This is a genomic window from Bradyrhizobium sp. SZCCHNR2028 (assembly GCF_032380995.1).
In the GTDB taxonomy this organism is placed as follows: Bacteria; Pseudomonadota; Alphaproteobacteria; order Rhizobiales; family Xanthobacteraceae; genus Bradyrhizobium.
Map to the genome: position 1 here is coordinate 1 of NZ_JAUHJF010000032.1, position 55,233 is coordinate 55,233.

Genomic DNA, 55,233 nt, shown 5'->3' on the forward strand with positions numbered 1-55,233 from the left:
AGCTCTCAATCCCGAGACCCGCAAGGACTCCGCCGTCCACGTTTCTCTTTCTTCATCTTCACTTGTCAAACAGCCCGCACTTGTTAGTTCGCTCGAACTACTAAGTGCATCAACCTCGTTGGTCTTTTTCGCCGAGGAAGTCCCGATGGCCGGGGCGCTTCACATAGCCGATTTTCGAAGACCGTCAAGAGCAATTCCGAAGAAAAAACTCAGGAGCCAATCGGAAGAAAAACAACGTCGGTCCCGAAAGTCGGGGGCCTCAGTCATCAGTGATGTCCGGCTGGCGTGGTGGTGAGATAGTGCGGCGCCGCATCCCGCGCAAGAACTTTTTGCGACGGCTGTGCAGAAATGTGGATAGCGCTGTCGCCCCCCACGCTCGGACCCGTCACACGCCGTTTCCGTTCCATTTTGAAACGGTTGGCGCGCGCAGCGTCAGGAATTGCTCGCGTGCGGTTGCACCAGCGCACGATACGAGTGCGGCATCCGCATGCGGGACGAGATCTTTCCGCCGGACGACGTTGGTCGGATGGAAGCTGTCGAGATTGCTGGTGTCGATGTCGACGGTCTCGATCCCCTCCCCGCCTGCAACGATCGCCTCACGGCGCGGAAACGCTGATGTATCCGGACCGAACACGCCGCTGAGCCCCCGGGATCGAAATTCGCGGCGTCGCACACATTCGCGAATGCGAAGTAGGCGTTGTTCTCGCCACCGCGAACACGGAGGTGAGGCCAGGTGATGCAGATCGGCACCGGCCGGGATGGGTCTTGCGATAGGTTGAGAGGGTGCCGTCCGGAATTGGCCCGGCCTCGGCCGGATCGGTCAGCCCTGTTGCCGCAAGTTCCGGAAACACCACTGGCAGCGCCGCGCCCCTCGTCCGACGCCGGCGCGATACGGCGTCAACGCGATCGCGGCGGAGTGCTGCGTGCTGGAGCCGTCAGGAAGCGATCGAGCTCGACGATCGCTTCGGCCTCGCGGGCGCGCCGCAGCTGCCTGGCCTGCTCGATGCCCGGCGGTAGACGCTTCGCCCTGTCTCGCGCCTCGCGCGCCATCTCTAGCAACCGCTCACCCAACGACATCGTCTGCTTGACACGCCGACGCCGTTTCTTCCGACCTTCTACTTCCATGCGGGTTTGCATCCAGTTTCATTGATGCGCACCGACAACTCTAGATCAGGAGATGCCGGGCGCATCAACATAAGTGAATCGGCCGCGACCACCGTAGTCCGGGCGGCAGAGCAGCAGCGGCCGGCCGCGCCGGGAGCATCGAGGCTAGCCGCAGCGCCGGCCCGCTCTCGTATCATTTGATATGCGATGCACAGGTCTTCCGGCAGGCCTCTGCAAAGGCCGCTCGAGAAGTTCGAACGCTCGATCCGATGCCCCACGCATCGCCATGCGACGCGTAATCAAGCCGTTTCGATCGTTTGAGCGTTCCAAATCCGAGACCAACGCCGCCGCTCAGGATTGCGTGAACTTGATGGTCGACACCGGCCAGCGCCCGTCATGACCGCGAAGGGTGATGCGCAACCCATGCAGCTCATCAAGATACACCTGCTCCACGGTTCCGGCCTTGCCGTCGCTCAAGGCCACGCATTTGCCGATCAGCTCGGTCTGGACGTGCTCGAACTCGCGCAGAATGGTGAAGGCTCGCGTCTTGGCAACCATGAGGGACCGGTGTGTGGGCTGATGGGAGCCGCAACGCTGCGGAGACAGGTCGGCTGGCAGATAGATCGGCTCATCCCCCTCCCGGGTCAACCGCTCATCAAGAGATCGTGCACACCGTGCAGACGGCATGCACGACCTGTTCAGCGGCACTCGAAATTCGCTGCATCCTCGAGGCTGCCGCTGCCCTTGGAGGTCAGCACCTTCGGGAACGCGCAGAGATCGCGCGTGCGCCCGGGCCGTGGTACATCGGCCGCACGCCGCGCGGTGGCGTGGATCGCCTCAGGCGCCGCGGCCGTGCCCTCCGCCCATTGGTCCAGAGCGGTCAGCAAGTGAAACTGATTGGTGGCGGGTCCGCCGCCGCAATGGTTCATGCCGGGAACCAGGAACAGCCACGCGACCCGGCAAGCGGCACGCGATAGGCCCGGCGCGCCCGCGATGACGCCGTCGAACAACTCGGGGAAGCGCTGCCCCAGAGGCGGTCACGCCCGCGGGTGCCGGCGGTGCCAGTTGCACGCCGCCCGCGGCGACGAACTCGGCCGTGACGACGCGCCCGCTGTCGGCGAAGCCTTGCGCGAGCGCGGCGCAACTCGCCTTGAAATCCTGCGCATGGACGGAGGCCACAGCCGACGATGTCAGTACCAGCGCGGCCAGCGTCGTGATCCGGATCGCCGTCAATCTCGTCCTCCCCACGTGCGGGCCACGGCCCGTCCTGCGCCGTCATTGATCCGCGGCGCGCAGCGGCCGTGCGCATCCACGCGATTGAAAACCATAGGCGAAGCGTGCCATCTGGTCGGCTCAAGACAGCGTCGAGGACATCATGGCTGCGGACATCCGGTTGAATGCGTTTGCGATGAACTGCGTCGGGCACCAATCGCCCGGCCTGTGGCGGCATCCGCGCGACCGCTCCTCCGACTACAATCGCCTGCCCTATTGGCTCGACCTCGCCAAGACCTTGGAGCGCGGCCGCTTCGATGGACTGTTTCTCGCCGACGTACTCGGCGTCTACGACGTCTATGGCGGCAACCCCGACGCGGCGCTCCGCCACGCCATCCAGGTGCCCGTCAATGATCCGATGATGCTGATCTCGGCAATGGCCGCCGTGACCGAGCATCTCGGCTTCGGCGTCACCTGCACGCTGTCCTATGAGCCGCCCTACCCGTTCGCGCGGCGGATGTCGACGCTCGATCATCTCACCGAGGGCCGCATCGGCTGGAACGTCGTCACCGGCTATCTCGACAGCGCCGCACGCGGCATGGGCAGGGAGCGCCAGACCGCGCATGACGACCGCTACGACGTCGCCGACGAGTACATGGAGGTCGTCTACAAGCTGTGGGAAGGCAGCTGGGAGGACGACGCCGTCAAGCGCGACCGGACCAGCGGCGTGTTCACCGATCCCACGAAGGTTCACCGCGTCAGCCATCGCGGCGAGAACTACCAGCTCGACGCCATCCATCTCTGCGAGCCGTCGCCGCAGCGGACGCCGGTGCTTTATCAAGCCGGCACCTCGCCGCGCGGCCGCGTGTTCGCCGGCCGCCATGCCGAATGCGTGTTCATGTCCGGCCCGTCGGCCAAGATCATCGCGCCGCGCGTCGCCGCCATCCGCCAGGCCGCCGCCGACGCGGGTCGCGCCGGCAGCGACATCGTCATCTTCAGCATCGCCACCGTCGTGCTCGGCGAGACCGATGCGGCGGCCGAGGCGAAGTTTGCCGACTACCGCCGCTACATCGACCACGAGGCGTCGCTGACCCTGATGTCGGGCTGGACCGGCGTCGACTTCTCGACCTACGACCTCGACCAGCAGGTCCGCCACGTGCTCAACGATGCCGGCCGCAGCGCCATGGACAACGTCACGCGCGCCGATCCGGACCGGGTGTGGACCGTGCGCGAGGTTGCCGAGCATGTCGGCATCGGCGGCATCGGCCCGGTGTTCGTCGGCGGGCCTGCGAAGGTCGCCGATCTCGTCGAGAGTTGGATCGAGCAGACGGGCGTCGACGGCCTCAACCTCGCCTTTGCGCTGTCGCCGGAGAGTTTTGCCGATGTCACCGACATGCTGGTGCCGGAACTGACCCGACGCGGCCGCTACAAGAAGGCCTACCAGCCGGGAACGCTACGCGAGAAGATGTTCGGCCGCGCCCGGCTCGCGGCACCGCATCCGGCGGCGAGCTACCGGCCGTAATGCTGCTGGCACTCAGCCCGACAGACGCGACAGCAGCACAGCCACCGCTGCCTCGATCGGCTTGATGATCGGCACGGCGAATTGCCGCTGCAACTGATCGGCGGCCTGCGCCAGCGGCCCGCCGCCGATGATCACGGCCTCGGCGCCGTCCTCGGCAATACAGGCGCGCGTGGCGTCAGCCAGGGCGGCAGCAAGCCGCGCCGGATCGGTGGCGAGCGCGGCCGGGGCGCCCTCGGTCAGCCGCGTCCCGGTGAACTGCGCCGACAGCCCGAGTTTCTCTGCAAGGCCTGCGATGCTCACGACCAGCGCCGGCGTCACCGTGGCGACGCCGAAGCGCCGCCCGCTTTGCGCGGCCTCGCGCATCGACGCCTCGCCGATCCCGACCACCGGCAGCGGGCAGAGCTTGCGCAGCTCCGCGGCGCCGGGATCGCCGAACGCCGCGACGATGATGCCATCGCAAGCATCGCGATGCGCGCGGCCGATATCGACCACTTCCGCCGACGATGCGGCCAGCGCCTCGGCATCCACGATCATGGCCGGCGCCCGCGTCGCGGTCGCGCCGACCACCTCGGCCCGGCCGGCGCAACAGGCGGCCGCAATCGACACCATCATCGCGGTGGTCGCGGCCGAGCTGTTGGGATTGATCAAGAGGATGCGAGGCATGCAGGTCGGTCGCTCATGATGACGGGACTCTCCTCGTGAACAATCGTCGGCCAAACGTCAACTCCAGGCACATTCGCCTATGAGGGTGGCGGGCATCGCCGTTCGTCGCCGGCCGCTCACACGATCCGCATCGACAATTCGACTTCGTCGCCGAACGGCACCGACAGATAGCCGTTGGCCGGCGAACGGACGTAGGCGAGGTAGTCGGGGCTGTGGTCGGCATTGTCAGCGACGATGAACGCGCCGGCGCTGAGCCGGCTCTCGAGCAGCGCCAGGATATCGCCATACAGCGGCTTGGCGCCGTCGAGCAGAACCAGGTCGATCGCGTCCGGGAGATCATCGCTCAGCGTCTGCAGGGCGTCGCCCTGGCGGATCTCGACCAGATCGGCCAGGCCGCCCTCCGCGAGGTTGGCACGGGCACGGGCGACCTTGGACGGCTCGAACTCCGTGGTGATCAGCCGGCCGCCGCCATTGTCGCGCAGCGCCGCGGCCAGGAACAGCGTCGAGATGCCGAACGAGGTGCCGAATTCGACGATCGATCGCGCACTGACGCCGCGCACCAGCATGTAGAGCAGCATGCCGGTGTCGCGCGACACGGGCAACGGAAAGTCCTTGAGCTGCGTGTAGAGCTCGACATGGTCGGACCTGCTGCGCATCAGTTGCTCGCCCCATTCGGTCATGCCGGCGAAGATCGGACTCGTCTCCGGCCGCAGCAACGTGGCCTCGGCAAGCAGGCGATCCAGCAGCGGCGCTACCGGCTGAGTGGTCAGGGTGATCATTGATATTCTCCGTGTTCTCAATGCGTGTCGTTTGCGTCGAAGTCAGAATACGAATAATCATTCGCATTCGCTAATCGCATTTCGGAACGCTCCATGGCCCCGGCTCGAAAAGCCCCGATTTCCCCGCGAAAACTGCCGCAACAGGCACGCTCGGCCGACCTCGTCGCGGCCATTCTGCAGGCGGCTGTTCAGGTTTTGACCAAGGAAGGCGCGCAACGTTTCACCACGGCCCGTGTCGCCGAAAAGGCCGGCGTCAGCGTCGGCTCGCTCTATCAGTATTTCCCGAACAAGGCGGCGATCCTGTTCAGGCTGCAGAGCGACGAGTGGCAGCAGACGACGAAACTGCTGCACGGCATTCTGGAGGACACGCGCCGTCCGCCTTTGACGCGATTGCGCGCGCTCGTTCACGCGTTCCTGCAATCGGAGTGCGACGAGGCCGCCGTGCGCGGCGCGCTCGACGACGCCGCCCCGCTCTACCGCGATGCGCCCGAGGCGCGCCGGGCCAAGACAAGCGGCCGCCGCGCCATGCTCGCCTTCATGCGCGAGGTGCTGCCTGGTGCTGGAGAGGCCGAGCACGCGCGGGCAGCAGACCTGATCAAGACGACGCTCAGCCAGGTCGGCAAGCACTTCTCGGAGACGCCGCGCAGCCGGGCCGAGATATCGGCCTATGCCGATGCGATGGCGGACATGTTCTGTGCGTACCTCTCCACCGCGAACAAGCCTCACAGACGCAAGGCCGGGTAGTCCCGCAGCCGGCGCGTCCCCGCCTCTTGTTTGCGCAAGGACGGCGGACGGGATTGCACTTGTTTGTTCGCACGTCGAGGTTTGCGAGTACGGCGAAGCTGAAAATCCACTTGGGTGGGAAGTTTCCTGCCTCGGGATCGCGCAGCCATCCTACAAGGAACTGTTTCCGCATCACGTGAAAGCGTACGAAGGTCGGCTCAAAGAGTGACATTCGTCCGCTTCTGCCCATCCCGGGCCTTTCGGTCGAAGCTTGCGACGTCGGTTCTCGGGGTTCAACCGGAAGTAGGCCGTCGGACGGCGGCTTTGACCCAAAGCGAACGATCACGCTGCACCGGCAGAGTGCGTGGAGCGGCGTCACATTTGGGTGGATCAGAGGGGCTAACCTCTGACGCCGGGACCGCCGTTGCGCTGGGGCTTGGGCGCACAGTTGTTGTTCTCGGAGGTAGGTTCGCACTTCAAGACGTGGTCCTTGACGAAACCTCGGATCGTGCCGCCCGCCCGCCTCAGGATGCCCGGGTCGGACGGGGTGTAGGTCTGGTCGCATTTCGACATTACCGAGGCGACCTTCGTCATCTCGTTGCTCGCGCCGATCTGCACCGACTCCTTGCCGCAGCTGCCGGAATTGATCTGCTTGAGCAGTTCGATTCGCTTTCTCCCGAGGGCGAGAATGGGCCCGCACTGCTCACGCTCGCTGGCCCTCTGCCACAGACCCTTCAGCCTGTCGTCGTGAGCCTGCAGCGAGGCGATGTTTCCCGCCTTGCAGGCCCGATCGGGGGCGTCGGCCACCGTATCGGAGGCGCGCGAACGGGCGCTCGCCGGCGCCGGCCCGATCCGAGTCGCGGTGGCCGTGCCGGTCGACATCGACTTGCCGTCGGGCGCCAGCGTGTAGTTCCAGGTGCCGAGGCTGTTGGTGTAGGTGAGGACGTTGCCAGAGCAGGTCCAGGTGCCCTGCACGCAGGCGGGATGTTCGCTGCACAGCGCGCGGCCGTCGGCCTTCACCGAACCGCGGTTGCCACTGCCGGAATGCCGCCACTCGCCGACGAACTTAGAGGCACAGCTGGCGGGCGGCGCGGCTAACGCCGGGGTGGCGAGGGTAGCGAAAATCAGGGAAGCCGCAATCAACAATCTCATCAATATGTCTCCTTGGAATGCGGCAGCAATCCTACAGACCGGCGTCGGCGCGGCAAGGCCGACCGCCTGCCTTTTCCCCGACATGAGTCGAGGCACCCCCGCGATAGCTGCGGGGTTCTCCAACCATGCAGGCGTCGTCGGTGTGGGCGGCGGCTTCACCAACGTGCTGCGCAATGTAAACACGGCGCATGGCGACAAAGATTGTCACCATTCAGCTGATCGAGTGGACGTCCTGAGGAATGTGCTTGGCGACGACGAGTTGCCGCCTCCATTTCCATGTCCGCCCGTGGCCCGGGCTCGGACTACCCGGTCTACGCTTCGGATGTCCACAATGGGCTGAATGCGAACGCCGCTGACTCGGTCGCGGAGGTTTGCTTTAGTCACGGGCTGTCCTCCCGAATGCGCTTGCTCCGCGGCTCCTGCCCCCAATGGCTGCCGATTTGTCGCACCGCGCAAGTCGGAGGCCTCAGGCCAAATCCGCTCATGAGCTCCCGCGCTTCATTTCGGCCGGCAGATGCAAGGCCGTTCGATCGGACAACCCGCCCAAACCTCTGCGGAGAGTTACTAAGACGTAGATGGCCGGGACGAGGCCCGGCCATGACGTGGAGGCAGAGGGGCTCAAGCTGATTGTCATATGCCAAAGCTCCAGGTCTTGCGTGACGAGCCTATTGCTTCTCCTCGCGCTTGCGCGAAGGAACGAAATTCGCCCGCGTTCTCAAGCTGATTTGCCCTGTCCAGTCCTCCTGCGAAAAACATTCTTGTTTCTTTTTTTCGGAATTTGTGGTTGTATCACCCTATCCCGCCCGATCGAGAGGGGCGCTTCGCGAACGTCACGAAACGTTGGTGCGGGATGCGATGGCCGGTTCTCGTCGCAGCGTGCGTCAAGCGCGCGGACGAACGATGGGAGCCGGACGGCGAAATCGCGTGGTCCTGATACTCCGATGCTAGTATCAAGTCTGCGACGAGGCTCGGCTTCGCGCAGGCGACGGTGGCCAGAAAGCTCGGCGCGCCGGGGAGAACGCGTATAAGCCGTAAGCCCATTGCGCAGGGAAGGCCGGAGGCGGGCTCAAGCGGTGGTCGCAACACCCAGTGTTTTCATTCGTGACAGCAGCTCGTCAAGCGCCTCTGCTGGAGTTTTCCATCCTAGCGTCTTTCTCGGTCGGGAATTGAGCGCTGCGGCCACGGCGGCGATCTCGTCAGCATCGTAGACGCTCAGATCGGTACCTTTCGGGAAGTACTGCCGCAGCAGGCCATTCGTGTTCTCGTTCGTGCCACGTTGCCAGGGGCTTCTTGGATCGCAGAAGTAGATCTGAAGGTCTGTATCGATCTTGAGGTCACTGTGTTGAGCCATTTCGGTCCCCTGATCCCAGGTTAGCGAGCGGCGGAGTTCTTTGGGCAAGGTGACGATGGTGCGCGTGATCGCATCGCGTACCGCTTCAGCTCCGTGTCCGGAGAGCGCAGGCCCATCCTTCGTACGTGGGCCGTCGTCAAACCCCGGCAACCGTGGAAGGTGCAGGAGCATTGTAAACCGCGTGCTGCGTTCGACCAGCGTGCCGATTGCCGAGCTGGCGGAGCCGACGATCAGATCTCCTTCCCAATGTCCCGGCACAGCTCGATCCGCGACTTCGGCCGGACGCTCACTGATCATGATCTCCGGCGATATGAAGCCTTTGCTGCGCTTCCGCGTACGCGCTCGGGGCACGCGCAGCGCACGTCCCGTTCGCAAACAGGACGACAACTCGCGTTTCAGCGCTCCTCGGCCCTGAACAAAAAGCGCCTGGTAAATGGCTTCGTGGCTGATGCGCATCGCCTCGTCATCCGGGAAGTCGATCGGCAAGCGCCGGGCAATCTGCTCGGGACTCCACGCTTTCGTCCACCCCTGATCCTGGCTAGAGCCCGCACGACCGGCCTTCCGCCGAACGCCGCCTGGAGGCGCGACAAACCCTGCAAGCCGCTCTTCAACATAAGCGCGCAAGGCGGCGTTGCTTGCAAGCTTGCTCGGCTTAGGACGCCGGGCCGATCGATCTGCATGCCACTGGGCGGCCGTCGCCCGATAGGCCATCTTGCCGCCGTGCGTGGCTGCATTGCGATCGAGTTCACGGGAGATGGTCGAGGGAGACCGATTGAGGCGCCGTGCTATCTCTCGTACAGAATGGCGCTGCGCATTCAGCAGCGCAATCTCTTCGCGCTCAGAAAAGGAGAGGTGCCGTCCGGAGAGCGGCTTCGCTGAAGGTCGGAACATTGCCGGTGCCACGCCGCCCGCTTTTCGAAATAATCGGGGGCCGACAGCATCCGATAATCCAGCAGCCAGCGCAGCATTCTCGCTGTTCAATCCAGCGGCAATCCCACGCCAAAATTTCTGCTGTTCCGCTCGCCCCGCAACTGGTGGGCGCCCCAATGATCCCAGCTTGCCCCGCGTTGACCGTTTCTTTCGAATGCCCATCGCAACCTCCTCATCGAGTGTTGCGACGACCAATTGAATCCACCGGATGTCCGGCTGATCCTGTGGTAACCGCCGCGTGCTTCCTTTTTGCACGCGGGCCATGGGTGTCAGTCGACGCCCGGCCTTCCCTGTGCCCTCTGTCGATGGAGGGACGAACGGCAGACACATCTCGGACGCCCTGCGCGTCGCGAGGATGCGAGCGGCTGTCTCGTCAGATCTCTCGCGCCAAGAAAACAAAACCTCTCGCGGCACGGGCACATGAGAAACTTTCATCTCCATATGAACAGATCTGCAAAATTGCGCAGGGCTCACGATCCTGCGAATGATCCTGGACAATTGCATGCAACTGCCTGTTTGGGAGATTGCCGAATGACACCGTCCTTCAGCGGCCTGCGTCGCGCGCGGCCCTTGCATCTCGCCCGTCGCGGCGTCCTGATGATGGCCGCGGCCCTGCTCGGCGCGCTCGCCACGTCGCAAGCCGACGCAGCCGAGACGCTGCGCATCGGCTATCAGAGATCCTCGACCCTGATCGCCCTCCTCAAAACCAATGGCGAGTTGGAGAAGGCGCTGACGCCGCTCGGCATCAAGGTGTCGTGGCACGAATTCTCCAGCGGCCTGCCACTGCTGGAAGCGATCAACATCGGCAGCATCGATGTCGGCGCCGATGTCGCCGATACCGTCCCGGTGTTCGCGCAGGCCGCGGGCGCGAGGCTCGCTTATGTCGCCGAGGAGGCCGCCTCGCCGTCGGCGCAGGCGATCCTCGTGGCAACGGCTTCGCCGACCAAGACGCTCGCTGAGCTGAAAGGCAGGAAGATCGCGGTGACCAAGGGCGCCGGCAGCCACTATCTGCTGCTCGCCGCGCTCGCCAAAGCGGGTCTCACCTTCAAGGACATCACCCCCGCCTATCTGCCGCCCGCCGACGGCAGGACCGCTTTCGTCAGCAACAATGTCGATGCCTGGGTCGCGTGGGATCCGTTCCTGACCAGCACCATCCGCCAGTCAGGGGCGCGCGTGCTCGCGGACGGCAGCGACGGGCTTGCCAGCTACAAGCGCTACTATCTCGCATCCGCCGACTACGCCGCCGGGCATGGCGACGCCCTCAACGTCATCTACGGCAAGCTCGTCGAAACCGGCAAATGGGTGAAGGCCAATCCGGGCGCCGCGGCGAGCCAGCTCGCTGCCCTGTGGGGCATCGATGCGGCCACCGTCGAGGAGGCCAACAGCCACCGCTCCTACCAGGTCGGCGCGGTCACCGCGGCCGGCCTGTCGGAGCAGCAGAAGATCGCGGATGCTTTCCTGGCGGAGCGCGTGCTGCCGGCGAAGGTGGACACATCGGCATTGGCGATCTGGACTCCCAAAGCGCCGTGAGCCACACAGGAGCCGAGATTGTGCCCCGCAGCGAAGCGCGGCGCGAGGCCCGACGACGAGCCTGAACGAAGGAGACCCCCGTGACTGCCCATCTTCCCCCGCCGACCGACCGCATCACCGAGCATCCGGCGCATCGCATCTTCGTCGATCGCTGGTCGCCGCGCGGCTTCAGCGACGAGGCGCTTCCGGAGACGGAGCTCCTGACCTTCATCGAGGCGGCCCGCTGGGCGCCCTCCTCCTACAATTCGCAGCCCTGGCGCTTTCTCTACGCGCTGCGCGGCTCGGCCGAGTTCGACACCTTCCTGTCGCCGCTGGTCGAGTTCAACCGCGGCTGGGCGCAGCATGCCGCGGCGATCGTCTACGTGCTGTCGAAGAAGACCTTCATCCCGGCGGGCAAGACCGAGCCGGCACCGACGCGCACGCATTCCTTCGATGCCGGCGCGGCCTGGGCCAATTTCGCCAACCAGGCGGCGGTGTCCGGCTGGATCACCCACGGCATGAGCGGCTTCGACGTCGCCGCCGCACAGACAGCGCTCGGGGTGCCCGACGGTTTCGCCGTGGAGATCGCGATCGCGGTCGGCCGCAAGGGCGATGGCGAGAAGCTGCCGGCCATGCTCAAGGAGCGCGAGAAGCCGAGCGCACGCCTGTCCATCGCCGAGATCGCCTCGGCCGGCCTGTTCCCGCAGCGCTTCGGCGGCTGATCGATGTCGCAGGGGCGGCGCACCGCGCCGCTCCTGACTGACGGCGAAATCTGTGGCAGAAGATGCGATCTGCTTGAGGAGAGTTGATCCGCATGCCGCCGCCGAAACCGCCCGCCTTCGAGACCCTGAGCCTGCACGCGGGCCAGCACCCGGATCCCGCGACCGGCGCCCGCGCGGTGCCGATCTATCAGACCACGTCCTACGTGTTCGACGACACCGAGCACGCCGCGGCGCTGTTCAATCTCGAACGCGCCGGCCACATCTATACCCGCATCTCCAACCCGACCACGGCCGTGCTCGAAGAGCGGCTCGCCGCGCTCGAAGGCGGCGTCGGTGCCGTCTGCACCGCGAGCGGCCAGGCGGCGCTGCATCTGGCCATCGCCACGCTCCTGAATGCGGGCGATCACATCGTGGCCTCCTCCTCGCTCTATGGCGGCACCATCAACCTGCTCGCGCACACGCTGCCGCGCTTCGGCATCACCACGAGCTTCGTCAAGCCCAGGGATCACGACGGTTTCCGCGCCGCGATCAAGCCGAACACGCGGCTCCTGATCGGCGAGACATTGGGCAATCCCGGTCTGGAGGTGCTGGACATCCCCAAGGTCTCGGCGATCGCGCATGCGGCCGGCGTGCCGCTCCTGATCGACAACACTTTTGCCACGCCCTATCTCAGCCAGCCGATCGCCCAAGGCGCCGACATCGTGATGCACTCTGCGACCAAGTGGCTCGGCGGCCATGGCATCGCGATCGGCGGCGCGATCATCGATGGCGGCCGGTTCGACTGGCGCGCGTCCGGCAAATTCCCGCAGCTCACCGAGCCCTATGCCGGCTATCACGGCATCGTCTTCGACGAGCAGTTCGGCGCGGCCGCCTTCATCATGCGCGCGCGGACCGAAGGCCTGCGCGATTTCGGCGCCTGCCTGTCGCCGACCAACGCGTTCCATCTGCTGCAGGGCGTCGAGACGCTGCATCTGCGCATGGAGCGGCACGTCACCAACACCCGCGCCGTGCTGGAGGCGCTGACTGCCAACAAGGCCGTCGACTGGGTGCTGCATCCTTCGCTCGAGACGCATCCGGACCATGCGCTCGCCAAGGAGCTGTTGCCGCGCGGCACCGGCTCGATCATCTCGTTCGGCATCAAGGGCGGACGTCCCGCGGGGCGCAAGTTCATCGAGAGCCTGAAGCTGATCAGCCATCTCGCCAATGTCGGCGACGCCAAGACGCTGGTGATCCACCCCGCCTCGACCACGCATCAGCAGATGGACGCAGCCCAGCTCGCCGCGGCCGGAATCGGCGAGGAGCTGATCCGGCTCTCGGTCGGCATCGAGGCGGCCAGCGACATCATCGATGATCTCGGACAGGCGCTGCGCGCCTCGCAGAAGGTGTGAGCCATGCAGCTGTCGATCGGAGATCATGAGGTCTTCGCCGCCACGGGCGGCCGCGACTTCGATTCGTCCCTGCCCGCCGTCGTCTTCATCCATGGCGCCGGCTTCGATCATTCGGTCTGGGCGCTGCACAGCCGCTGGTTCGCCCATCACGGCTTTGCCGTGCTGGCGCCCGATCTGCCGGGCCACGGCCGCTCGGCGGGCCCGGCGCTGCCGACCATCGCTGCGATGGCCGATTGGATCGTCGCGCTGTTGCAGGCGTTGAATGCGAAACCCGCTCACCTGATCGGCCATTCGATGGGCTCGCTGATCGCGCTGGATGCCGCGGCACGCCATCCCGATCGCGTGTCGGCGCTCAGCCTGATCGGCACCGCGGCGACGATGACGGTAGGGCCTGACCTCCTGAAGGCCGCCGAATCCAACGATCACGCCGCCATCGACATGGTCTCGATCTGGGGCCTCGGTTTTGCCGCCGAGCTCGGCGGCAGCCGCGCACCGGGCTTGTGGATGCATGGCGGCGCGCAGGCGACCTTGGAGCGCTGCGCGCCGGGCGTGCTGTTCAACGATCTCTCGGCCTGCAACGAGTACCAGGATGCGCTGGCATCGGCGGCCAGGATCAAGGTGCCGACGCGGCTGATCCTCGGCGAAAAGGACATGATGACGCCGCTGAAGGCCGGCAAGGCGCTGGCGGCTGCGATTGCGCAATCGCGCACGACCGTCCTGCCCGGCGCGGGACATACGATGATGACAGAATGTCCCGATGCGCTGCTCGATGCGCTGATCGATTAGCTTGCGGTCACGGTTCCGCTCTTGGATGCGACCTCGTGCCGCCGACATGCTCCTTCGCGGCGCGGAACGGAGGGCGACGGCGAGCCGTTGCCCTCCGGCACAAAGAACAGAAAGGAGCACGCAGATGGATCTGCGCAAGCTTTTGACGGTCGCCACCATCGGAACGATGGCGCTCGCGGCTGCATCGCCGCTCGCCGCAGCGCCGTTGCTGCCGAACCACCCGGCGCCGACCCCAGCCACGCAGAACGCGACCGAGCCGCAGCAGGTGCAATATCGCCACTGGCGCGGCGGTTACGGTCATCGCCACGGCTATTACGGCCATCGCTCTTACGGGCATCGCCACGGCTATGGTGCGGGTGCCGCCGCCCTCGGCGGCCTCGCGGCCGGCGCGATCATCGGGGGCGCCATCGCCGACAGCCGCGCCGAGGCCGCCAACGCCCAGGCCTATTGCGCCCAGCGGGGCCGGTCCTACGACCCGGGCTCCGGCACCTATCTCGGCAATGACGGCCTGCGCCATTCCTGCCCGTAACGACACCAAGGTCGATGCCCCCCCCGGCATCGACCGCCGCCTGGACCAATGGCGCGTGACAAAACGTCCGCTGCGACAAATGCAACGAAGTTCGTCTCGTCCGGTTGAGCATAGCGCTGAATCAACGGGAGACATCAGGATGGTCACCTTCAAAGCCGCCGCGACGCTCGCCATCGCCGGCGCACTTTCTGTATCCACGCTGCACTCGGTCTCGGCTGCGCCGCTGACGTCGCTGTCAGCAGCCGCCAAACCGAGCGCCGAAAGCTCGAATGCCGTGCAGGTCCGCTACGGCGGCTGGCATGGCGGCTGGGGCGGCGGTGCCGCGATCGGCGCGGGGCTGTTGGCGGGTGCCCTGATCGGATCGGCGATCGCCGCACCCTCCTACTATGGCGGCTACGCGCCCTATCCCTACTACGGCGGGTATCGCTACGCCGCCTATCCCTACGGCTATGGCGGCTACTACCCGGCCTACCGGCCCTATTACGGCGGCTATGGCTACAGCTACGTGCCGCGCCCGATCTATCGCAGCTACGGCTATTCCTATGGCCCGCGGCCGTGGCGGCACAGCTACGGCTATTACCGCGGTCCGGGTTGGGGCCATCATGGCTGGCACGGCGGCCGTCATTTCGGACACCGCTACGGTCATGGCGTGAGTCCGCGCCCATCATCGCTGGTGATGTGAATTCGCTGGTGCGTGCGGCTCGCCCGACGCACCGGCACGGCGATGCGCAACCTCCGCCGCGGCGGATGACGTACTCGTCATGATCGCGCCAGACGAACACGACAAATGTCGCCAACGCCTCATTGCGCCGGGCGCGATTACCCACCAGATCTGCTTGAGAGCCATGACCGTGACGACGAAGGCGCAGACGACTCCAGTGCGGAATTCCTTGGCAGCTCCACGTCCTGATCATCCTCTTCCCGCAGATGGAGCTGCTGGACTTTCGCGTTTTCCTTGATCCGCCCATACCCACCCCACCGATCGCGCGCAGCGCCGCTGTCGAACGTCGCAATCGCAAGCCAGGCAAGTGAGAGGTCCGCCGACGAGATGCCCGCCAACAATCCTCCGGCGAGCCGCATGGTTTGAATCGGCAGTCCGGCTCTGCTGGGCCCGCACGATGTCCCGAAACTCAGCGCAGGTAACTGGCCAGGTTCAGGCTCTGGATCTTGGAGATGGCGGTATAGCTCGCCGTGAGCTGGGCTTGATAAGTCGAGAGCTGGGCGGTGACCGCAGCGACGTCCACGCTGGTCAGGTCGGTCGCCAGACTCTCGGCATAGCTCTTGTAGTCGGTCTGCTGAGACTTCGCGCTCTCGATCCGGGACGCTGCATCGGAGACCTTGGCCTGCACCGTGGCGACATCGTCCACTGCTTGATCGGCAAGCGTCAGCGCGGAGGTGATGTCAGTTCCGGACAGGGTCGAGCTATTCGCAACGAACTTCAGAACACGCATGACCTCCTCGAAAGCAGGGTTGCCGGCGGTCACGCCATACGTCACGGACTGGCCGTCGGAGACACGGACCGAGGCAAGCTCGCTGTCGCCCTGATAATAGCTGGTATCCATCGTGGTCAGCGATCCCGAGCCGGACGCGAAGGTCGAGGTATCGACAGCCGGAGTCGAGGTGCGCCCCCCGCCGAACAGATATTGCCCATCATACTGGGTGTTCAGAATGCCCGCCATCTGCTGCAGCAACTGCTGCGCGGTACTGATCGCCGACGAGGTTCCCGTGCTGCTGCCGGAGCTCGCGGCGCTCAGGGCCGTGCGCAGCTGACTGACGATGTCGGACACCTGTCCCACCGCGGAATACATGACTTGCACCTTGCTGTCGGCCAGGGTCGCAGCATCGATATAGGATTGCGCCCGCGTGACCGAGACCTGAAGATTGACGACGTGCTGGGTGTCGGCGCCGTAACCGGCGAGATACTCCGATTTCAGCCCCGAGGCTTCCTGCACCTGGAGATTGGCCATGGTCGCCTGCGTCCGCAGCGCGCTCGTGATCATCTGGTCGGAGTTCGAGAATGTCGCAATCCGCATCGTCATGATCTGCGCTCCGGACTAGGTCGATTGCACGGCAGTGAGCAGCGACGAGAACATGCTGTTGATCACGGAGATCAGCTGCGAGGCGGCAGCGTATTTGTTCTGCAGCGAGCTCAGCCGCGCGGTCTCCTCGTCGAGATTGACGCCCGATTGCGAGGACAGCGAGCTGGCATAGCTCGACTGGGCCGTCGACTTCGCGGTGTAGGCAGTGGAGGCCTGCGAAGCCTTGCTGGCGACATTGGCGACGATCGCCGCGGCATAGTCGGCAAACGAGCCGGTCGTTGCGCTCAGACCTCCCGCCGACGCAAAGCTGGTCGAGCCGGTGAACTTGTCGATGAGCGCATTGATAACCGTCGCCGAGCCGGCCGTCAGCACCTGGCTGCCGGTCGTCAAGGTCGCAGAACCGTCGAGCGTGCCGGTCGGCAGACCAGAAGCGCCGCTCAAGATGCTGCTGTTGACGGCAAAATTGGCGGCGCTCGTGCCGGTGACGAGATCATTCATGCCGAAATAGTTGGAGAAGCCGCTGCCGCCGACCGCACTGGTCATATCGTTGATCGCGATGCCGTTCGACGACGACGTGGCGCTGATCGACAGGTGTCCGCTGGAGTCGATCGAGGCAGAGACCCCGGAGATGCCGTTGAGTGCCGTGACCAGATCGCCCACCGTCGCGTAGGACGACAGATCGAGATCCTGGTACGAAACGAGATTGCCGCTCTGGTCAGCCACGGCGATGCGGACCGTTCCGGACGCCGACAGGGCGGTCGTGCTGCTGACGCTCGCCGACCCGGTCAGAGTGGCCGGAGGTGGCACGGCCGACGCGCCATTGCTGATCTCATTCAGCGCCGATTTCAGCTGCGAAGCCAACTGATCGAGCTGGGTCTGCGCGGCCGGCAAGGTTTCGTCCCGCAACGTGACCAGCGAGCCGATCTTGCCCGACGTGATCTGGGACGTGACGTCGACGCCGTCGACCATGATGCCGCTGAAGCCGCCGGACGCATAGCTCGAAGCCGCCGAGACATTCGCCGAGGCCGTGTAGCTCAGCGCGTGCGCCGAGCTGTCGACGAGGGCTCGCCCCGACGAGGTATAGACCTGAAGATCGCCATTCGACGCCGTGTAGTAGCTGACGTTCATGTAGGACGAGAGGTCCTGCAGCGCGGCATTGCGTTCATCCTCGAGATCCGCGGTCGATTGGCCGGACGCTGCCATTCTGCGGATCTCGACATTGAGATCGGCGATCTGCTGCAGGTCGTCGTTGACGCTCTGAACCGACGACGCGATGTCCTTGTCGGCGTTGGCGCGCAAGGTCTGCACGCCACCAGAGGTGCTGCGCAGCTGGCTTGCGAAATCGTCCAGAGCGCTGACGACGGCCGATTGCAGCGAAACACTGCTGGGCGAGCTCGCCAGCGACGACAAGGCGGACTCCAGCGATGCAAGAGAGTTTGCCAGCGACGTTCCCGTCGTCGAGGTGCCGGATGTGGACGCGCTGCCGAACAGCTGCTGCAGTTGCGTCAGGTAGTTGTTGGTGGTGTCGGCCGCGCCGAGCTCGGAATTGGCTCCGATCAGGGATTTCAGCAGCAGCTTGTCGACATTGCTCGAAATGCCGGTAATCGAAACACCGGTTCCAACTCCCCCGGTCACATTCGTGACCTGGTTGGCCGTCTTCTGCGTATACCCCTTCGTGTCGGCGTTCGAGATGTTCGACGACGCCACGCTGATCTGCAGCTCCGTGGCCGAGATGCCGCTGAACGCGACCAGCCGTGCTATGTCGAGCGACATCACTCTACTCCCGCTGCTGGGCGGCCATCATGCCCTGACATTGGTTCCACAGGACGTCGCACGCGCGGTGCGACGCCCGCCTGCGCCATAGGGCGACGCATTCGCGATCTGCTCGCGGATCGCCTGCATGACCGCCTCGATGCGACGATTGCTGGCTTCGATCGCAGCCCGCAGCCGAACGAGGTTCTCGTCCATCGCGCCACGCAGGTTGAAGATGTGCTCCATGAGCTGTTCGCGCAGGACACGGTCGCGGACGTCGAGACTCGCCGTTCGCCTGGCACATTCGGCAACCCGCTGCTCAAACAGCCCGGCGAGCCGATTCTTGTCGTCAAGCTGCTTGGAGCGCGAGGCCGGGAGCCCTTTGGCAAGCTCCGCATTCTCCTCCGACACCACCGCGATGAGCTCGTCAATCAGCGCGATCAAGGTCCGCACTTCATCTTCGCTGGCCGGCCGCTGATCGGCCTGAACTGCGTGTTTCATCCTGTCGCTCCCATCCTACTGTTCACGCTGCGGTCGGCGGCTGATCTGCGCGACACGGGCGTAGGTATTCAGCGCCGTCACCCTCACGGTGGCGACCTTGAGCTCTTCGTCGAGCAGCGCGCATTCACGCAGAAGCCTTCGTCGGACCGTTTCGATATCGTCAATCAAGGTCAACAGTTGCGCGCGGTCGTCCTTGCCGACGGTCGCGGCGCGCAGTCTCAGCCGCCGCAGCTTCTTCAGCAGAGCCTCGCCCTCGCCGAGCCGCTCCCTCTTCAGGTCGGCCATGATCACCTCATCGACGAGATCAGCGTGTCGTACATCTTGTTGACCGCCGAGATCACCTGCGATGCCGCCGAATAGGCCTGCTGAGCCGAGATCATATTGCTGAACTGGCCCGTGGTGTCGGTCGTACTCGACTCCAGCTCACTGCCGTAGATGGTTCCTGCACCATTCTCGCCGGACGCCTGCAGGGTCGCATTGCCCGACGTCGCCGTCGACGTGTACATGCCGCTGCTATGCGCCACGAGGCCATTGGGATCGGCGAAGGTCGCCACCGCGATCTTGTAGATCGGAACCGTCTGGCCGTTGGAATACGTCGCCTCGACGAGGCCGTTCTTGCCGACCGAAATGCTGCTCAGCGTACCGAAAGAGATGCCATCGGAATTGGCACTGAAATTGGAGACGCTCGGCGTCGTGCTGCCGGATGACAGCTGGGTCAGGCCATCGGTGCCGCCGCCCGTCGTGCCGAAGCTGAGCGCGATCGAGCTGGCCGCCGCGCCGTTATTCCAGGTGATGCCGAGATTGGTCGAAGAGACCGTGCTCAGCGAGCCATCTGAGTTGAAATCGATTGTATAGGTGCCGCTCGTCACGGTGCCGTCCGACGCCGTGGCCGGCGCGAAATCGGCGGTCCATTCATTCGCCGTCGCCCCCTTGGTCCAGGTGACGTTGAGCGTGTGCGATTGCCCCAGCGAATCGTACACCGTCATCGAGCTGCTGAAGGTATCGCCGCTCGCGGCATCGGCCGGCAGGTTGGCGGCGAGCGACGTCTTGGTGGTCGCTCCACCATTCGTCAGCGCAACCTTGGTGTTGATCGATTCGAGCCCATTGCCGACCACGTTGCCGCTCGCATCGGTGCGCCAGCCTTCGAGATAATAGCCGTTGTTCTCGAGGTAGCCGGCATTGTCGGTGGTGAACGCGCCGTTGCGGGTGTAGAAGGTCTCGCCTCCGGCCGAAGTCGAGTTGGTCGCGACGAAGAAACCCGAGCCCTGGATTGCGACATCGGTCGCGTTGGTGGTGGCGGCCAGCAGCCCCTGCTGCGTGATATTGGCACGGCCGGAGACCGAGACGCCACCCGAGGAATAGGCTTTCGAGCTGCTTGATGCCGTCACCAGCTGCTCGAACAGGCCGGACGTGGTCTTGTATCCGGTCGTATCGGCGTTGGAGATGTTGTCGCTGATCATGGCGAGCGATGAACTCTGCGCGTTGAGCGCCGAGATCGCCGATGACAGGGCTCCAGAAAGACTCATGATTGTACTCCGAATGATGCCGTCAGGAGGTGACGCCGATAATGTTGCTGGCGCTGACAGGAATGCCGCCGACGGTGAGCGACGGCGTGCTGGTCGAGGTGTCGATGCCGGTTACGGTCCCGGTGATCGTCGTGTAGTTGAGAACCGAGGTGCCCGCGGAGTCAGTCGCCGTCACGGAGATCGTGTACTGGCCGCCGTCGCTGAGCTGATTGCCGCTGGAATCGGTGCCGTCCCAGATGATCGAATTGGCGCCCTTGTTGCCGGTCCCGGTGCCGGTCCAGACCGTGCTTCCGGAGGAATCCTTGATCGATATCGAAACGTTCGATGCCGCCGACGAGAGAGAATAGCCGAAGGTCGCCGAGCCGTTCGACAGAACGGCGGTGTCACTCTTGGCCTCGACGGTGTGGCCGATGTAGTTCACCGAATTCAGCGTCACCAGGCTCGAGAACGAGCCGGCCAGCGAGGTCATGCTGCTGTTGAGCGACTGCTGCGAGGTGTAGTTGGCGTAGGACGTCATCTGGTTGATGAAGTCGGTCACGCTGGTCGCGTTGAGCGGATCTTGGTTCTGCAATTCGCTCACCAGGAGCTGAAGAAAGTCGGTCGAGCTGAGTGTCGTACGCGATGTGTCGCTGGATGATGAGGTCGATGAGGTGGTCGCAGTCGACGAACTCGCGGCAGAAACGGTCATGGCAGAACTCCGGCTCGCGCCGCGAACGGCGGCGGGACACAGCACGACCACGCGGTCGTGGAGGCGTTTGCTGATCAAACGGCCGGAGCGCCGATTCCAGGCGCACAATTAGTCGATCGAATTAGTTGATCCGACGGCAGAATTTGCCGGCGCGCGGTTGCGCAGGGGCGGCAAAAATCGCCTGGTGTGGCCCCCCGCTCTGCATCGGCAGCGCGGCCTCGCGGCGCACTCGGCCGGTGGTCAGGACGAGACCAGCAGAGAGTATGGACGGCGCGACCAGGTCAGATCGGCTGCAACCGTCGCGTCATCTCCGCGCCACGGCTCGCGTCGTCGCACTCGGGCGCCCCCGATTCATGCGCAAACGAGCTCGACAAATTGAGGGGGATGGCAGCGGTGATGGTGTTGCGGTTCCGGCGCCCACGGCCCAACCGGCCGAAGCGCAGTCGCCCAAGCTCGGCCCTGGCGGAGCTCAGCCGGGCTGGTGGGCGTCAGCCGGGGCGGTTGACGCTTCCTCTTGGGTCAGGCGGTTGGCCGCAGCAAGGATACGCGACGTCAAGCCCGCGGGTGCACGAACCGGCGGCGACGACAGCGCCTCACGAACAAGACGTGCCTCGGACAGCAATCGATCGGCCTCGGGAGAGGATGCAAGCAGATCAGCAGCCGATTGACGCTGCTCGGCTGGCCAGCGCGAGATGTCCTCACCCAGCCTACCGATCAGATCCTCGAATTCCCTGACGTCCATCGTCCGCCCAATCCAGCGCTTCCGGCTTGGTCATAAAGCATTCAGCCCGCGAACAAAATTGATATCGGCAATTGTGACGATCGACCGCAACCGGACGCGGGAAACTCCGTATTTTTCGGGAGCCGTCTGCACGCGACGCCGCACTGGATACCGAAACGGGAGACAATGCAGCCCGTTTCTGATCGGTTTCCCAAGATTTCCGCAGTGCGGCAGGTGCCTGATTCGGACAGCGCTACCGACGGTTGGCCGAATCACCGGCTGCTCGCTTTCCCCGGGCTGCCGCATCGACAGCCTCCCACGCCTCTCGCAGCTCCAGCAAACTTTGAGTGATCCGCTGGAAATTCTCGCGCATGTGAGGTCGACCGTAGGCACGCAGCGCGGCCACGATCAGGGCGTTGTAGGTTCCGAACAGCTGGTCGGCGACCGGCCCGCCGCGCGTTGGATCAAGGTGAAGGCTCAATCCGCGCAGGATGGCGGTCGCCCGGGTCACATGGATGTGCCCCTCCTCGAAGCGGCGGGCCTCCTGCGCCTGCAGCGACTTCTGCAAGCTCAGCATCGCTCCGTTGAGCAGCATGATGACGGCCCGGAGCGGCGGAACGGCCACCGCAGCACCGCGATAGGCCTGACTTGCGAATTGCGCCATCGAATTTTGGGTCATCAGTTACTCGAACTCGCGTTGAGAAGGGCTTTTAGATAAGTGAGCGTGTTGTTGGCGCTCTCGATGGCGGCCTGATATTTGGCGTATTGCGCCGTGAGCTGAGTCTGGAACGTGGCGGCCGAGCTCTTGATGTCATCGACCTTGGCCTGCATCGTCTCGTCCTGCGAGGTCAGATTGTCGATCAGCGTCTGCAGCGATCCCGTGCTGGACGATGCGGTCTTGGCGATCTGGTAGATCTGGGTTGCAAGCCCCTGTGTGGAGGTCACGGTGACCGATTGCGACGTCGAGCCGGTGTAGGTGAAGGCCATCCCGGCATAGATCGTCCCGGAATTGCCCACGATCGTGTTGCCGCTGACCGTGAACAGCGAGCTGTCGCCGCCGACCGACGCGGTCGTGAGCGTCCCCGACGAGTCCACGGTCAGATCCAGGGTGAACGACTGCGGCGACGATCCGGTATTGACTACGCTGAGCTGGCTCGACGAGGTCCTGGTCTGCGCCGACAACAACGTCGTCACGCCGCTCAGATTGGTGCTGAGGATCGTCGACAGCGTGCCCGTATCGAGCTCGAGCTCGTTCTTCTCGTTGAACGACAGGCCCAGGTCCGCCATCGTCAGCCCGCCGACCGAGGTTCCGAGCACGGCCTGGAGCGAATTCATGATGTCGCGCATGGTGCCGTCGCCGAACAGGACGGAGCTCGAGGACGCCGTCCCGTCCGAATTGGTGGTCTGCTGCGCGATGACGGCATCGCGGAATGCGTTGTAGTCGGTGACGAATGTCTGCAATGCCGACGAGATCTGGCTCGTGTCCGTCCCGATGGTGACTGTCAGCGTCGTTCCGGACGGAGTCGCCTGCAGCAGATCGAAGGTGACGCCGCTGAGAACGTCGGTGACGTCGTTGGTGTTGCGCGTCAGGCTGATCCCATCGAGCGTGAATTCCGCCTCCTGCGCCGTCTGCAGCACGGTCGTGAAGGCACCCGAGCTGTCGGTCACGCCAAGCTTGTTGAGCACGTCGTCGCCGGACGAGCTGGCATAGGTGATGTCAGCGGAATCCTGGGTCCCCGTCAGCACCAGCTGATACGACCCGCTCGATACCTGGACGATCGACGCCTCGACATTGGTCGTGGAGGTCTGGGCATTGATCGCGTCGACGACATCCTGCAGCGACATGCCGCTGGTGATGGTGATGTCGGCCGTGCTGCCGCCGGATAGGCCGAGCGAGAACGTGCCGGAATAGCCGAGTGCCGCGGTCTGGCTCGACTGCGTCGTGCCCGTCACCTTGTGTGCGGTGGCGATCTGGCCGATCGTCAGCGTGTGGCTGCCGGTCGCAGCACCGTTGCTCACCGACATCGACAGAGCCGATGAGGCGCTGACGTCGCCGGTCGCGCTGATGGTGGCGGCCCGCGTGGCGAAGGCGTTCGTCGCAAGCGAGTTCACCATCGACGTCGCCAGTGACGACAATCCCGAGGACAGCGTCTTCAGCGCGGTCTGCAGCGTCTGGTAGGCCGTGATCTTGGCCTCATTGGCCGTGATCTTGGTCGAGATCTGGGTCGCCTGGGTGAGCTTGGCATTGACCGCGGATTCGATCAGCGCAGTCCAGTCGATCGTGCTCGTCGTGCTCGTTCCCGACGTCGTGAGCGAGCTGCTCGAACTCGTCGATGATGAGGAAGAAGACGACGTCGTGCTGCTCGTGCTCGAGGTTGCGCTGCTCACCGTCATCTATCGTCGTCCTCCGAGGGAAGGGCCGGACCGGCGTGGCGCCGGCCCGGCAGATCACAACTCAGCCCAGCAGCTTCAGGAGGTACTGCGGGATCTGGTTGGCGGCGGCTTCCGCCGACACCGCGGCCTGGGTCTTCACCTGCGCCGACGACAGTTTCGCCTGCTCGGACGCGATGTCGACGTCCTTGATCGCGGAGTTGGCCGATTGCAGGTTCTGCGTCTGCGTGGAGATCGAGTCCGCCGAGAAGTTGAAACGCGATTCCTGCGCGCCGATGTCGGCGCGGGCCTTCGACACGGTGTCGATCGCGGTGTCGAGAGCGGTCAAGGCTGCGGTCGCGCCGGTCTGGGTGCTGACGTCGAGCGACGAGACGCCGAGCGTGCTCGCGGTGAGATCCGACAGCGTGATGTTGATGGTGTCGGACGCGGACGAGCCGACCAAGACCGAGACGCCCGACGAGAAGGTGCTGGTGCCGTCGAGCAGGCTCTGGCCGCTATAGCGCGTTCCGGTCGCGATCGACGAAATTTCGCTGATCAGCTGCGAGAATTCCGACTGGATGTAAGTGCGGCTGGTTCCGACCGTGGTGCCAGATGCGGACTCTGAGGCCAGCGACTTCATGCGCGCCAGGATGTCGCTGATGTTGGACGCGCCGCCATCCGCTGTCTGCAGGATCGACGTCGCCTGCGCCGCGTTCGTCGCGGCCTGCTGCAGCGTGGTGATGTCCGACGAGATGCGCGTCGAAATGGCGAGACCGGCCGCGTCGTCCGAGGCTGACGTGATGCGCGAACCGCTCGACAGCTTGGCGAGCGAGCTCGTCTCCTGGTTGGAGTTGATGTTCAGGTAACGGACGGCGGAGTTGGCGGCGATGTTGGTGGAAATTGCGGGCACGGTGAGGACTCCTGAGTGATCGGCAAAGCACGCCGCATCGTGGAAGGACTGACGGTGCGGATCGGCCCCGTCTGACCGATCAAACGGAAGCGCCTGCGGGATTCAGGCGGGAATTCTCCTGCGCCGAGAATTTTATGGTTAGCAATCCGTGAAGGCGCCGCGAATGTCGCGCTCGTGACGCCGCAGCATGTCGCGCAGTTGCTGGCGTCCCCGCTTCAACAAGGACTCCACGGCGGCCACTGTCGTGTCCATCACCTCGGCGATCTCGCCGTTGCTCATGTTCTCGTGATACGACAGGATCACGGCGATCCGTTGCTGCTCCGGAAGCCGCTGCATCGCCCCCTCCAGGAGGACGCTGAGCTCCGCACGCTCGATGACGCTCACTGCATCCGGCTTGCCGTCCGCAACCTCGGGTACCACGTCGACATTCTCGGTCCGCGGCTTGCGGCGGATGTCGATGCAGCGGTTGCTGACGACGCGATAGAGCCAGGTCGAGAATTTGGCGCGACCGTGCTGCCACCGCCCCCGGTGAGTCCAGACCTTCAACATCGTGTCCTGCACGACGTCCTCGGCGTCGGCGGCATTGCCGACGATGCGCAACGCAATCGCATAGGCGCGATCGATGTGGCGCTCGACGAGAAGACGAAATGCGAGCTCCTCTCCGGTGGCGAGCCGGTCGAGCAGGTCCTTGTCCTCGTCGAAGACCGCGGTCTCGCCTGGCGGCGCGGAGTCGGGAACGGTGCTGGCCGACTCGCTCGACGGCAGCGCCGCGACGTCCGGGGACCCCGGCTCTTTCGAAGATATGCCATCGGCCGGGGCCCAGACGTCCAGCGCGTAGCTCATTTCCGAATCTCCAACCCGCAATGCCGAATGCGGCATTCGCAGACGGCTTCCGATCGTTGAACGCGGCGACCGAAAGAAGCAGGCGAAGATTTTTCGTGACTTTTCAGGTAGTTAGATGGAATGTTTTGCCTAGGGACAGGCAAATTCTGCCGCACGCGGATCGAGCGCCCGACGATCGTTGAGAAAGAGAGGCCGATGTTCGGCATGGCGGGGGATTCATTCCAGAAGACGAATTCAGCAGAAAACGCGAGCTGCAACGCTTACTAACAGCATCCTTGGATGCATACCGCGCACACAAAGTCCGCGGTTGAGCAAGGTTCGGAATTCCTGCGAAACGATCATCTCGCCCGGCAATTTTTTCCGAATCACCTCGACGAAATTATCGCATTTTTCGACTCTGTCAGTTGCCGCGGACGCGATTTTTGAATCGCGCGACGATTTTTGCGACATTGCGCGCCTGATCCATCGCCTTCGTACGTTGTAGTTGCTGATAGCACGATAGATGAAGCGATCGACGCGCTGCGTCGCGCGCCGCCGACGCGCGCGCGTAGATGGCTAACATGTCTATAGCGTCAACGAATGTTGCTGAATGTTTCGATCTGCATCGAGGCTCCAGAGCGTCACCGCACGCGATATATCCGGTGTGAAACTCGTGATCCGCACTGCGACTTCGTTTACGAGACCAATCGTCTGCTTCGGCCTTGATAAGGCGCATCAGATCGAAGTGATTGCGAATACTTCTGCTCGCGCAGCCACGGTGTTTGTCATCTGTTGCGGCCTCGAGCAGCGCGCCCGGCAACATTGCGAAACGAAGTTCGCGTTTTCCGTGTCGAAAGCCCGGTCTTACTCGCATCATCGCAAGACACCGACGCAAGCGCATGCGCGATCGACGCGCCTGATTGGCCGACGTGGTCCGTTCTATTGTGCGGGAGGGCCCGGCATGACGCGACAAGATCTGAAGACCAACGACCACGACCCGGTGCAAAGCCTGCGCGCTCACGGCGTCAGGCTCGGTCAGCGGCAAGGTCATCGTCTGCAATGGCTGTCGCGAACATTCGGGCCGGTGGTTCACTGCGATGACCTTCCACCGCCTGGCCGTGGCCGCACTATCGTCCTGATCGACCCGCCAACGGGCGCCGGGGCGGAGCTGCTGTACGGCGCGCTGACCTCGCATGACGCCGTGGTGATCCCCTTCGGCGAAAACCCCGCGTTCGATTTCCTGAAATCCAAGTTGACCGAGTTCGGCACCGTCGGCACCTCAGCCGACGGCCCGCACGAATTATGGTGGGGCGGCCGCGACTGGCCTGCGCCGGACGCAGCACCGGCAACTGCGGTGCGTGTCGTGTCCTGCCATCCAACGACGGTCGGCGACTTGCACGTCTATCATCTCAGACGCTCGTTGCAGCGGCTCGGGCTCCCATTCGACGTCGAGGCGATCGATCGCCGCCCCGGCGAACGCCTGAGCGCTGCGGACAAGGCCGACTTCATCGCGCGGATGTGGCAGCGGAATCGCGAACCGCTGTTGTACGTCGAGGCCGACGTGATGTTCCAAGCACCTCCGGACCTTCCTCATCTGGCAGGCTGCGACTTTGCCGTGCATAAGTGGAACGGCTGGGAGATGTCGCCGCGCACCCTCTATTTCGGCCGGTCCAAGGCGGCCGGGACAATGCTGACGACCTGGCGTGAGATCGCCTCTTCATATCCCGATATCTGGGACGGCTATCAGATCGATCAGGCCTGGAGTGCGGTGAGCTCCCAGATCGCGCTCGACACGGTCTGGCTTCCCCGCAGCTACCATGCCGTCGCAGGGGAAGCCGGAGTCCGCAGCGCGACGATCGTCCACAATCTGAAGCCGACAAAGGCTGATCTTGGTCCCGACCCGGACTTTGCCGAGGTGGCGCGGTCGCCCCGGCGGGCCGGGCGCGTCGGCGCGTTGGAGTCGCTGCTCGTGGTGCGCTCGAAAGTAAAATCCGACAGAGGTGTCACGGTCATCCTGCGCGACGTCGGAAGCAGCAGCGCGCGCGCCGCCGCTGACAGCATCGAGAAGCTGACCAGCGCCTTCGTCGCTGATTGCGGCGGCTTTGGCCGCCTCGAGCTCTCACTGTGCTCGTGGCAGCCGGAGGTTCGCATCGCGCGGGAGGCCGCTTTGCTGGCCGACAACATGGTGCTCGAGATCATCCCCGGTCAGGAGCTGCCGGCCAATTTGTTCGCCGCGACGGCCACCTCGGGAGCTGCGCACCGGCCCGCCACCTTCAACGCCCATCGCCGCTGACGCCAACCAGGACAAATCATGTTCGACACCATCATTCTTCTCACCGGCAGCCGCGACCAGCAACTCGCGCTTTCGGAGCTGCTACGGGCGCACAACCGTGCACTCGCATTCCGCTGCGCGGTGAGCCTGCAGGACCTCGAAGCCATCGAACGCGATGTGCTCGGCAGATCCCGCCTGCTTGCCTTCACGACCGGCGTCATCGTGCCTGCCGACATCCTTCAGGCGCTCGGCCACGGCGCCTACAATTTTCATCCGGCCCCGCCGGATTATCCGGGCTGGGCGCCGGCTCATTTCGCGATGTACGACGGTGCGACGCGCTTCGGCGCAACGGCCCATGTGATGGAGACCCGTGTCGACTGCGGCCCGATCGTCGGTGTCGAGACGTTCGACATCCCGCGCGGCGTGGATGTCCGTGGTTTGGAGCAGATGACGTTCGTGCGGCTCGCCTATTTGTTCTGGCGCATGTCGCGCGACCTCGCCTGCGACGCCGGCCCGCTGCCGGCGCTCGGCGTCGGTTGGGGCGGAGCGAAGAGCACCAGACAGATGTACGCCGCCATGTGCGACATGTCCGCCGACATCGATCCGGCCGAAATGACGCGCCGCATCCGCGCCTTTCACGACGACTTCCGCGGCATTCCACTGACCATCAACCTGCACGGCACACGGTTTCAGCTCATGAGCGCCGCGGGCGCTGTTGGCGAGCCAAGGACGGTTGACGCACCGGCGTTGGCGCTCGCATCGTGACCTAGCGCTTGAGCGGCTTGATCACTGTCTGGTCGAGCCGCGTTTCCCAGCCGTGACGTTCCAGTTCGGGATCGTCATGTTCCTCCTGCGGCCAGCCGACGCAGAGATACGCAATCAGGCTCCAGTCGGACGGCAACGCGAGTTCGCGACAGACAGCCGCCGGGTCCAGGATCGACACCCAGCCCACGCCGAGACCTTCGGCGCGCGCCGCCAGCCAGAACGTCTGGATCGCCGCCACCACCGAGTAGCGGAGCGTTTCCGGCATCGTGGCGCGGCCGAGCCGATGACCGGTGGCAGCGCCCTCGTCGGCACAGACGGCGAGATGGATCGGCGCCTGCGTCAAGCCTTCCAGTTTGAGGCTCGCATAGAGCGCGCGTCGCTCTCCATCATAACCGGCGAGCGCGGCCTGGTTCGCGCGCTCGAAGTTCTCGATGACCGTCGCGCGGCGTTCGGGGCTCTCGACGAGCACGAATCGCCAAGGCTGGCAGAAGCCGACCGATGGCGCATGGGACGCGAGCGCGAGCAACTGTTCGATCAGCTCTGGGGAGACCGGATCGGCGCGGAAACGGCGGACGTCGCGACGCCAGCGCACCAGCTCGGCAAAGCGCTGCCGGAATGTCGCGTCGAACTGCGGAGGGCTTCGGCCTGGCTCGCTCATGCGCCCTCGCCGCTCAGGACGTGCAGGAACGATCCCGTCACCGACCCGCGCCGGGCGCCGCGCTCGGCTACGACGCCGGCCGACGCATCGCGGCACGCGATCAGCAGATCGTCGGCCTCGCTCAGGATGGTCGCATAGTGGAATTCGTGACCGTGAACGACGGCGCCCCTTCGGCCGAGGCTGCAATCGGCCAATAGGGTCGCTTGACGGTAGCCGAGATGCAAGCGGCGTCGTGCGAACGAGGTTTCCAGCGACAGCAGCCCCGCCATCGCATGCCGGACACCGTGGGCATCTTCGAGTCCCGCCCCTAGCGTCATGTAGCCACCGCACTCGCCGTGGATCGGCACGCCGCGCAAGGCCATCGCGCGCAGCGCATCGAGGAACGACTGCGCCGAGGCCAACCGTCCAGCATATAATTCGGGGTAGCCGCCTGGCAGCCACACCGCGTCGGCTGCGGGATCGGGAGCCTCGTCGTTCAACGGCGAAAACGGGATGGCCTCCGCGCCCTGAGCGCGCCAGTGCCGCAGGAGATGCGGATAACTGAACGAGAAGGCCGCATCTGCGGCGAGCGCAATGCGCTGTCCGGGCGGTTTGATGCCAAGGCCAGATGTCTGCGCAGCGAGATCGGTAGAGCGGATCGGATTCGCGAGACCCAGCAGCGCCTCGAGATCGACGGCTCCGGAGACGCTTGCCGCGAGACGCTCGAGATGGGCTTCGAGGGCCGTGATCTCCTGGGCCTGGACCAGTCCGAGATGACGTTCGGGAAATGTCAATTGCGCGTCCCGCGCCAGCGCGCCGAGCACCCTGATTCCGATGGTTGCAAACGCCGGCTCGATGAGCGCCCGATGCCGCTCGCTCGCGACCCGATTGAGGATCACGCCGGCCACCTGAACATCGTCGCGAAAACGCGCGCAGCCGAGCGCGACGGCAGCGGCCGTCTCGGTCTGCCCACTCACATCGAGAACGAGCACCACCGGCCAGCCGGTCAGGGCTGCGAGATCCGCGGCCGAGCCGCTGCCCGCGCGTCCCGAATGCGACGCGCCATCGAACAGGCCCATGACGCCCTCGACGATGGCGATATCGGCGTCGGCGGCAACGTCGCGGACAAGCCCCAGCAGTTGCGGCGCCGACATCGCCCAGCTGTCGAGATTGTAGCTCGTCCGTCCCGCCGCAACCGTGTGAAAGGCGAGATCGATATAGTCGGGGCCACATTTGAAGGGTTGCACGCGCGCGCCGCGCCGGCTGAGGGCACGCAGCAGTCCGAGCGTCACCGTCGTCTTGCCGGCGCCCGAACGCGGCGCGGCGATGATGATCCCGCTGGGCGCCACCATGGTCATGGCCGCAACGCCGCCGAGGCATGGCAAAACGTGCTATGCGAACGGACATGATGGAAACCGCGGATCCGCCGAACCGACCGCTGAAGCGTGGCTGGACGACCGGCAGCTGCGCCACGGCCGCGGCGCGCGCCGCCTACGAGCTGCTGATCACGGGCAACTGTCCTGCCATGGTCGAGATCGCCCTGCCCGGCGGACGTCGTGTCGGCTTTGCGGTCGCGATGCACGAGGCCGACGGCGCGAAGGCAACCGCCGGCGTCATCAAGGACGCCGGCGACGATCCTGACGTCACGCACGGTGCGCTCGTCAAAGCGACTTTGCGGCGCGGTGCAGACAACTCCGGCGTGACGTTCCGCGCAGGTCCGGGCGTCGGCACCGTGACGCGCCCGGGGTTGCCGCTGCCGCCGGGAGAACCTGCGATCAATCCGGTGCCGCGGGAGATGATCGCGGCGGCGATCGGCGAAGCCGCCGCAGCGCTCGGCGCGACGGGCGACGTCATCATCGAGATCTCCATTCCTGGCGGCGAGGAGCTCGCCAGGAAGACGCTGAACCCGCGCCTCGGCATCGTTGGCGGCCTGTCGATCCTCGGCACCACGGGAATCGTCGTGCCGTTCAGCTGTGCCGCCTGGATCCACTCCATTTATCGCGGCATCGACGTCGCGCGCGCCGCCGGCCTGCCGCACATCGCCGGCGCGACGGGAAGCACATCGGAGAAGGCCGTGCAGCAGCTCCACGGCCTGCCGGAGACGGCGCTGATCGACATGGGCGATTTCGCCGGCGGCATGCTGAAATATCTGCGCCGGCATCCGGTGGCCCGCATTACCGTGGCCGGCGGCTTCGCCAAGATGACCAAGCTCGGCCAGGGCCTGCTCGACCTGCATTCGCGCGCCGGCGAAGTCGATCTCGGCTGGCTCGCGAACACGTTGCATGACGCCGGCGCGCCGGACGCGTTGGTCACGACCGCACGCACCGCCAACACCGCGTTGCAGGTGCTTCAAGAGGCCGAGCGGCTCAGATTTCCGGCCGGCGAGGTCGTCGCGCACGCCGCCTGGCAGACGGCGCGGCGTGCGCTGGGCGACAACGACATTGCGCTCGATGTCGCCGTGTTCGACCGCGATGGCCGGCTGGTCGGACAGAGTTACGGGCCGGCTCATTCCCCCCTCCCGCGAAAGCGTCGCTGATAATCGGCATCGTACAGCGCGCTATTGCGAAAATCCTCAGCTGCGAGCGCGCGGCCCACCAGGATCAGCGCGGTCCGCTCCACGGCGGAAGTCGTGATCTGCCCGACGATCGTCGCCAGCGTGCCGGTCAGGATCAACTGATCCGGCCAGCTCGCGCGATAGACGATCGCCACCGGACAGTCGTCGCCGTAGTGCGGCCGCAGCTCCTCAACCACCTTTTCCAGAACATGGATCGAGAGATGGATGGCGAGCGTGGCGCGCGACTGCGCGAACAGCGAGAGCTGTTCCGTCTCCGGCATGGCCGAAGCGCGGCCGGAGGTACGCGTGAGCACCACCGATTGTGCGAGTCCCGGTAAGGTCAGCTCGCGACCGAGCGCGGCCGCCGCCGCCGCGAACGACGGCACGCCGGGTGTGATCGTGTAGGGTATCCTCAACGCGTCGAGGCGCCGCAGCTGTTCGCCGAGCGCGCTCCAGATCGAGAGATCGCCGGAATGCAGCCGCGCCACATCTTCGCCCGCGAGCGTGGCACGCTCGATCTCGGCCACGATCTCGTCGAGCGACATCGGTGCCGTATCAACGATACGCGCACCGGGCGGACAATGATCGAGCAGCGCCTGAGGAACCAGCGAGCCCGCATAGAGACACACCGGGCAGCGCGCGATCAGGTCGCGACCACGCAAGGTGATCAGGTCGGCGGCACCGGGACCGGCGCCGATGAAGTGCACCGTCATGGCGCAGGCTCCGCATCGGTGACAGCCTCGCCCTCCGCCAGCGCGCAGGTCGCCGCGGCGTTTGCGACGCGCGCGAGGATCAGCCGGGCATTCGCGCCGGCGGCAGCCAGCGCGGCCGTCTCGGCCACGGAAGGTACACCCTTCAAGCGCCTGACGCGATCGCTTCGCGTGATCGCGCGATCGGCAACAGCCGCCATGTCAGCAGAGGCGATGGCGACGAGCGGACGGCCAAGCCGCTGCGCGGCGCAGATCACGCCAGGCTCACTGACCTTGTCGGCCGCAGTGGCGAGCACCGCCACGTCCGCGGGTGCGAGGCGCGCAAGCGAGAGCGCATGTGCAATCACCGCCTCGATGTCTGCGACGCTGGCGGCACGGCGGCAGCCAATCCCGAGCGCGATCATGGCTTCGTCACCCGCCACTGCGTGATCGGCATGGCCTGCCGCCAGCCATGCATGCGACCGACCGGTTCGATCCGCGAAACGGCGATGCGGACCAGTTCACCGCCATGCTTGCCGAACAGCTCGATCAGCCGCGCCTCGCCTTCGAGCGACACCACGTTGGCGACGAGGCGGCCGCCGGACCTCAGCCGTGACCAGACGGCTTCGAACACCCCCGCTTCCGAAATGCCGCCGCCGATGAAGACCGCATCCGGCGTCTCAAGATCCGCCAACACCGCCGGCGCGCGCCCCATCACCAGCTTCAGCTCGGGAGCGCCGAGCGCCAGCGCGTTGCGCATCGCCCGGTCGGCCCGGTCCTGCCGCGCCTCGATCCCGAACGCGCGCAACGAGCCGTGACGCAGCAGCCACTCGATTGCCACCGAGCCCGACCCCAGCCCGACGTCCCACAGCAGTTCGCCCGGACGTGGCGCCAGGGCCGACAACGTCACGGCGCGGACCTCGCGCTTGGTCAGCTGGCCGTCATGCTCGAACAGATCATCGGCAAGACCGGTGGTCAGCGGGATCACGGGCGCATCAACCTCGGCATCAACCTCGATCGCGATCGTGGTCAACGGATGGATATCGGAAAGATCGAACGCGTCCGCCAGCGCGCTGCGCACCCGTTCGTGCGCGCCGCCGATCGCTTCCAGCACCGTCAGGCGCGAGCGTCCCATGCGGCGTGAGGTCAGCAGCGCGGCGAGCCTTGGGGCGGTGGATCCATCCCAGGCCAGCGCCAGAATGCGCGCCCCCGGCGCAAGATGGCGGATGATCCCTTCGAGCGCGCGGCCGTGCAACGTCACCTGCGCCACGTCCTGCAGCGGCCAGCCGAGCCGCGCCGCCGCGAGGCTGAAGGCCGAGGGCTGCGGGACGCATAGCATCTCGGCGGACGCGAAACGCTGCATGAGCTGCTTGCCGACGCCGTAGTTGAAAGGATCCCCGCTTGCGAGAACCACGACGGGCTCTCCTCGTCGCGCCGCGATCTGATCGAACGCGAGCTTCAGCGGGCTGGGCCAGGCCAGCCGTTCGCCCGCAATCAGCGGCGCTGCAAGCTCGATGTGACGGGCGCCGCCGACCACGAGGGCCGCCTGCGCAATGAGACGTCGCGCAGGCGTCGAGAGGCCGTCAACGCCGTCCTCGCCGATCCCGACGATGGACAGCCAGCGCTGCGCGTTGCAAGTTGCGGCCGAGTTCACCATGGACGCTTCCCCGCATGCGTATCCTCATTCTCGGCGGGACGACCGAGGCTTCGGAGCTGGCGCGGCTGCTCGCCGGCGACGACCGGTTCACGGCGACACTCTCGCTCGCCGGCCGCACCGCTTCGCCCAAACCGCAGCCGCTGCCGACGCGCATCGGCGGCTTCGGCGGCATCGCCGGACTGGAAGCCTGGCTGCGGGATCATGCGATCGACGCCGTCGTCGATGCAACGCATCCCTACGCCGACCAGATCTCGCGCCATGCCGTCGCAGCCTGTCATGCGCTGTCGGTGCCGCTGGCGTCGATCCGGCGCGCGGCGTGGCAACGCCAGGCCGGCGATCGCTGGATCGAGGTCGACAGTGCCGACGACGCGGCTTCGGCGCTCGGAGCGGATCCGGCGCCTGTGTTCCTCAGTCTTGGTCGCCTGGAGCTCGCAGCCTTCGGGGCAGCCCCGCAGCATCGCTATGTCGCCCGAACCATCGACCCGCCTGGTGACGTCCTGCTGCCGCCCGACATTCGCTTCGTCCACGATCGGGGGCCGTTCGACGAGCCGACAGAGGAAGCCTTTCTGATCCAGGAGCGCATCGCCTTCGTGGTGTCGAAGAACTCCGGTGGAGCCGCGACCTATCCGAAGATCGCAGCCGCGCGACGGCTCGCGATTCCGGTGGTGATGATCACCCGCCCCGAGAAGCCGCATGGCGTCGCGCTGGACGGCGCGCGGGCCGCGTTGCTGTGGCTGGAGGCGCAGCTCGCTCATGCGCCGCCCTCGACTTCACGACGCAGCGTATAGACGAAGGGCGGCTTGCCCCCGCGCGCGATCAGGCGCGTGGCCGTCGATCCGATCAGCACGAGCGTGCGCATGTCCGCCTTGTCGGGATCCACCTCGCCCAGCGTGGTGATGATCTGTCTGACATCACCACTGCCCGCGGCCCGCACCAGGATGACGATGGTCGAAGCCGGCTTGATCCGCCGCAGCAGCGCGAACGCCTCCCCCAGCTGATGCGGGCGCGCCTTGGACAGCGGATTATAGAGCGCGATGACGAAATCGGCTGCAGCGGCCGCCTCCAGGCGGCGGCGGATGGTCGTCCAGCTCTTGAGATTGTCAGACAGCGAGATCGCACAGAAGTCGCCACCGAGCGGCGCCCCGACCTCAGCCGCGGCTGCCAGCATGGCCGTGACACCAGGCTCGACACGGATGTCGAGGTCGCGCCAGGCCGCCGGTCCCGCCTCGACCGCTTCGAACACCGCTGCGGCCATCGCGAAGACGCCGGGATCACCGCCCGACACCACCGCGACCTGCTTGCCGTCGCTTGCGAGCCCGAGTGCGTGGCGGGCGCGGTCGAGCTCGACGCGATTGTCGCTGGCGTGCCGGATCTGGCCCGGACTCGTCGTGGTCACTCTGTCGAGATACGGTCCATAACCGATCAGATCGGTCGCGCGAGCGATGGCGGCCGAGGCGGCCGGCGTGATCAGTTCGGCTCGCCCCGGGCCGACGCCGACAATGGTCAGCGTGCCCGTCATAGCCGCCGCCCCTGTCCGGGGATCAGGATCATCGAGAAATAGGGGCCGCGCTCCAGCTCCACCTCGGCCAGGGGCGCGACACGCTGCGCTTCCATCGTGCCGCGCTCGACATAGAGCGCACGATCGAGCAAGCCGGCGCTGATGATCGCGCGCTTCACCTTGGTGAGGTTGCGCCCGACCTTCATGATGACAGCGGCCTCACAACGCGTCAGCCGGTCATGCAGGACGTCCTCGCCCAGCGTGCCCGGCAAAACGGAGAGGACGTCGTCGCCCCAGGTGATCGGAACATTGGCCTTGGTCCAGCAGCCGGACATGCCGGTGACGCCCGGGACGACCTCGACCGGATGATCGCGCTCGAGCCGCCGCCACATATGCATGAACGAGCCGTAGAAGAACGGGTCGCCTTCGGACAGCAGACCGACCGATCGCCCCGCCGCCAGATGCGCGGTGATGCTGTCCGACGCACGTCGGTAGAAGTCGGCGATCTGGGACTGATAGGACAGGTCGGCAACGGGCAATTCCTCCGTGACCGGATATTCGAGCCGCAGCTCGTGCCGGCCCGATTCCATCAACGGCGCGACGATCCGTCGCGCGTTGCCTTCCATGCCGCGCTTGGCAAAGAACGCCACCACATCGACGGACCGGACCAGGCCGGCGGCGCGCAAGGTCAGATAACGAACGTCGCCCGGACCAACGCCGATGCCGTAGAGCGTGCCCGGATTTGCCGAGCCCGCGATGGTGTCCAGCAGGCTCATTCGACATCACTCGCGATGGCATTCACCGCCGCGACCGCCATGGCGCTGCCGCCCTTCCGACCCTTCACGATCAGATACGGCACACGGCCGTCGGCCGCGAGCGCCTCCTTGGATTCCCGGGCTCCGACGAACCCAACGGCCGTTCCGATCACCGCAGCCGGCCGTGGCGCGCCCTGATCGAGCATGTCGAGCAGATGAAACAGCGACGTCGGCGCGTTGCCGATCGCCACCAGCGCGCCGCCGAGATGCGGCCGCCACAGCTCCAGCGCCGCCGCGGATCGGGTCGTCCCGAGCTGCGCGGCGAGCGCCGGCACCTCCGGAGCATCGAGCGTGCAGATGATCTCGTTTTTCGCCGGCAACCGCGCCCGCGTGATCCCCTGCGCCACCATCTTGGCATCGCACAGGATTGGCGCGCCACGATCGAGCGCCGCCCGCGCTTCGGCGGCGAAGTGTTCGGACATGGCGATGTCGGAGGTGATCTCGACCATGCCGCAGGCATGGATGATGCGCACGGCGATCTTCTCTTCCAGTCCGTGGAAGCGCGACAGATCGGCCTCGGCGCGGATGGTCGCGAACGAACGGCGATAGATCTCCGCCCCGTCCTTGATGTAGTCGCGCAGCTCAGACATGGGCCTTTTCTTTCGTTTCGAACAGCCCGTCGACGTCGGTCTCAGTGGGATCGAGCATGCCGCAGGATTCGCTCTTCACCGTGCCGTTGCGGACGATGTGATAACCTTCACCCTCGCCGACCAGCACGACGTCCGCGGCTGCCGAGCGTGCGCAGCCCTTGGCGCAGCCGGAGACGTGCAGCGTGCCGTTGAATCCGGTCCGGGCCATCGCATCCGCGAGCACGCGGGCATGCTGTCGCGTCGCCAGTCCCGTCGACGGACAGCAGCCGACGCCCGAGCAGGCGTCGATGCGCATCAGTGGATCGGTATCGTCGACAACCAGGCCGAGCCGGGCTGCATCCGCCACCAGTTGCTCCGCGGTCACGGCGCCCGCGGCGACATACAGCGCGCGCCATGGAGACAGGCGGACCTCGGCGACATCGTGTGCCGCGAGCATGGCCGCAAGCCGCGCCAGCGTGCCGCTATCGATGCGGCCGAATGGCACGCCGAGACCGACGGCGCAGGTTTGATCCGTCAGGGCAATGATGCCGCAACGTCGTTGCGATTTCGCGGCTGATGGCGTCGCGATGACGTTGGAGAGATCAAGGCCCAGTTCGGCGCCGACGGCGGCGCGCGCGTGCGGCGGCATATCTGCGGAGCGCCGCGTCGGGCTGTGTTGCAGCACCAGCCGCGCGAGCCGCACAGCCGTCGACGCCGCATCGGCATCGGCTGTCGTTCCCAGCCACACGGCCTCAACAGAACCGGCGATGCCAACGGCGACACGCCGGGCTTCAGGACCGCTACAGCCGACGAGACGAACATCCGCGGCGAGCCCGGTCAGCGGCAGCCTGCCGCCGCCGTCCAGCGCAAAGCCGAACTTGGGCGGCAGCGCATGGAGCGCCTGATCCGAGGCCAGCAGCGTCTCCAGCTCGGCGGCGACGGGGCGCATGTCGACCCATTCGGCCGGGTCGAGTCCCGCCAGCGGGTTGACGACGATGTTGCGGATGGCCTCGAGCTCGGCGCTGTCATCGAGCAGGCCGAGCGATGCCATCAGCTCCCACAGCGGCGCGAGCATCTCGGACGATACGCCACGTATTTGCAGATTGGCGCGGCGCGTGAGGTCGATCTGGCCGTTGCCGTAGTGCCGAGCAGCCTCGGCAAGCTCACGCAGCGCCGACACCAGCAACGCGCCGCCATGCGGCCGGACGCGAACGATGAGCCCGTCGCCGCTCGGCATCGGACGCCGCGCGCCCGGGCACCAGCCCTTGATCTCGACCGAGGCGGTCATGACGCGCTCTCCGCTTGCGTCAGGCGCGTGCGGGCATGCGCAAGCTCATCGGCGACCGCATTCCGGCGTGGCACCCATAGCTGCCGGCGTAGCGCATCCTCAAATCGCGAGACGATCGCGGCGACCGCCGCCGGATTGCGCGCGACCATGTTGTCCAACACGGCCTCGTCGCGCAGCAGCGCCCCATGCGCCAGATCGAACAGGTGCTCGGCGACGGCGTCAGAGGTGGCGGCAAAGGCGTAGAGCGCGTCGACGCCCTGCGCGATCTCGGCGACGCCGCGATAGCCATGCGCGAGCATTCCCGCAATCCAGCGCGGATTGGTGAGACGGCCGCGCACCACGCGGGCGATCTCCTCGCCGAATGTCCGCGCCGCCGGCGCCTCCGGACGGCTGGTGTCGAGATGCAGCAGCGCGGGCGACGCGCCGAGCGACGCCGCGGCCGCCGCAAAGCCTCCGGCAAAGTCGGCGACCTCCTCGCCATCGAGCAGGTCGCGCTCACGATCGTCCTGCGGATGCACGAGGGCGTCGGCGCTGCGGACGCGGGCGCGGAACGTGTCGGAAGCAGACGCGCCGTCATGCGTCCCGCCAAAGCTATAAGCGGCGCTCTCGAGATACGCCTCGCCGAGCTGCGACCGGCTCGTCCAGCCCATTCCGAGCGCAAGGTCGGCGGCAACGGCACCGTAGCTGCCAGGCGCCCCGCCGAACACGCGCGCGAGGCTCTCGCCGCGCCGCCGTGCCGCGGCCAGCGGATTGTCGGCATCGTCCTCGTCAAGCGCGGCCACCTTTTGCACGGCGAGATCGAACAGCGCGATCTGCGCTTCGAACAGGTCGCGAAACAGCCCCGAGATCCGCAGCGTCGCATCGATGCGCGGGCGGTCGAGCATCGCCAACGGCAGTACGTCGACGCCGGTGACACGATTGGAGTTGAGGTCCCAGCGCGGCCGCACGCCCAGATAAGCCAAGGCCTGGGCCAGATCGTCACCGCCCGTGCGCAGCGATGCGGACGCCCAGAGATCGAGCATGAGCGCGCGCGGGTAGTCACCATGATCCTGCAAATAGCGCCGGATCACCTCGTCAGCCGCGCGTACGCCGACCACAGCGGCGGTCCGGGTCGGGATCGCACGCGGGTCGATCGCGGTGAGATTGCGCCCCGTGGGCAGCACGTCGAGCCGGCCGCGGCTCGGCGCGCCGGCGGGACCGGCAGCGACGCGGCGACCGTCGAGTGCCGCGAGCAACGCGCTGCGTTCGGCTGCAGCGCTCGCGGCGATCCGTGCGGCGATGTCGGCGCGATCGACCGTCGCGGCCGCCGGCCCCATGGCCGCCGTGATCGCATCCGCAAGCAGGCCGGTCGCCGCCGTGTCGGGCGCCTCCCCAAACACATGCAGGCGGTCGCGCACCGCGAGCTCCTTGATGTCACAGAGCTGCGCATCGAGCTGTGCGATCGCCTCGCGTCCGGTCATTGCGCGGTCGAGCCCGCAATCGGCGGCCAGGCCGCTCTGCCAAGCCCGCGCGACAATCTCGTCCTCTAGGAGTCCGAGCCGGCGCTTGTCGAGGCCATCCGCCTCGGCATATTCCTCGACCAGCCCCTCCAGCTCCAGCAAGGGTCCGTGCAGACCGGCCTGCGACAGCGGCGGCGTCAGATGCCCGAGCGTCAGTGCCGACAATCGCCGCTTGGCCTGCATCGCTTCGCCGGGATTGTTGACGATGAAGGGATAGATCACCGGCAGCGGGCCCAGCACGGCCTCCGGCCAGCACGCATTTGAGAGCGCCAGTGCCTTGCCAGGCAGCCATTCCAGCGTGCCATGCGCACCGAGATGAATCAGCGCATCGATCCGCTCGGTCTCACGCAGATGCGCATAGAGCGCGACATAGGCGTGCCGCGGAGGCACGCTCGTGTCATGGTAGCCGGACTTGCGATCGGCGCGATTGCCACGATCCGGCTGCAACAGGACCCAGAATTTTCCCGCACGCAGCACCGGAAAACGGAAGGCGCCATCTCGAACCGCCGGGTCCGCTTCCGCCTCTCCCCAGATGTCATGTAGCGCACGCTGCAGCTCATCCGGCAACAGCGCCAGAGCACACCGATAGGCCGCGAGCGGCACGACGAGCTCATCTGCCTCGTCCCGCAGCAGCGCGTCAACATCTTCGGCGGTCGGCGCTGCGCGGCCGATATCGTACCCCGCCTCCGCCAACAGCCGCGCAATGGCGGCTGCGCTTTCGCTGGTGTCGAGACCGACAGCGTAGCCGCGGCGCCCGCCGCGCGCCGGATAATCGGAGAGCAGCAGCGCCACGCGCCGCTCGCTTGCCGGCAGCGCCCGCAGCCGCGCCCATCGCGCCGCGAGCCGGGCGACGTAAGCGATGCGGTCGTGTCGGGGCACATAGCGCATCGTGCCGAACTGCAGACGCTCATCCGCCGGCGTTTCACCCTTGAACGCAATCGGGCGCGCCAACAGTCGGCCGTCGAGCTCCGGCAGAACGACATTCATGGCCAGATCCGTCGGCGACAGTCCGCGCGCCGACGAGGCCCAGGCCTCTTCGGTGCTCTGCGCCTGGATGATTTGCAGAACTGGTGCATCAGCCACGTCGAGCACCGTGGTGCCGTCGTCGCGCAGCGCCGAGAACGCGGTGGCGTTCAAAATGATCGCAGGACGCCGGCGCTGGACGAGTCGCGCCAGTGCATCCCCGATATTGGGATCCTTCAGGCTGGTCACCGCGACCGCGACTGCCGCCAGCCCTTCACCTTCGAGCGCCCGCATCAGCGCAGCAATCCCGGCCGTATCGGCAGCGAGCAGGCCCGCACGGTAGAACACGATCAGCGCGCACGTCCGCGCATCATCGTGGCCGCAGAGATCATCGATGCCGACGGCTCCGCGATCGGGCCTGAAGCCGACGATCGAACCGATCGCGATCGGTTCGGCAAACTGCACGTCGCGCCCGAGCAGCGTCGCGAGATAGCGCAGGGCCTCGCGCGCATTGCCGACGCCACCCTCGTGCAGATAGCCGTAGAGACGCGAGGTCGCGTCCTGCGGCAAGGTCGAGAGCGCAGCAAGCCTGTCGTCGGCGCGATCATCACCCGGCAGTGCCGCGAACAGGATGTGGCGGCTGCGGCAGACCGATGCGATGCGCTCCAGCCCGTAGCGCCAATAGTCGAGCCCGCCGAGACAGCGCACGACGACGGCGCGCGCGCCCAGCACGACGCGGTCGACATAGAGATCGACCGACATCGGATGCTTCAGCCGTTTCAGGCTCGCGAGGCGCAGGCTCGGCAGCTCATCCGACGACGCGGTCCAGGCCTCGGCCAATGCCGACAAGTCGCTATCCGAGAACGACAGCACGACGATTTCGGCCGGCGACTGTGCAAGATCCACGGCCTGTTCGAGGTCGTCGAGATCCGCGCCCGTTGTCGCCAGCAGGTGCATCGGTCCCGCCTATCCTGTGATCAGGCTCTGGATGGCGGCGGCATCGAGGCCGCGCTCGCCGATGATCACCAGCCGCCCCTGCCGCGATTCGCCCGATCGCCACGGGCGCTCGAACTGATGCTGGATGCGGTTGCCGACGGCCTGCACCAGGAGGCGCAGCGGCTTGCCGGCGACTTCCACGAACCCCTTCACGCGCAGTACGTCATGCGCGTCGACGGCGGCCGCGATGCGGTCGACGAGCGCATCGGGCGAGGCCTGCGCCGGGACGTCGAGCACGAAACTCTCGAAATCGTCGTGGTCGTGCTCGGCCTCGTTGTCGTGATGCGACGGCCGGGCCGCGAGATCGTCCTCCGCCGCGGCACCGAGCCCGAGCAGAATTGAAGCCGACAGCCTACCGTGCTCCGTCGCGATCACCTTGACGGCACGCTGCACCTTCGCGGCGATCTCGGCCGCGACATCCTTGCGCTGCTCCTCGCTCATCAGATCGCTCTTGTTCATCACGACGAGATCGGCGCACAGCAGCTGGTCCTCGTAAACCTCCTCCAGCGGGTTGTCGTGATCGAGCGAAGCATCACTGGCGCGCTGCGCAGCGAGCGCGTCGGGATCGTCGGCGAAGCGGCCGGCGACCACCGCCGGACCATCGACGACCGCCACCACACCGTCGACGGTCACGCGCGTCGCGATCTCCGGCCAGTTGAAGGCCTGCACCAGCGGCTTCGGCAGCGCCAGCCCCGAGGTCTCGATCACGATATGCTCAGGCGGCTCCTTCTGATCCAGCAGGCTCCTGAGCGCCGGCACGAAATCATCGGCAACGGTGCAGCACAGGCAGCCGTTCGACAGCTCGACGATGCGATCCTCCGGACAGTCCGGCACGCCGCAGCCTTTCAGGATGTCGCCGTCGATGCCGACATCGCCGAACTCGTTGACGATGATGGCGAGCCGGCGGCCATTCGCGGTCTCGATCAGGTTGCGCACCAGCGTGGTCTTGCCGGCGCCGAGGAAGCCGGTGACGATGGTGCAAGGCGTCTTGGCGAACGACTTCGTCATGGCGATACGATCTCTCGTTTCAGCGTGGTGCTGACAGCGCGGGAACGCGCGCAACGGTGTTCTTGCGGATGTATTCGGGACGCTCGCGCCAGGCCGGCAGGCCGGCGTCATGGCGCTGATGCAGCTGCGCGAATGTCAGCACATCCTGAACATGCAGATCCGGATCGAGCGCGCCGAGCACGTAGGTCCATTTGCCCGGCGCCGTCACTGCAACCGTGCACGCACGATTGCAGTTGGACAGGCACTCGACGCCGACCACGGCGACACCGGCGCGCTGCGCGGTCGTCAACGTCTCGATCGCGGCGAGCAGACGGGCTCCGGCCCGCGGCTGATCAGGCGGCGCAGCTTCCGTCACCTGCGTGCGGCAGGTGACACAGACGAACAGCGTCGTCTCACCAATCTCCGATGCGGACATCAATCAGCCGATCACGCCGGCTGCGGTCGCCGCGGCGACGCCGCCCACCAGCACGATGGCGGCGCCCGCGAGCCGCAGCGCTAGCGGCGCAGCCGCCTTGGCTTTCGCCGACAGCAGCCCGGTGCCGAGGAACGCGCCGGCGGCGATGAGGGTCTGGATCACGAGCAGACCGGCGAGATAGGCCCCGAGCGGGGTGTTCTCTGCCCCGACGATCGATTCACCCAGCGCATAGCCGTGGACGAGGCCGGTCACGGCGAACAGGCCGGCGACGGGCAGCACACCGAAACCGCCACGCATCACCACCACCAGACCGACCACGACGGTGGTCAGGCCGACCAGCAGCTCGGCAGCCGGGATGTTGGCCTTGGCCACATGAAGGCCGACGCCCGCAATCATCGCGGTGGTGAAGGCGAGCACCGGCGCGAAGCCGCGGCCCAGAAGCGCTGCAACGATGCCCGCACCGACGATGGCGGCCAGATGGTCGATTCCGATCACAGGATGGCCGAGGCCGGACAGCAGGCCCTGCGCAAACGTCTGCGGCAGTTTGCCATCCATCATGTGATGCGCGAAGGCGGGATCGGCGGCGAGCAGCACCAGGCTCGCGGCTGCAAAGGTCGTGGTACGGGTCAACTTCATGGCCGTCTCCGTCGCTTGCCGGCTCCCCAGAGGACCGGACGATGCGCTGCATCCGACGGCATCCCGCCCATCCCGGCGGGATCAGAACCAGCATCGCGACTCCCCGCGCGACGGGTCGGCCAACAGCAATGTCGACGGCAGGTCTCCTGGCTCTCGGGTCACCGCATGAAGCCACCTTCCCGGTTTCCCAGTGGTGCTTTGGCCTCACACTCGCCGATTACAGTTGCGGGGGCAGCCACGGCCTTGGGTCAAGAACCCGCACCGTGTTCCCTAAATCTCTCCTTTCGGAGAACCGTCATCTGTTAGATACGGGTCGCGCCAAAGCCCGTCAATCGGAATCGTCCCCCATGGTCCCCGCCCGCCCGCATCCCGCCCTGCCGCGCCTCACCCTGGTGCTCGGTGGCGCGCGTTCCGGCAAGAGCCGTCATGCCGAGGCGCTCGTGACCGCCCTTCCCGCACCTTGGACCTATGTTGCGACCGCGCAGGCGTTCGACGATGAGATGAAGGACCGAATCGCGCAGCACAAAGCGCGCCGCACCGAGGGATGGCAGACGTTGGAGACCTCGCATGATCTTGCAGGCCTGGTCCGTGCACGGGCAAATTCGAGCGCGCCGATGCTGATCGATTGCCTGACGCTGTGGCTCAGCAATGTGATGCTCGCCGACATGAACGTGGCGGCAAGATCAGCCGAGTTGATCGACGCGCTCAGGAACGCGCGTGGCCCGATCGTGGCCGTGTCCAACGAAGTCGGACTCGGCATCGTGCCGGACAATGCGCTTGCCCGCGCCTTCCGTGATGCGCAGGGACGGCTGAACCAGAACGTCGCGGCCGTCGCGGATCGCGTGATCCTGATGGCGGCCGGCCTGCCGCTGACATTGAAGTAACGGGAAGGACATGCCGATGACCGAAAGCGCCGACGATTCACGCCACAAGGCGAAGATGGAGAACCGCAAGGCGGTGCAGGATGCCGAGGTCGCCTCCAAGACCGTCGAGAAGGGCCTGCTGATCGTTCACACCGGCAAGGGCAAGGGCAAATCGACGGCGGCCTGGGGCCTGATGCTGCGCGCACTCGGCCGCGGTTTTCGCATCGGCGTCGTGCAGTTCGGCAAGGGCGCGTGGGAAACCGGCGAGCGCAAGGCGATCGAGCGGTTCGGCGACCAGGTGTCGTGGCACACGCTCGGCGAAGGCTTTACGTGGGAGACGCAAGATCGCGCGCGCGACGTCGCCGCGGCCGAGCGCGCCTGGACGAAGGCTCGGGAATTGCTGGCGGATCCTTCGATCCGGCTGCTCGTTCTCGACGAGCTCAACATCGCGCTGCGCTATGATCACCTTGATATCGCAGATATCGTCGCCACGCTCGCCGCGCGCCGTCCCGATCTGCACGTGGTGGTCACCGGGCGCAACGCCAAGCCGGAGCTGATCGAGGCCGCCGATCTCGTCACCGAGATGAACCTCGTGAAGCATCACTTCGCAGCCGGCGTGAAGGCGCAGGAAGGCATCGAGTACTGAGCTCATGAGCGCGCGCGCCATCATGTTCCAGGGCACCGGCTCCGACGTCGGCAAATCGCTGATCGTCGCGGGGCTCGCGCGCGCGCTGACATTGCGCGGCCTCAAGGTGGCGCCGTTCAAGCCACAGAACATGTCGAACAATGCCGCCGTCACCGCTGATGGCGGCGAGATCGGACGCGCGCAAGCGCTGCAGGCGCGCGCGGCGCGGCGGCCGACGACCGTGCACATGAACCCGGTACTGCTGAAGCCGCAGAGCGAGATCGGGTCGCAGGTCGTGGTCCAGGGCCGCGTCATCGGCAATGCCAAGGCATCCGCCTATCAGGCGATGAAACCGCAATTGATGGCGGCGGTGCTCGACAGCTTCCATCACCTCGCAGCGGATGCCGACATCGTGCTGGTCGAAGGCGCAGGCTCCGCCTCCGAGATCAACCTGCGCGGCGGCGACATCGCCAACATGGGTTTCGCGCAAGCGACGCAGATTCCGGTGGTGCTGATCGGCGATATCGATCGGGGCGGCGTGATTGCGAGCCTGGTCGGCACCAGGACTGTGATCCCGCCGGACGATGCCGCGCGCGTGGCAGGTTTCCTCGTCAACAAGTTTCGCGGCGATCCGGCCTTGTTTGCGTCGGGCATGAACGAGATCGCGCAGCGGACGGGGTGGACATCGCTCGGGCTCATTCCGCATTTTTCGGATGCGCGCCGCCTGCCAGCGGAGGACGCGCTTGGCCTGGCTGAGCGCGGAACATCGGGAGGACAACGGCCGAAGGTCGTCATCCTCGCCTACCCGCGCATATCCAATTTCGACGAGTTCGATCCGTTACGGCTGGAGGACGGGATCGATCTGCAGTTCCTGCGGCCGGGCAAACCCATTCCCGGCGACGCATCGATCGTGATCCTGCCGGGCTCGAAGGCGACGATCGCCGATCTCGGCGCGCTGCGCGACGCCGGCTGGGACATCGATCTCGCCGCGCATCTGCGCCGCGGCGGCCGCGTGCTCGGCATCTGCGGCGGCTATCAGATGCTGGGGCACGTGATCTGCGACCCCGACGGGCACGAGGGTGCACCTGGTTCCGTCGCTGGACTTGGCCTGCTCGACGTCGAAACGACATTGACCGATGATAAGGCCTTGCGCGAGGTCCAGGGCACGCTGATGGACGACCAGCTGTCGTTCCACGGCTACGAGATGCATATCGGCCACACTGACGGACCGGCGACACAGAGCCCCTTCCTGACCTTCTCCGACGGCCGTCGCGATGGCGCCATCGCAACGAATGGCCTGGTTACCGGCTGCTATGTGCATGGCCTGTTCGCCGATGATGGCCTGCGCGCCCATTGGCTGCGCGGCCTCGGCGCGACGACGAGCGGCTTAGCCTATGAGACCGATGTGGACACGACGTTGGATGCACTCGCGGCGCATCTCGAGCGCTACGTTGACGTGAACCGAATCCTCGCATTGGCGAGCAAGCCCACGCCGGCCGTGGCGGCTACAGGATCTTGACCAGGACGAGTCCTGCGACGGCCAGGGCTTGAACCAGACAGGCCAGCCGATACAGCCGCAAGGCCTGCCGGATGTCGGAGGCGTTGAGATCGGCGCGCCCGTCGCCCATCCAGGCATCGGTGACGAGATGACCGTGATAGACGCGCGGCCCCGCCAGGCGCAGTCCGAGCGCACCAGCCATCGCCGCCTCCGGCCAGCCGGCATTGGGCGAACGATGCTTCGACGCATCACGTGCAACGGCTCGCACCGCGGCCGAAGCCGAGGCGCTCGGGATGCAGGCCGCAGCGGCTGCGATCCACAGCGCGGACAGGCGCGAGGCCGGCAGGTTGACGAGATCGTCGAGCCGCGCCGCCGCCCAGCCGAACGCGCGGTGCCGGTCCGAGAGATGACCGATCATGCTGTCCGCGGTGTTGAGAGCCTTGTAGATCAGGATACCTGGAAGACCACCGACGACGAGCCAGAACACGGGTGCGACGACGCCATCGGAGAAGTTTTCTGCCAGGCTCTCGATCGCGGCCCGCGCAACGCCTGCTTCATCCAGCCGATCGGGATCGCGGCCGACGATCATCGAGACCGCTCGGCGGCCGCCCTCGAGCCCCTCCTGCTCCAGTCCCTCTGCAACCGCGGCGACATGCGTGTCGAGACTGCGCTGGGCCAGCAGGCTGCTTGCCGCCACACCAAGGATGATCGTTGCGACCGGCTCGCCCACGACCGCCTGCATCACCCACGCTGCGGCGAGGCCGATGGTCATCCCCCCCGCGACGAGCAGGCACACGAGCGCAATGCCGCGCGCACGTCGTGCGGCAAAGCCGTCTGCCCCGTTCCAGCGGCGGTCCGCCCATGCTATCAGCGCACCCATCCACATCACGGGATGGCCGATCCGCCGCACCAGGACCTGGGGATAACCGACCGCCGCCTCGACGAGCAGCGCCGTGAGCGCGAGAGAGACGAACATCGATCTCCGCTGAAGGACAGACATGGACGACAGAGCGACTAGCACGGGCGCGGACCAGCCGGAAGCGATCCTTCACGGCGGCGATCTCGCTGCGATCAGCCGTCGCTACCCGGATGCGCCGCGGCCGTGGATCGATCTGTCGACCGGCATCAATCCCATAGCCTACCCGGTGCCGACCATCCCGCCCGCAAGTTGGGCGCGCTTGCCGGCCCAAGCCGAAGACGACGCGCTGTGCGCAGCGGCTGCTGCGCGCTATGGCGTGGCGGGGCCCGAAATGATCGTTGCCGCGCCCGGCACGCAGGCGCTGTTGCAGATCCTGCCGCGGCTGCGCCCGCGCTCGAGGGTTGCCGTGCTCGCCCCGACCTACGAGGAGCATGCGCTGTGCTGGCGCCGCTGTGGGCATCGCGTCGGTCTGGTCGATGATGTCGATGCGCTCGCCGATGCCGATGTTGCCGTCGTCGTGAATCCCAACAATCCCACCGGCCGCCTGCTGCCCCGCGATGTGCTGGTCGGATTGGCCGCGACCTTGCGCCGGCGCGACGGCCTGCTGATCGTCGACGAAGCATTCATCGATCTTTGTCCCGCCGACGCCAGCCTCGCAGCCGACCTGCCGCCGGCGACGATCGTGCTGCGCTCGTTCGGCAAGACCTACGGCCTTGCCGGCGTCCGCCTCGGTTTCGCGATCGGCTCCGCTGACGTCGTCCGCCGACTCCGCGACGAGCTCGGGCCTTGGGCCGTATCCGGACCTGCGCTCGCGATCGGAACGACGGCCTTGGCCGACGCTGCTTGGCTGGAGCAGACACGCGCGCGGCTGGCGAACGACTGTCAGCGCATCGACGATCTTCTGAGCAAGGCCGGCTGCGCGGTCATCGGCGGCACGCCGCTGTTCAGGCTGATCACATCGCCGAACGCGCCTGACATCGCCGAGCGGCTCGCCCGGCACGGCATCCACGTCCGGCGCTTTCCGGCTCAGCCGAGCTGGCTGCGCTTCGGCCTGCCGGGCAATGCGTCCGAGTGGCACCGGCTGGCGCCGGCGCTCGGCGATGCCTTCTAACCGAGCACGCAGGCGGCAAGCAGCAGCGTTTCCGTGACCTCGATGCTGGCGCCATGGCAATCGCCGGTGATGCCGCCGAGCCGCCATTGCCAGTAGAACGCGACCGCCGGAACGAGACCAATCGCAACCAGCGTCGGTACCGCGCCGGCGAGCGCACCGATCGCGAGTCCGCCGCCCCAGGCGACGATGACGTTCCAGCCGACGCTGTTCGAGATGCTCGCCCCCAGCCCCGGCTTCAGCGACAGCAGCGTCTTGTTGCACACCAGCGTTCCCCAGCGCGCCCAGGCCGGGATCAGCACGAGCGCCCAGGCCGTCGGCCCCGTCGCCAGCTCGGCGATCAGCACCAGCTTCGCGGCGATCTGCAGGGATATCGCGACGACAGCGAAGCTGCCGGCGTGGGGATCGCCAAGCACGGCGATGAAGCGCTCCGGCTTGCCATGCGAGGCGCCGAACGCATCGGCGACGTCGCCGAGCCCATCGAGATGCAGCGCGCCGGTGATCCCGATCCAGGCGACCAGCACGGTCAGCGCGACGATCCACGGATCGGCATCATGAAAAAGGCGGGCGACCAGCGCCAGACAGGCGCCAATCACCAGTCCGGCTGCCGGAAACCAGACCGACGCCCGCGCCAGATCGTCCGGTCGTAACTCAGCGACCCGCGGTGTCGGCAGCCGTGTCAGGAATTGCAATGCGATCCAGAATTCACGAAGCATCATGGCTGGATGATCTCGACGATTTCGCCCCAAGGTACACCATCATCGCCCTGCCCGGCTTCGAGCGTGATCCGCGTACCAGGGCGAATGCGTAAGCTCCACAGCTGGTGCAGCGGCCAGCCGAGCAGATGCGAGAGCGCTGCGCGTATGGCGCCGCCATGGGTCACCACGAGAACCGGCGCAGGCTCGGGCCGGACAAGGATATGATGTGTTGCGCGCGCCACTCGCGCCTGCAAATCGGACCAGCTCTCACCGCCCGGCGCCCGGACCTCAGCATCGGCATGGAAGGTGTCGAGCAAGGCTTCGCCTCCGGGCTCCGCGGCGATGTCGCGATGCGTCCGCCCGTCCCAGCGTCCGAAATCGAGCTCGCTCCAATCCGCATCGATGTCCAGCGCACAGTTGGTCTGCCGGGCATAATCCTCCGCTGCCGCACGTGCGCGCGCCAACGGCGAGCTGACGACGCTGTGCCAGATCAGGCTCCGCGTCTGCCGCCGGAATTGATCCCAGCCGAGGTCGCTGAGCGGCGGGTCGGTACGGCCGTCGAGATAGCCGTCCCGTCCTGTCGTCCCGTGCCGCAGCAGATCGATCCGCATCAGGACTTGGCTCCCGAGACGGCGGCCTCCGCAAAGGTGGCCATGCCCCCGTGGAGCGCGCAGGCCAACCGAATGATCGGCAGCGCAGTGGCGGCGCCCGAGGCCTCGCCAAGCCGCAGATCGAGGTCGATCAGCGGACGGGCACCGAGCGCGTCGAGCACGATGGCGTGGCCGCGCTCGGCCGAGCGATGCGAGAACAGCAGCCACGGACGGCAGGAGGGATTGAGGCGGACGGCGGCCAGCGCCGCGACAGAGACGATGAAGCCGTCGACCAGCACCGGCCAGCGCCGCTGCGCGGCGGCGACGATCGCGCCGGCCATCGCAATGATCTCGAAACCGCCGACGGCGGCCAGGACGTCCGCGACGGCCGCTCCCGTCGTGAGCCCGTGTCGCCCCAACGCATCGGCAATCACCGCAGCCTTCCTGGCCCGTCCGTCGGCGTCGAGCCCGGTGCCGCTGCCGACGATGTCCGCGGGCGCGCATGACAGCAGCGCGGCGGCAATCGCTGCCGCCGATGTCGTGTTGCCGATCCCCATCTCGCCGAAGATCACGAGTTGCGGCGCGTGATCGGCCTGCCGCACCACCGCGCGCCGTCCGGCTTCGGCCGCAAACGCGACCTCCTCCAGCGTCAGCGCCGCCTCGGTGCTGAAGTCGCGCGTGCCGCGCCGCGGCTTGTCGACGATCACGCCGGGCACCGGCTCGCTCGCCAGCGTGCCGACGTCGACCACCTCCAGCGGACAGCCGAGGTTGCGCGCCAGCACCGAGATCGCTGCGCCACCGGCCGCGAAGTTGTGCAGCATCTGCACCGTCACTTCCGGCGGATACGCCGACACGCCCCGCGCCGCGATGCCATGGTCCCCCGCGAACAGCACCACCGGGACCCGATCGGCCCCCGGCCGCTCCAACGCCTGCAGCGCCGCCAGCTCGACCGCCACCTGCTCCAATCGCCCAAGGGCGCCAATCGGCTTGGTCAACTGGGCCTGGCGTTCCAGCGCCGCCTGCCGATGGAGCTCGGACGGCGCCACACAATCAAGGCTGATCCATTCGGGAAGCACCACGGATCCTTTCAGCATCACTCGGGTTCGGGACGATTGCCACTGCGAGGCGACCGAGACAAGCTCCGTGAGGCGCCCTATTGTCATCGAAGCGTCATCGAACGTGACGACAGGTGGCTGCCCACCCAGCCCGAAAGACTCTCATGGAATACTTCCGCCGCTTCACCTTCCTGTTCGCCGCGCCCGTGTTCGAGACCGACGACCTTGCGGGGCTCCGCTTCAACCAGATCATCGAGGAGATCCAGCGCTCGGGCTTCGAGGTGGTGCGCGCCCGCAAGCTGGAGGACGCCGAGATCGCCGTGCAGACGGATGCCGCGATCGGCTGCATGGTCGTCGATTGGGGCAAGAAGGGCCTGGAAGGCAAGACGGCGTCGCTGATCAACCTGATGCGCCGTCGCGGACTGGACTTCCCGATCATCCTCCTGATCCGCCGCAAGCGGTTCGAGGATCTGCCGGTCGAGGTGCTCGACTTCATCGACGGATACGTCTTCCTGTCGGAGGAGACTCCAGCCTTCATCGCCAAGAACCTGGTCAGCCGGCTGAAGCAATATGCCGAGACACTGAAGACGCCATTCTTCGGCGCGCTGGTCGACTATGCCGAGGAAGGCAACCAGCTCTGGACCTGCCCCGGGCACAATGGCGGCGTGTTCTATAGCCGCAGCCCGATCGGCCGGGTCTTCGTCGAGCATCTCGGCGAGGCCGTGTTCCGCGACGATCTCGACAATTCCGTGCTCGATCTCGGCGATCTCCTGACCCATGAGGGGCCGGCGCTGCGCGCGCAGAAGGAAGCCGCGCAGATCTTCGGCGCCGAGAAGACCTATTTCGTCCTCAACGGTACCTCGACCTCCAACAAGGTCGTGCTCGGGGCCCTGGTCACCGACGGCGACCTCGTGCTGTTCGACCGCAACAACCACAAGGCCGCTCATCACGGCGCGCTGCTGATTTCGGGCGGCGTCCCGATCTACGTCCCAACGGTTCGCAACCCCTGGGGCCTGATCGGCCCGATGCGCTGGGATCTGCTGGACGAAGAGCATCTGCGACAGCAGATCCGCGACAACCCGCTAGTCAAGGACCCCGACGCCTGGCGCAAGGAGCGGCCGTTCCGCGTCGCGGTGGTCGAGGAGTGCACCTATGACGGCACGATCCACAGCGCCGAGATGATCCTGAAGCGGATCGGGCCTCTCTGCGACTACATCATGTTCGACGAGGCCTGGGCGGGCTTCATGAAATTCCACCCGCTCTACGCCGGCCGCTTCGCCATGGGCCTCGGCGATCTCGGACCCGACGCCCCCGGCATCATCGCCACGCAATCGACCCACAAGCAGCTCGCGAGCTTCTCCCAAGCCTCGCAGATCCACGTCAAGGACCGCCACATCAAGGGCCAGCGGCGGCGGGTCGAGCATCGCCGCTTCAACGAAAGCTTCATGCAGCACGCCTCGACCTCGCCGTTCTACCCGCTGTTCGCCTCGCTGGACGTCGGCGCGCAGATGATGAAGGGCCGCTCCGGCGAGGTGCTGTGGGACGACACGATCCGGCTCGGAATCGAATTGCGCAAGAAGATCAGGGCGATGCGCCGGGAATTCGAGGAGAAGGAGAAGGATCCGGCGCGGCGCTGGTTCTTCGAGCCGTTCGTGCCGGACCGGGTGTCGATCCCCGATGCGGCCAATCCCGGGGCTAGCCATGACGTGGCCTGGGAGGCGATCTCGACCGACCAGCTCGCGACCGATACCGCGCTGTGGCAGCTCACGCCGGGCGCGGCATGGCACGGCTTTCCGGATCTCGCCCCCGGCTTCGCAATGACCGATCCGAACAAGCTGACCCTGCTGACCCCGGGCTTCGATCGCGCCACCGGCGGCTATGCCGATCACGGCATCCCGGCTCCGATCGTCGCGCAATATCTGCGCGAGAACCGCATCGTGGCGGAGAAGAACGATCTCAACTCGCTGCTGTTCCTGCTGACGCCGGGTGTCGAGGCGAGCAAGGCGGGAACCCTGATCAGCGGCCTGGTCGCCTTCAAGCGGCTCCACGATGACAACGTGCTTCTGGAGGACGCCATTCCGGAGTTCACCCGGAAGCGCTTTGCGCGTTACGGCAAGCTGCGGCTGCGCGAGCTCTGCGCCGAGATGCACCGCTTCTATCGCGACGCCGAGGTGAGCGCGCTGCAGGCAAAGCAGTTCCAGCCGCAGCACATGCCGGAGATCGCGATGTCGCCACGCGAGGCGGCGCGTGCGCTGATGCGCAACGAGGTCGACTACCTGCCGATCGATCGCATCTCCGACCGCATTGCGACGACCCCCTTCGTGGTCTATCCGCCGGGCATCGCCACCATCGTTCCGGGCGAGCGGCTATCCGACCGCGCCAAGCCGATGATCGATTACCTCAAGATGTTCGAGCGGGCGTTCAACACCTATCCCGGCTTCGACGTCGAGATCCAGGGGCTGTACAAGGAGATCGACGAAGCTGGCCGGATCCGGCTCCATACCTATGTCTGCGCAGAGTAATTCGAACCATGGACAGCGCGATCACGGCTCGCGACACCGAGCCGCCGGTCCTCGTCAGGCCGTCACGCGACGAGGATGTCGAGGCCATGCTCTCGATCTACCGGCGGCACGTCCGCCGCGGGGTCGAGGACAGCGCCGCCGGTTCCGGGGCGCCCGAGCCGGACGACCTCAAGCAACGGCGCAAGAATCTGCGAAATCATCGGCTGCCACATCTGGTCGCGACATTCCGCGGCGAAGTCGTGGGCTATGCCTATGTCGTCTTGTTCAGGAAGCGGCCGGCCTACCGGTTCGCGGTCAAGCATTCGATCTATGTCCACCATGAGCATCTCGGCCGTGGTGTCGGCGGGCTGCTGATGCAGGCGCTGATCGATGCTTCCGCCGCGGCCGGATATCGCCAGATGATCGGCTATATCGACGCCGACAACGTCGCCTCGCTCGGCATTCATGAGCGCTTCGGGTTCGTCAGGGTGGGGCTGCTGCCGAGAATAGCCTACCGTTTCGGCCGCTGGTGCGACACCGTGATGGTGCAGCGCTCGCTTGGCCCCGGGGCCAGCGACGCACCGGCTGGGCTGGGCCGCTGAGCCGCAGGTCAGGACGGAAAGTCGGCCGCCTTCACCTCAATGCGGTCGGCATGCAGCGACCAGTCGCGCACCTCCTGCTGTTTACAGAACCTGGACTTTGCGATTTCTGCGGCTTCGCCTTCGCTGTCGGCCTCAACCTCCAACGTGCTCTGGCATATCTCGCACTGGCGGCCATTCTCGCCCAGCACGTCCTTCATGAAATGGATGACATAGCGCGACATGCAACCTCCTGCCTCTCACGCAGTGCTCGAAGGTGATGTTACCGCGCTTCTCCTCCCGCTGTTCACCGATATCAAGCGGCCGATGCAAATATTTGACGCAGCGGTGGAACCGGCGCTCAGGCGCCCACCGAAGGCAGGCTCGCGGCGGCGATCGCGACGAACTCCGAGACGGCGCGACGGACGCGGCCGTGGGTCGACTTCAGGATGGCGTTCAACCGGCGCATCGGACCAATTTCCCTTTCGCGCCGAGCGAAAAACGTGGCCTAAGCTCATGGCGCCCCTGGAAAAATGATCAGCCACCACTGGGCTGTCGAGACGGCTCCGAAAATAGCAATGTCCGCTTCGCCGAAGCCGCCCTGGAGAGAAGATTTATTGCTGCGTCGCAGCTTGCGACGCATGAAATCTTCTCCCCGCAATCTCTTCTCTTCTGGCTACGAGGGCGTCACTCCGAACGCCTCGCGGAAACGAGCGCTGTAGCGCGGCCAGGCCTCGGGGTTGATCAGGCGCGGCGGACGCCCGCCGTCAAGCGCGTCGAGCAGCTGCTCGGCTGCGATGCGACCCATGTTCTGCCGCGCCTCCCGAGTCACGCCGGC

The 55,233-nt window shown here is 66.1% G+C and carries 57 protein-coding genes, 2 pseudogenes and 1 riboswitch (1 of these 60 only partly in view); of the genes and pseudogenes, 19 read left to right on the forward strand and 40 right to left on the reverse strand.

Going from position 1 to position 55,233, the window contains the following annotated elements; translation table 11 throughout:
* Nucleotides 1–295: hypothetical protein (locus tag QX121_RS29835; protein ID WP_315759675.1), on the forward strand; the 295-nt coding region annotated here is incomplete at its 5' end.
* Nucleotides 296–432: 137 nt separating this feature from the next.
* Here QX121_RS29835 and QX121_RS29840 read toward each other — a convergent pair.
* The 4 genes and pseudogenes from QX121_RS29840 to QX121_RS29855 form a co-directional block, all read right to left on the reverse strand.
* A pseudogene (locus tag QX121_RS29840) lies at nt 433–763 on the reverse strand (amidohydrolase); the annotation flags it as partial.
* Nucleotides 764–897: 134 nt separating this feature from the next.
* Nucleotides 898–1,125, reverse strand: a complete 228-nt coding sequence (locus QX121_RS29845) for a hypothetical protein (RefSeq protein WP_315739926.1) — start codon at nt 1,123–1,125, stop codon at nt 898–900.
* A gap of 330 nt (nt 1,126–1,455) precedes the next feature.
* Nucleotides 1,456–1,662, reverse strand: a complete 207-nt coding sequence (locus tag QX121_RS29850) for a PRC-barrel domain containing protein (protein WP_315777649.1) — start codon at nt 1,660–1,662, stop codon at nt 1,456–1,458.
* 140 nt (nt 1,663–1,802) lie between these two features.
* Nucleotides 1,803–2,114, reverse strand: a complete 312-nt coding sequence (locus tag QX121_RS29855) for a tannase/feruloyl esterase family alpha/beta hydrolase (protein WP_315739729.1) — start codon at nt 2,112–2,114, stop codon at nt 1,803–1,805.
* A gap of 365 nt (nt 2,115–2,479) precedes the next feature.
* Here QX121_RS29855 and QX121_RS29860 point away from each other — a divergent pair, with 365 nt between their 5' ends.
* Complete coding sequence (locus QX121_RS29860) at nt 2,480–3,838, forward strand: LLM class flavin-dependent oxidoreductase (protein WP_315739730.1); 1,359 nt, start codon at nt 2,480–2,482, stop codon at nt 3,836–3,838.
* A gap of 12 nt (nt 3,839–3,850) precedes the next feature.
* Here QX121_RS29860 and QX121_RS29865 read toward each other — a convergent pair whose 3' ends face one another.
* Nucleotides 3,851–4,501, reverse strand: coding sequence for an aspartate/glutamate racemase family protein (locus QX121_RS29865; protein ID WP_315739731.1), 651 nt, complete (start codon nt 4,499–4,501; stop codon nt 3,851–3,853).
* Between the two features lie 116 nt (nt 4,502–4,617).
* A complete protein-coding gene (locus QX121_RS29870; RefSeq protein WP_315799141.1) occupies nt 4,618–5,280 on the reverse strand; it encodes an O-methyltransferase in 663 nt (220 codons plus the stop codon).
* 93 nt (nt 5,281–5,373) lie between these two features.
* Here QX121_RS29870 and QX121_RS29875 point away from each other — a divergent pair, with 93 nt between their 5' ends.
* Nucleotides 5,374–6,024 (forward strand): TetR family transcriptional regulator, encoded by a 651-nt coding sequence (locus tag QX121_RS29875; RefSeq protein ID WP_315799142.1) that lies wholly within the window; start codon nt 5,374–5,376, stop codon nt 6,022–6,024.
* A 378-nt stretch (nt 6,025–6,402) separates the two neighbouring features.
* Here QX121_RS29875 and QX121_RS29880 read toward each other — a convergent pair whose 3' ends face one another.
* Together QX121_RS29880 and QX121_RS29885 are read right to left on the reverse strand one after the other, a co-directional pair.
* Nucleotides 6,403–7,155 carry a hypothetical protein gene (locus tag QX121_RS29880; protein WP_315799143.1) on the reverse strand — a complete coding sequence of 251 codons (753 nt, stop codon included), beginning with the start codon at nt 7,153–7,155 and terminating at the stop codon, nt 6,403–6,405.
* 1,066 nt (nt 7,156–8,221) lie between these two features.
* A complete protein-coding gene (locus QX121_RS29885; protein ID WP_315715219.1) occupies nt 8,222–9,598 on the reverse strand; it encodes an IS30 family transposase in 1,377 nt (458 codons plus the stop codon).
* Nucleotides 9,599–10,036: 438 nt separating this feature from the next.
* Here QX121_RS29885 and QX121_RS29890 point away from each other — a divergent pair, with 438 nt between their 5' ends.
* The 6 genes and pseudogenes from QX121_RS29890 (at nt 10,037) to QX121_RS29915 (ending at nt 15,047) form a co-directional block, all read left to right on the forward strand.
* On the forward strand, nt 10,037–10,966 hold the full coding sequence (locus QX121_RS29890; protein WP_315777648.1) for an aliphatic sulfonate ABC transporter substrate-binding protein: 930 nt from the start codon (nt 10,037–10,039) through the stop codon (nt 10,964–10,966).
* Nucleotides 10,967–11,046: 80 nt separating this feature from the next.
* Nucleotides 11,047–11,667: a nitroreductase family protein gene (locus QX121_RS29895; RefSeq protein WP_315799144.1), complete on the forward strand. Its 621-nt coding sequence runs from the start codon at nt 11,047–11,049 to the stop codon at nt 11,665–11,667.
* Between the two features lie 92 nt (nt 11,668–11,759).
* Entirely contained in the window at nt 11,760–13,055 is a 1,296-nt protein-coding gene (locus QX121_RS29900; protein WP_315799145.1) for an O-acetylhomoserine aminocarboxypropyltransferase, read from the forward strand.
* Between the two features lie 3 nt (nt 13,056–13,058).
* Nucleotides 13,059–13,841, forward strand: a complete 783-nt coding sequence (locus QX121_RS29905) for an alpha/beta hydrolase (RefSeq protein ID WP_315799146.1) — start codon at nt 13,059–13,061, stop codon at nt 13,839–13,841.
* A 124-nt stretch (nt 13,842–13,965) separates the two neighbouring features.
* Complete coding sequence (locus tag QX121_RS29910; RefSeq protein ID WP_315799147.1) at nt 13,966–14,370, forward strand: BA14K family protein; 405 nt, start codon at nt 13,966–13,968, stop codon at nt 14,368–14,370.
* Nucleotides 14,371–14,509: 139 nt separating this feature from the next.
* Nucleotides 14,510–15,047, forward strand: a pseudogene (locus QX121_RS29915) (hypothetical protein).
* 453 nt (nt 15,048–15,500) lie between these two features.
* Here QX121_RS29915 and QX121_RS29920 read toward each other — a convergent pair.
* The 12 genes from QX121_RS29920 to QX121_RS29975 all read right to left on the reverse strand — a co-directional run bounded on the left by QX121_RS29920 (nt 15,501) and on the right by QX121_RS29975 (nt 26,282).
* The gene (locus tag QX121_RS29920) at nt 15,501–16,409 is read right to left on the reverse strand and encodes a flagellin (protein WP_315813735.1); all 909 of its coding nucleotides are present in this window, start codon (nt 16,407–16,409) and stop codon (nt 15,501–15,503) included.
* A 15-nt stretch (nt 16,410–16,424) separates the two neighbouring features.
* Nucleotides 16,425–18,182, reverse strand: coding sequence for a flagellar hook-associated protein FlgK (flgK, locus tag QX121_RS29925; RefSeq protein WP_315813736.1), 1,758 nt, complete (start codon nt 18,180–18,182; stop codon nt 16,425–16,427).
* 27 nt (nt 18,183–18,209) lie between these two features.
* On the reverse strand, nt 18,210–18,662 hold the full coding sequence (locus tag QX121_RS29930) for a flagellar protein FlgN (protein ID WP_315739743.1): 453 nt from the start codon (nt 18,660–18,662) through the stop codon (nt 18,210–18,212).
* 15 nt (nt 18,663–18,677) lie between these two features.
* Entirely contained in the window at nt 18,678–18,947 is a 270-nt protein-coding gene (locus QX121_RS29935) for a hypothetical protein (RefSeq protein ID WP_315813737.1), read from the reverse strand.
* Nucleotides 18,948–18,949: 2 nt separating this feature from the next.
* Nucleotides 18,950–20,188 carry a flagellar hook protein FlgE gene (flgE, locus tag QX121_RS29940; protein WP_315739745.1) on the reverse strand — a complete coding sequence of 413 codons (1,239 nt, stop codon included), beginning with the start codon at nt 20,186–20,188 and terminating at the stop codon, nt 18,950–18,952.
* 22 nt (nt 20,189–20,210) lie between these two features.
* Complete coding sequence (locus QX121_RS29945; protein WP_315813738.1) at nt 20,211–20,876, reverse strand: flagellar hook assembly protein FlgD; 666 nt, start codon at nt 20,874–20,876, stop codon at nt 20,211–20,213.
* A 469-nt stretch (nt 20,877–21,345) separates the two neighbouring features.
* Entirely contained in the window at nt 21,346–21,618 is a 273-nt protein-coding gene (locus QX121_RS29950) for a hypothetical protein (protein WP_315739747.1), read from the reverse strand.
* A 232-nt stretch (nt 21,619–21,850) separates the two neighbouring features.
* The gene (locus tag QX121_RS29955; protein ID WP_315739748.1) at nt 21,851–22,276 is read right to left on the reverse strand and encodes a flagellar export chaperone FliS; all 426 of its coding nucleotides are present in this window, start codon (nt 22,274–22,276) and stop codon (nt 21,851–21,853) included.
* Nucleotides 22,276–23,991, reverse strand: a complete 1,716-nt coding sequence (gene fliD, locus QX121_RS29960; RefSeq protein ID WP_315813739.1) for a flagellar filament capping protein FliD — start codon at nt 23,989–23,991, stop codon at nt 22,276–22,278. Before fliD ends, QX121_RS29955 begins: the two co-directional genes overlap by 1 nt.
* A gap of 61 nt (nt 23,992–24,052) precedes the next feature.
* Nucleotides 24,053–24,877 carry a flagellin gene (locus QX121_RS29965; protein WP_315739750.1) on the reverse strand — a complete coding sequence of 275 codons (825 nt, stop codon included), beginning with the start codon at nt 24,875–24,877 and terminating at the stop codon, nt 24,053–24,055.
* A 138-nt stretch (nt 24,878–25,015) separates the two neighbouring features.
* Nucleotides 25,016–25,720, reverse strand: coding sequence for an RNA polymerase sigma factor (locus QX121_RS29970; protein ID WP_315786228.1), 705 nt, complete (start codon nt 25,718–25,720; stop codon nt 25,016–25,018).
* A 400-nt stretch (nt 25,721–26,120) separates the two neighbouring features.
* Nucleotides 26,121–26,282: a hypothetical protein gene (locus QX121_RS29975; RefSeq protein ID WP_315813740.1), complete on the reverse strand. Its 162-nt coding sequence runs from the start codon at nt 26,280–26,282 to the stop codon at nt 26,121–26,123.
* A 27-nt stretch (nt 26,283–26,309) separates the two neighbouring features.
* Here QX121_RS29975 and QX121_RS29980 point away from each other — a divergent pair, with 27 nt between their 5' ends.
* Nucleotides 26,310–27,992 carry a hypothetical protein gene (locus QX121_RS29980; RefSeq protein WP_315813741.1) on the forward strand — a complete coding sequence of 561 codons (1,683 nt, stop codon included), beginning with the start codon at nt 26,310–26,312 and terminating at the stop codon, nt 27,990–27,992.
* A gap of 18 nt (nt 27,993–28,010) precedes the next feature.
* Nucleotides 28,011–28,736, forward strand: a complete 726-nt coding sequence (locus QX121_RS29985) for a formyltransferase family protein (RefSeq protein ID WP_315813742.1) — start codon at nt 28,011–28,013, stop codon at nt 28,734–28,736.
* Between the two features lies 1 nt (nt 28,737).
* On the opposite strand, the gene bluB is transcribed toward QX121_RS29985, so the two are convergent.
* Both bluB and QX121_RS29995 read right to left on the reverse strand, forming a co-directional pair.
* Nucleotides 28,738–29,394, reverse strand: coding sequence for a 5,6-dimethylbenzimidazole synthase (gene bluB, locus QX121_RS29990; protein WP_315813743.1), 657 nt, complete (start codon nt 29,392–29,394; stop codon nt 28,738–28,740).
* Nucleotides 29,391–30,731, reverse strand: coding sequence for a cobyrinate a,c-diamide synthase (locus tag QX121_RS29995; protein WP_315813744.1), 1,341 nt, complete (start codon nt 30,729–30,731; stop codon nt 29,391–29,393). Before QX121_RS29995 ends, bluB begins: the two co-directional genes overlap by 4 nt.
* 47 nt (nt 30,732–30,778) lie before the next feature.
* On the opposite strand from QX121_RS29995, the gene QX121_RS30000 reads away from it, so the two are divergent.
* Nucleotides 30,779–31,909 (forward strand): cobalt-precorrin-5B (C(1))-methyltransferase, encoded by a 1,131-nt coding sequence (locus tag QX121_RS30000; protein ID WP_315813745.1) that lies wholly within the window; start codon nt 30,779–30,781, stop codon nt 31,907–31,909.
* On the opposite strand, the gene cobM is transcribed toward QX121_RS30000, so the two are convergent.
* From cobM to cbiE, 3 genes are read right to left on the reverse strand one after another with little or no spacing between them, the layout of a single operon-like run.
* The gene (gene cobM / locus QX121_RS30005) at nt 31,879–32,640 is read right to left on the reverse strand and encodes a precorrin-4 C(11)-methyltransferase (protein ID WP_315813746.1); all 762 of its coding nucleotides are present in this window, start codon (nt 32,638–32,640) and stop codon (nt 31,879–31,881) included. The genes QX121_RS30000 and cobM overlap by 31 nt on opposite strands.
* Nucleotides 32,637–33,041: a cobalamin biosynthesis protein gene (locus QX121_RS30010; RefSeq protein WP_315813747.1), complete on the reverse strand. Its 405-nt coding sequence runs from the start codon at nt 33,039–33,041 to the stop codon at nt 32,637–32,639. Before QX121_RS30010 ends, cobM begins: the two co-directional genes overlap by 4 nt.
* A complete protein-coding gene (gene cbiE / locus QX121_RS30015) occupies nt 33,038–34,273 on the reverse strand; it encodes a precorrin-6y C5,15-methyltransferase (decarboxylating) subunit CbiE (protein WP_315777616.1) in 1,236 nt (411 codons plus the stop codon). Before cbiE ends, QX121_RS30010 begins: the two co-directional genes overlap by 4 nt.
* A 14-nt stretch (nt 34,274–34,287) precedes the next feature.
* Here cbiE and QX121_RS30020 point away from each other — a divergent pair, with 14 nt between their 5' ends.
* On the forward strand, nt 34,288–35,061 hold the full coding sequence (locus QX121_RS30020; RefSeq protein WP_315777615.1) for a cobalt-precorrin-6A reductase: 774 nt from the start codon (nt 34,288–34,290) through the stop codon (nt 35,059–35,061).
* Here QX121_RS30020 and cobJ read toward each other — a convergent pair.
* From cobJ to QX121_RS30060, 8 genes are read right to left on the reverse strand one after another with little or no spacing between them, the layout of a single operon-like run.
* On the reverse strand, nt 35,025–35,792 hold the full coding sequence (gene cobJ / locus QX121_RS30025) for a precorrin-3B C(17)-methyltransferase (RefSeq protein WP_315777614.1): 768 nt from the start codon (nt 35,790–35,792) through the stop codon (nt 35,025–35,027). The genes QX121_RS30020 and cobJ overlap by 37 nt on opposite strands.
* On the reverse strand, nt 35,789–36,547 hold the full coding sequence (locus QX121_RS30030; protein ID WP_315777613.1) for a precorrin-2 C(20)-methyltransferase: 759 nt from the start codon (nt 36,545–36,547) through the stop codon (nt 35,789–35,791). The genes cobJ and QX121_RS30030 overlap by 4 nt, the downstream gene beginning before the upstream one ends.
* Nucleotides 36,544–37,176 (reverse strand): precorrin-8X methylmutase, encoded by a 633-nt coding sequence (locus tag QX121_RS30035; RefSeq protein ID WP_315777612.1) that lies wholly within the window; start codon nt 37,174–37,176, stop codon nt 36,544–36,546. The genes QX121_RS30030 and QX121_RS30035 overlap by 4 nt, the downstream gene beginning before the upstream one ends.
* The gene (gene cobG / locus QX121_RS30040; protein ID WP_315777611.1) at nt 37,169–38,443 is read right to left on the reverse strand and encodes a precorrin-3B synthase; all 1,275 of its coding nucleotides are present in this window, start codon (nt 38,441–38,443) and stop codon (nt 37,169–37,171) included. The genes QX121_RS30035 and cobG overlap by 8 nt, the downstream gene beginning before the upstream one ends.
* A complete protein-coding gene (gene cobN / locus QX121_RS30045) occupies nt 38,440–41,862 on the reverse strand; it encodes a cobaltochelatase subunit CobN (RefSeq protein WP_315777610.1) in 3,423 nt (1,140 codons plus the stop codon). The genes cobG and cobN overlap by 4 nt, the downstream gene beginning before the upstream one ends.
* 9 nt (nt 41,863–41,871) lie before the next feature.
* On the reverse strand, nt 41,872–42,909 hold the full coding sequence (cobW, locus tag QX121_RS30050; RefSeq protein ID WP_315777609.1) for a cobalamin biosynthesis protein CobW: 1,038 nt from the start codon (nt 42,907–42,909) through the stop codon (nt 41,872–41,874).
* Nucleotides 42,910–42,928: 19 nt separating this feature from the next.
* Nucleotides 42,929–43,324 (reverse strand): DUF1636 domain-containing protein, encoded by a 396-nt coding sequence (locus tag QX121_RS30055; RefSeq protein ID WP_315813748.1) that lies wholly within the window; start codon nt 43,322–43,324, stop codon nt 42,929–42,931.
* A gap of 3 nt (nt 43,325–43,327) precedes the next feature.
* Nucleotides 43,328–43,960 carry a HupE/UreJ family protein gene (locus QX121_RS30060; protein WP_315777607.1) on the reverse strand — a complete coding sequence of 211 codons (633 nt, stop codon included), beginning with the start codon at nt 43,958–43,960 and terminating at the stop codon, nt 43,328–43,330.
* Between the two features lie 118 nt (nt 43,961–44,078).
* A riboswitch (cobalamin riboswitch) is annotated at nt 44,079–44,272 on the reverse strand.
* 35 nt (nt 44,273–44,307) lie between these two features.
* Between QX121_RS30060 and cobU the strand changes: the two genes are divergently transcribed.
* Genes cobU through QX121_RS30075 form a run of 3 tightly spaced genes read left to right on the forward strand, consistent with a single transcriptional unit; the run spans nt 44,308 to nt 46,967 of the window.
* A complete protein-coding gene (gene cobU, locus QX121_RS30065) occupies nt 44,308–44,844 on the forward strand; it encodes a bifunctional adenosylcobinamide kinase/adenosylcobinamide-phosphate guanylyltransferase (protein WP_315777606.1) in 537 nt (178 codons plus the stop codon).
* Between the two features lie 16 nt (nt 44,845–44,860).
* A complete protein-coding gene (gene cobO / locus QX121_RS30070; protein ID WP_315777605.1) occupies nt 44,861–45,469 on the forward strand; it encodes a cob(I)yrinic acid a,c-diamide adenosyltransferase in 609 nt (202 codons plus the stop codon).
* Between the two features lie 4 nt (nt 45,470–45,473).
* The gene (locus QX121_RS30075) at nt 45,474–46,967 is read left to right on the forward strand and encodes a cobyric acid synthase (RefSeq protein WP_315813749.1); all 1,494 of its coding nucleotides are present in this window, start codon (nt 45,474–45,476) and stop codon (nt 46,965–46,967) included.
* Here the strand turns inward: QX121_RS30075 and cbiB are convergent.
* On the reverse strand, nt 46,954–47,922 hold the full coding sequence (gene cbiB / locus QX121_RS30080) for an adenosylcobinamide-phosphate synthase CbiB (RefSeq protein WP_315786188.1): 969 nt from the start codon (nt 47,920–47,922) through the stop codon (nt 46,954–46,956). The two genes, QX121_RS30075 and cbiB, sit on opposite strands and share 14 nt — an antisense overlap.
* Before the next feature lie 22 nt (nt 47,923–47,944).
* On the opposite strand from cbiB, the gene cobD reads away from it, so the two are divergent.
* On the forward strand, nt 47,945–48,976 hold the full coding sequence (gene cobD, locus QX121_RS30085; protein ID WP_315813750.1) for a threonine-phosphate decarboxylase CobD: 1,032 nt from the start codon (nt 47,945–47,947) through the stop codon (nt 48,974–48,976).
* Here cobD and cobS read toward each other — a convergent pair.
* From cobS to cobT, 3 genes are read right to left on the reverse strand one after another with little or no spacing between them, the layout of a single operon-like run.
* On the reverse strand, nt 48,973–49,692 hold the full coding sequence (gene cobS, locus QX121_RS30090; RefSeq protein ID WP_315739776.1) for an adenosylcobinamide-GDP ribazoletransferase: 720 nt from the start codon (nt 49,690–49,692) through the stop codon (nt 48,973–48,975). The genes cobD and cobS overlap by 4 nt on opposite strands.
* Nucleotides 49,689–50,282 (reverse strand): histidine phosphatase family protein, encoded by a 594-nt coding sequence (locus QX121_RS30095; RefSeq protein ID WP_315786185.1) that lies wholly within the window; start codon nt 50,280–50,282, stop codon nt 49,689–49,691. Before QX121_RS30095 ends, cobS begins: the two co-directional genes overlap by 4 nt.
* Entirely contained in the window at nt 50,282–51,337 is a 1,056-nt protein-coding gene (gene cobT / locus QX121_RS30100) for a nicotinate-nucleotide--dimethylbenzimidazole phosphoribosyltransferase (RefSeq protein WP_315786280.1), read from the reverse strand. The genes QX121_RS30095 and cobT overlap by 1 nt, the downstream gene beginning before the upstream one ends.
* A 143-nt stretch (nt 51,338–51,480) precedes the next feature.
* On the opposite strand from cobT, the gene QX121_RS30105 reads away from it, so the two are divergent.
* On the forward strand, nt 51,481–53,838 hold the full coding sequence (locus tag QX121_RS30105) for an Orn/Lys/Arg decarboxylase N-terminal domain-containing protein (RefSeq protein ID WP_315813751.1): 2,358 nt from the start codon (nt 51,481–51,483) through the stop codon (nt 53,836–53,838).
* Nucleotides 53,839–53,846: 8 nt separating this feature from the next.
* The gene (locus QX121_RS30110; RefSeq protein ID WP_315813752.1) at nt 53,847–54,419 is read left to right on the forward strand and encodes a GNAT family N-acetyltransferase; all 573 of its coding nucleotides are present in this window, start codon (nt 53,847–53,849) and stop codon (nt 54,417–54,419) included.
* Nucleotides 54,420–54,427: 8 nt separating this feature from the next.
* On the opposite strand, the gene QX121_RS30115 is transcribed toward QX121_RS30110, so the two are convergent.
* From QX121_RS30115 to QX121_RS30125, 3 genes are all read right to left on the reverse strand, one after another.
* Complete coding sequence (locus QX121_RS30115) at nt 54,428–54,640, reverse strand: hypothetical protein (protein WP_315739782.1); 213 nt, start codon at nt 54,638–54,640, stop codon at nt 54,428–54,430.
* 269 nt (nt 54,641–54,909) lie between these two features.
* On the reverse strand, nt 54,910–55,038 hold the full coding sequence (locus QX121_RS30120) for a hypothetical protein (protein ID WP_315739783.1): 129 nt from the start codon (nt 55,036–55,038) through the stop codon (nt 54,910–54,912).
* 33 nt (nt 55,039–55,071) lie between these two features.
* On the reverse strand, nt 55,072–55,233 hold the final stretch of the coding sequence (locus tag QX121_RS30125) for a hydroxyacid dehydrogenase (RefSeq protein ID WP_315813753.1). 888 nt of this gene lie beyond the right edge of the window; the window shows 162 of its 1,050 coding nt (coding positions 889–1,050); the start codon falls outside the window, past its right edge — the gene reads right to left on this strand; its stop codon occupies nt 55,072–55,074.

Bases quoted from the DNA above. Each gene is read 5' to 3' on its own strand.
- QX121_RS29845 (WP_315739926.1), bottom strand. From the start codon at position 1,125: ATGGAAGTAGAAGGTCGGAAGAAACGGCGTCGGCGTGTCAAGCAGACG.
- QX121_RS29850 (WP_315777649.1), bottom strand. From the start codon at position 1,662: ATGGTTGCCAAGACGCGAGCCTTCACCATTCTGCGCGAGTTCGAGCAC.
- QX121_RS29860 (WP_315739730.1), top strand. From the start codon at position 2,480: ATGGCTGCGGACATCCGGTTGAATGCGTTTGCGATGAACTGCGTCGGG.
- QX121_RS29865 (WP_315739731.1), bottom strand. From the start codon at position 4,501: ATGCCTCGCATCCTCTTGATCAATCCCAACAGCTCGGCCGCGACCACC.
- QX121_RS29870 (WP_315799141.1), bottom strand. From the start codon at position 5,280: ATGATCACCCTGACCACTCAGCCGGTAGCGCCGCTGCTGGATCGCCTG.
- QX121_RS29875 (WP_315799142.1), top strand. From the start codon at position 5,374: ATGGCCCCGGCTCGAAAAGCCCCGATTTCCCCGCGAAAACTGCCGCAA.
- QX121_RS29880 (WP_315799143.1), bottom strand. From the start codon at position 7,155: ATGAGATTGTTGATTGCGGCTTCCCTGATTTTCGCTACCCTCGCCACC.
- QX121_RS29885 (WP_315715219.1), bottom strand. From the start codon at position 9,598: ATGGGCATTCGAAAGAAACGGTCAACGCGGGGCAAGCTGGGATCATTG.
- QX121_RS29890 (WP_315777648.1), top strand. From the start codon at position 10,037: ATGGCCGCGGCCCTGCTCGGCGCGCTCGCCACGTCGCAAGCCGACGCA.
- QX121_RS29900 (WP_315799145.1), top strand. From the start codon at position 11,760: ATGCCGCCGCCGAAACCGCCCGCCTTCGAGACCCTGAGCCTGCACGCG.
- QX121_RS29905 (WP_315799146.1), top strand. From the start codon at position 13,059: ATGCAGCTGTCGATCGGAGATCATGAGGTCTTCGCCGCCACGGGCGGC.
- QX121_RS29910 (WP_315799147.1), top strand. From the start codon at position 13,966: ATGGATCTGCGCAAGCTTTTGACGGTCGCCACCATCGGAACGATGGCG.
- QX121_RS29920 (WP_315813735.1), bottom strand. From the start codon at position 16,409: ATGACGATGCGGATTGCGACATTCTCGAACTCCGACCAGATGATCACG.
- flgK (WP_315813736.1), bottom strand. From the start codon at position 18,182: ATGTCGCTCGACATAGCACGGCTGGTCGCGTTCAGCGGCATCTCGGCC.
- QX121_RS29930 (WP_315739743.1), bottom strand. From the start codon at position 18,662: ATGAAACACGCAGTTCAGGCCGATCAGCGGCCGGCCAGCGAAGATGAA.
- QX121_RS29935 (WP_315813737.1), bottom strand. From the start codon at position 18,947: ATGGCCGACCTGAAGAGGGAGCGGCTCGGCGAGGGCGAGGCTCTGCTG.
- flgE (WP_315739745.1), bottom strand. From the start codon at position 20,188: ATGAGTCTTTCTGGAGCCCTGTCATCGGCGATCTCGGCGCTCAACGCG.
- QX121_RS29945 (WP_315813738.1), bottom strand. From the start codon at position 20,876: ATGACCGTTTCTGCCGCGAGTTCGTCGACTGCGACCACCTCATCGACC.
- QX121_RS29950 (WP_315739747.1), bottom strand. From the start codon at position 21,618: ATGGACGTCAGGGAATTCGAGGATCTGATCGGTAGGCTGGGTGAGGAC.
- QX121_RS29955 (WP_315739748.1), bottom strand. From the start codon at position 22,276: ATGACCCAAAATTCGATGGCGCAATTCGCAAGTCAGGCCTATCGCGGT.
- fliD (WP_315813739.1), bottom strand. From the start codon at position 23,991: ATGACGGTGAGCAGCGCAACCTCGAGCACGAGCAGCACGACGTCGTCT.
- QX121_RS29970 (WP_315786228.1), bottom strand. From the start codon at position 25,720: ATGAGCTACGCGCTGGACGTCTGGGCCCCGGCCGATGGCATATCTTCG.
- QX121_RS29975 (WP_315813740.1), bottom strand. From the start codon at position 26,282: ATGTTAGCCATCTACGCGCGCGCGTCGGCGGCGCGCGACGCAGCGCGT.
- QX121_RS29980 (WP_315813741.1), top strand. From the start codon at position 26,310: ATGTTTCGATCTGCATCGAGGCTCCAGAGCGTCACCGCACGCGATATA.
- QX121_RS29985 (WP_315813742.1), top strand. From the start codon at position 28,011: ATGTTCGACACCATCATTCTTCTCACCGGCAGCCGCGACCAGCAACTC.
- bluB (WP_315813743.1), bottom strand. From the start codon at position 29,394: ATGAGCGAGCCAGGCCGAAGCCCTCCGCAGTTCGACGCGACATTCCGG.
- QX121_RS29995 (WP_315813744.1), bottom strand. From the start codon at position 30,731: ATGACCATGGTGGCGCCCAGCGGGATCATCATCGCCGCGCCGCGTTCG.
- QX121_RS30000 (WP_315813745.1), top strand. From the start codon at position 30,779: ATGATGGAAACCGCGGATCCGCCGAACCGACCGCTGAAGCGTGGCTGG.
- cobM (WP_315813746.1), bottom strand. From the start codon at position 32,640: ATGACGGTGCACTTCATCGGCGCCGGTCCCGGTGCCGCCGACCTGATC.
- QX121_RS30010 (WP_315813747.1), bottom strand. From the start codon at position 33,041: ATGATCGCGCTCGGGATTGGCTGCCGCCGTGCCGCCAGCGTCGCAGAC.
- cbiE (WP_315777616.1), bottom strand. From the start codon at position 34,273: ATGGTGAACTCGGCCGCAACTTGCAACGCGCAGCGCTGGCTGTCCATC.
- QX121_RS30020 (WP_315777615.1), top strand. From the start codon at position 34,288: ATGCGTATCCTCATTCTCGGCGGGACGACCGAGGCTTCGGAGCTGGCG.
- cobJ (WP_315777614.1), bottom strand. From the start codon at position 35,792: ATGACGGGCACGCTGACCATTGTCGGCGTCGGCCCGGGGCGAGCCGAA.
- QX121_RS30030 (WP_315777613.1), bottom strand. From the start codon at position 36,547: ATGAGCCTGCTGGACACCATCGCGGGCTCGGCAAATCCGGGCACGCTC.
- QX121_RS30035 (WP_315777612.1), bottom strand. From the start codon at position 37,176: ATGTCTGAGCTGCGCGACTACATCAAGGACGGGGCGGAGATCTATCGC.
- cobG (WP_315777611.1), bottom strand. From the start codon at position 38,443: ATGACCGCCTCGGTCGAGATCAAGGGCTGGTGCCCGGGCGCGCGGCGT.
- cobN (WP_315777610.1), bottom strand. From the start codon at position 41,862: ATGCACCTGCTGGCGACAACGGGCGCGGATCTCGACGACCTCGAACAG.
- cobW (WP_315777609.1), bottom strand. From the start codon at position 42,909: ATGACGAAGTCGTTCGCCAAGACGCCTTGCACCATCGTCACCGGCTTC.
- QX121_RS30055 (WP_315813748.1), bottom strand. From the start codon at position 43,324: ATGTCCGCATCGGAGATTGGTGAGACGACGCTGTTCGTCTGTGTCACC.
- QX121_RS30060 (WP_315777607.1), bottom strand. From the start codon at position 43,960: ATGAAGTTGACCCGTACCACGACCTTTGCAGCCGCGAGCCTGGTGCTG.
- cobU (WP_315777606.1), top strand. From the start codon at position 44,308: ATGGTCCCCGCCCGCCCGCATCCCGCCCTGCCGCGCCTCACCCTGGTG.
- cobO (WP_315777605.1), top strand. From the start codon at position 44,861: ATGACCGAAAGCGCCGACGATTCACGCCACAAGGCGAAGATGGAGAAC.
- QX121_RS30075 (WP_315813749.1), top strand. From the start codon at position 45,474: ATGAGCGCGCGCGCCATCATGTTCCAGGGCACCGGCTCCGACGTCGGC.
- cbiB (WP_315786188.1), bottom strand. From the start codon at position 47,922: ATGTTCGTCTCTCTCGCGCTCACGGCGCTGCTCGTCGAGGCGGCGGTC.
- cobD (WP_315813750.1), top strand. From the start codon at position 47,945: ATGGACGACAGAGCGACTAGCACGGGCGCGGACCAGCCGGAAGCGATC.
- cobS (WP_315739776.1), bottom strand. From the start codon at position 49,692: ATGATGCTTCGTGAATTCTGGATCGCATTGCAATTCCTGACACGGCTG.
- QX121_RS30095 (WP_315786185.1), bottom strand. From the start codon at position 50,282: ATGCGGATCGATCTGCTGCGGCACGGGACGACAGGACGGGACGGCTAT.
- QX121_RS30105 (WP_315813751.1), top strand. From the start codon at position 51,481: ATGGAATACTTCCGCCGCTTCACCTTCCTGTTCGCCGCGCCCGTGTTC.
- QX121_RS30110 (WP_315813752.1), top strand. From the start codon at position 53,847: ATGGACAGCGCGATCACGGCTCGCGACACCGAGCCGCCGGTCCTCGTC.
- QX121_RS30115 (WP_315739782.1), bottom strand. From the start codon at position 54,640: ATGTCGCGCTATGTCATCCATTTCATGAAGGACGTGCTGGGCGAGAAT.
- QX121_RS30120 (WP_315739783.1), bottom strand. From the start codon at position 55,038: ATGCGTCGCAAGCTGCGACGCAGCAATAAATCTTCTCTCCAGGGCGGC.